The organism is Aneurinibacillus uraniidurans, assembly GCF_028471905.1.
Lineage (GTDB): Bacteria > Bacillota > Bacilli > Aneurinibacillales > Aneurinibacillaceae > Aneurinibacillus > Aneurinibacillus uraniidurans.
In genome coordinates, this window is the sequence record NZ_CP116902.1 from 3,690,001 (window position 1) to 3,737,500 (window position 47,500).

Sequence of the window (47,500 nt, forward strand, 5' to 3'; positions counted from 1 at the left end):
AATAAAGTTGAAAAGATGATTCGCTGAGCTCGAAAGCTAGCTTATAATTAAATCGAAATTGATTGAACTCGCACACTCGAGTTTCACTGTTCAGTTTTCAAGGAACTTCATTGTCGCCTGTTTCATCTCAACAGCGACTTTATTATCTTATCAAATCAAAACTTAAATGTCAACATCTTTTTTAAGATTTGATTTTTTATGAATCGCCGCCTTACAGCGACAAGTAACAGATTATCATACATTCTCTATATTGGTCAACCCTCTAAATAAAAAAGCGCCCACTCTTTTGGACGCTTTTCTGATTATCAAATTCCTTCATTGCACAGGAGCTGTTTCTCCTTCAATAGAAGCAGCTTCTTTCTCCATCTCATCAAGGTTCTTATTATTTTTCTCAATTGGTGACTTTTTATGATAGCGACCCAATACGGTACTCATTATAAAAATAGCCAGAATCGAGTAAGCGACTTCTACAACTGTAAAAACAGCAAGTGCAGAAAGCACAATGCATATATCCGATATCAGTATCGTTTTCCCAGGATGAATTCCATAGCGACGATCTAAGAATAATGCCAGAATATTAATTCCCCCAAGCGAAGAATTACTACGAAACAATACTGTTAGCCCGAATCCAAGTAATGCCCCACCAACAACTGCACCAATAATCGTATATGGCACTTCGATTTTAAGAAAACTATCCATTAGGTCTGTCATGATAGACAGCAGTGTTACACTCAAAAAAGTCTTTAGTGTAAAATGAACACCTAACTGACGGATAGATAAAAAGTAAAACGGAATGTTAATTACAAAGAACAGCACTCCGATAGAAAGTCCTGTTACACGGTGGAGAATTAATCCCATCCCCGCAGTGCCCCCAAGTACGATATGCGAAGCGGCGAAAACCCGTATACCTAACGCTACTAGCATACAGCCTGTAATAATCATGATCATTTGTTTCTTCCAACTCATGTTCATCTGTTTCACCCCTCCTCCATACAATCCCATTAAAAGTGTTTTCATTCATGTTTTTATGCATAATTATATAGATAATATTTAACTGTACAAATACTTATATCTAACTATACCATGCTTAAACACTTTATATCCATGAAAAACAAAGCACATCATTTAATTCGAAATAATAAAAAAACTTTATAATCCTTAACTTCTATATTCATTTATATAAATATTTATTCAAAAAAAGCGTTAAAGCGATAAAGCGTATACTGCGGTATCCCTATCTACTGTAATCCGGTATACTAAACTTAGGCAGTGACTATTACACTAGTCTGAAAGGAGAGTTCTATGTCCATCATTGTTTATTCTGCACCAGGTTGTAGCACATGTGAGCTTGTCAAAAACTTTCTCCGAGAAAAAGAATATGATTTTGAAGTGCGCGATCTTCTAGCTAACCGCGAGTACCAGAAAGAAGTCGAAGCTTTTGGGCTACTGGGTATTCCCGTAACTGTTATAAACGGGAAGGCAATCAAAGGGTTTGATCCTGGTGCATTAGAACGTATGCTTACGGAATAACAAATAAAAAAGGCGGCCTAAAGCCGCCTTTACGTGTTTAAATCCGCTATGTTTCCTGTAGACATATACAACGTCCACTCTCCAATATTGGTGGCATGGTCGCCAATTCTCTCTAGCGCTTGAATCACTTTAAAAAGCTGTACGCCTTCCTGTACATAGTCAGATTCACTTTCCATACTTCGCTCTAAATAAATAAAACATCGACTGTAATACGCATCAATTACATCATCCATATCATCAAGAGACCGAAGCTGCCGAGTATCTCCCATTTTAAGTGCACGCACGCTCAAGGAAAGTATCTCCTGAACACTTGCTGCCATATCAGGTATCTCAAACAATGGTACTTTCTGCGGCTTTCCTTCAAGGCGAACTACCACATTCGCAATATCACCCGAAAGATCTCCAATCCTCTCTAGATCCGTAACAACTTTTAGATAGGCACCAATCGTTCGAAGATCTTTTGCTACCGGTGCCTGGCGTGCAATCAAACTGAGTCCCATCTTAAAAATACGTGCCGCAAGCACATTAAGCTTTTCATCTCGTACAACAACTTCTTTTGCCTGTTTCACACTTCCAGCTTGAAAAGCTTTCCATGCCTGTAGGAATCCATTCTGTGCAATTTGCGCCATGTCTGCCACTTCATTTTTTAGCGTCAGCATATTTCGCTCCTGCATGGCCATCATTCACCAACCTTATTATGAGGTTCACGTTCAGTATGAACACTAATCATACCGAAAAAATATTAATCTTCTGTAAAGATAACTTAAATATTACGTGATATCCTTTTGGGCTAAAAAGGACAAAACCCGGGTAGTCTCCCCTACTGTAGTATAGTAAACTATAAATATGAATACTTTTTGGAGGAAACTATGAAAACGAGAGGACGACCGGATTTCGTAATCCTGATCTTTACCCTGCTTTTCGTCGGATTCGGTATCGTCATGGTATACAGCGCCAGTTCTGTCTATGCACTGAATCGGTTCCATACAGATACCTATTTTGTAAAGAAACAGCTGGTTGCTGCTTTCATTGGCTTAGTTGCCATGGCGTTTACCATGAATATTCCGTACACTTTTTATAAAAAGAACTTTGTCCGGATTGCATGTGGGGTTATCCTATTACTTGTTCTCGTGCTCATTCCCGGCATTGGTTTATGGCGAAACGGGGCACGTAGCTGGCTCAACCTGGGTGTTTTTCAACTCCAGCCAGCTGAGTTTGCCAAGCTGGCGGTCATTATTTATCTGTCTGCGTTTATTTCTAAAAAGGGACAGCAAATCGAGACCTGGAAGAAAGGGCTCCAACCAGCCATTATTGTTATCGGAGTCTTTGGCGTTTTGATTGCTTTACAGCCAGATATGGGGTCTGCTGCCATTCTTGGCCTAACAGCTGTCTCTGTTCTTGTAGCAGGTGGAGCTAAGTTCAAATACCTGATTCGTATTGCGATTCCGATCGCCGCAGCAGCTGTCGCTCTTATTGCTACCTCACCGTATCGCCTGAGCCGTGTAACGAATATTGGCGATCCATGGTCTGATGGCATGAATGGGCTTGGCAGTGGCTTTCAACTTGCGCATTCCTATTTTGCCATTGCACACGGCGGAATGTTCGGAACTGGTTTCGGAAAAAGTATTGAGAAGTATCTATATCTTCCTGAAGTGCAAACTGACTTTATTTTTTCCATTATCGGGGAAGAACTCGGATTCGCTGGTGCCACTTTATTTTTGATACTGTTCACTCTATATTTATGGCGCATTATTCTTGTTACAAGGCGTGTAAACGATTTGTTCGCCAATCTGATTGGCATTGGTGTCGCGAGTATGATTGCTATTCAGGCTCTTATCAATATTGGTGGTGTAACCGGGATGATTGCCATTACTGGCGTTCCTCTCCCCTTTATCAGCTATGGCGGCTCTTCCCTGCTGCTTAATATGCTCAGCATTGGCATTGTCCTTAGTATTTCACGCGAAGCCTATAGACAGGCTATACAAAAAGCAGAAGGAGCGAGCAAGTCTCCTGCCAATTCTTCAGTCATTCCATTCAATACCTCACGTCGCAAAGCATAGCATTTTTTTCACCAAAATCGATTCTAAAAAGAAAAAGGTTGATGGCATAATGCCATCAACCTTTTTCTATAGAAAACAGTAATTACTTCTGGATAGTAGCTACTGCACCAGCGCCTACAGTACGGCCACCTTCGCGAATCGCGAAGCGAGTACCTTCTTCCATAGCGATTGGGCTGATGAGTTCAACAGTGATCTCAACGTTATCGCCAGGCATAACCATTTCAGTGCCTTCTGGAAGTTTGATGATACCAGTTACGTCAGTTGTACGGAAGTAGAACTGCGGACGGTAGTTTCCGAAGAATGGAGTGTGACGTCCACCCTCTTCTTTAGACAGAACGTAGATTTGAGCTGTGAAAGTTGTATGCGGCTTTACAGAACCCGGCTTAGCGAGTACTTGGCCACGCTCGATATCTGTACGGTCAACACCACGAAGCAGGGCGCCGATGTTGTCACCAGCTTGTGCTTGGTCGAGGAGTTTACGGAACATCTCAACGCCTGTTACAGTTGTAGTTTTTGGCTCTTCAGTCAGACCGATGATTTCGATTTGATCGCCAACTTTAACGATACCGCGCTCTACACGACCAGTAGCAACTGTACCACGGCCTGTGATAGAGAACACGTCCTCTACCGGCATAAGGAACGGAAGGTCTACTGCACGTTCTGGAGTTGGGATGTAAGCATCAACTTCAGCCATAAGCTCAAGAATACGCTGAGCCCACTCACCAGTTGGGTTTTCAAGAGCTTCTTTTGCAGAACCCTTAACAACTGGGATGTCATCGCCTGGGAATTCGTACTCAGAAAGAAGGTCACGAATTTCCATTTCAACAAGCTCAAGAAGTTCTTCATCGTCAACCATGTCACATTTGTTCATGAATACAACGATGTAAGGAACGCCTACTTGGCGAGAAAGAAGGATGTGCTCACGAGTTTGTGGCATTGGGCCGTCAGCAGCGGATACAACGAGGATCGCGCCGTCCATTTGAGCCGCACCAGTGATCATGTTTTTAACATAGTCAGCGTGTCCTGGGCAGTCAACGTGTGCATAGTGACGGTTTTCTGTTTCATACTCTACGTGTGCAGTAGAGATTGTGATACCGCGCTCGCGCTCTTCTGGAGCAGCATCGATTGAACCGTAGTCCATAGCTGTTGCGCCACCAGTTTGTGCAAGTACAGTTGTGATTGCAGCAGTCAGAGTTGTTTTACCGTGGTCAACGTGACCGATAGTACCAATGTTTACGTGCGGTTTATTCCGCTCAAATTTTGCTTTAGCCATTTGAGTAAATCCTCCTTGATTAAAAAGGTTAGGTTAGAAAATAAGTATTTCAAAAAAAGGTTCAATTGGTAGAGGGCATGTACCCCCTACACATTTTAAACCTTTCTCTGGTTACAATAAAGAGGGTTTGCGTAAAAAATTATACGCCTTTTGCTTTTTTGATGATTTCGTCAGCAACATTTCTCGGCACTTCTTCATAGTGATCGAAGTGCATAGAGTATGTGCCACGACCTTGTGTACGGGAACGCAAAGAAGTTGCGTATCCGAACATTTCAGAAAGTGGAACAAAGCCACGTACTACTTGAGCAGTTCCGCGTGCTTCCATACCTTCAACACGGCCACGACGTGAGCTGATATCGCCCATGATGTCACCCATGTATTCATCCGGTACTGTTACTTCTACTTTCATCATTGGTTCAAGGATAGCAGGGTTACACTTCTTACCAGCTTCTTTCAAAGCCATAGAGCCAGCGATTTTGAACGCCATCTCAGAAGAGTCAACCTCATGGTAGCTACCATGAACAAGTGTTGCTTTCAGGTCAAGAAGCGGATATCCAGCAAGAACACCGTTCTTCATAGACTCTTCGATACCATTTTGAACAGCTGGAATGTATTCACGCGGAATCGCTCCACCGACAACTTTGTTTTCGAAGATGTAACCTGAACCTGGTTCGCCTGGTTCAAATTCAACCACAACGTGGCCGTATTGACCTTTACCACCAGATTGTTTTGCGTACTTCGCTTCAACTTTCGCACCTTGGCGGAAGGATTCTTTGTACGCAACTTGTGGAGCACCTACATTTGCTTCTACTTTGAACTCGCGACGCATACGGTCAACGATGATGTCAAGGTGAAGCTCACCCATACCAGAGATGATCGTTTGACCTGTCTCTTGGTCTGTAAATGTTTTAAATGTAGGATCCTCTTCTGCGAGCTTCGCAAGAGCCATACCCATTTTATCCTGGTCAGCTTTTGTTTTCGGCTCGATCGCAATAGAGATAACCGGCTCAGGGAATTGCATGGATTCCAGAATTACCGGATTTTTCTCATCGCAAAGAGTATCTCCTGTTGTTGTATCTTTTAAACCTACAGCTGCTGCAATGTCACCGGAGTAAACCATTTTGATTTCTTCACGAGTGTTTGCATGCATTTGAAGGATACGACCGATACGCTCACGCTTACCTTTTGTAGAGTTCAGAACATACGAACCGGACTCGATTGTACCTGAGTATACACGGAAGAATGTCAGTTTCCCTACATATGGATCAGTCATGATTTTGAATGCTAGAGCGGAGAAAGGAACTTCATCGCTAGATTCGCGAACTGTTTCTTCTTCGCTGTCTGGAACGACCCCTTTAATCGCCGGAACATCAATCGGAGATGGCAGGTAATCGATAACAGCATCCAGCATTGGCTGAACACCTTTGTTTTTGAAGGCAGAACCACAAGTAACTGGGAAGAATTGAACGCTGATTGTCGCTTTGCGGATCGCGTTTTTCAGTTCGGCTACTGTTACTTCTTCACCTTCAAGATATTTCATCATGAGCTCTTCATCGAAATCAGAAACTGCTTCGATCAGCTTGCCACGGTATTCTTCTGCTTGATCAGCAAATTCAGCCGGGAAACCCTCTGTGATTTCGATATCTGTACCCAGATCATTTGTATAGATGTATGTTTTCTTCTCAACGAGGTCCATGATTCCACGGAATTCATCCTCTGAACCGATCGGAAGTTGGATCGGATGAGCATTCGCTTGCAGACGCTCATGCAGAGTACCTACAGAGTAGAGGAAATCTGCGCCGAGTTTGTCCATCTTGTTGATGAAAACAATACGCGGTACGCCGTATGTTGTCGCCTGACGCCATACAGTTTCTGTTTGCGGCTCAACGCCTGATTGTGCATCAAGAACCCCAACCGCACCGTCAAGTACACGGAGGGAACGCTCTACTTCAACTGTGAAGTCTACGTGTCCAGGTGTGTCAATGATGTTAACACGGTGCTCTTTCCACTGAGCAGTTGTCGCAGCGGATGTGATTGTGATCCCGCGCTCTTGCTCTTGCTCCATCCAGTCCATTTGTGAAGCGCCTTCGTGAGTTTCCCCGATTTTGTGAACGCGGCCTGTATAGAACAGGATACGCTCAGTAGTCGTGGTTTTACCGGCGTCGATGTGGGCCATGATACCAATATTACGAGTCTTGGCTAAGGGGAATTCGCGTCCCATTAAACTAGCCCCTTTCTCAATATAGAGATTTGACAATACTAGATGCAAGTCAAAGCGGACATAATGTCCGCCTTGATCCTACCAGCGGTAGTGAGCAAATGCTTTGTTCGCTTCCGCCATTTTGTGAGTGTCTTCGCGCTTTTTAACAGCTGCGCCTGTGCTGTTAGCTGCATCAAGGATTTCGCCTGCGAGGCGTTCTTCCATTGTTTTCTCCCCACGTTTACGGGAGTATTCAACTAACCAGCGAAGTCCAAGTGTAGTGCGGCGCTCCGGACGAACTTCAACCGGAACTTGGTAGTTAGCACCACCAACGCGACGAGCGCGTACTTCAAGAACAGGCATGATGTTTTTCATAGCTTCTTCAAATACTTCCATCGCTTCGCGACCAGTGCGCTGTTGAACGAGATTGAAAGCATCGTACAGAATGCGCTGAGAAACACCGCGCTTACCGTCAAGCATCATACGGTTAATTAGACGAGTTACTAATTTGCTGTTATAAATCGGGTCAGGTAATACATCACGACGAGGTACTGGGCCTTTACGTGGCATTCAATTCCCCTCCTTTACTTCAGTATTTAATGAGAATTCGATTCCTTACAACGCTATAAGCTTACGCTTTTGGCGCTTTAGGACGTTTTGCACCGTATTTAGAACGGGATTGCAGACGGTTTTGAACGCCTGCTGTGTCAAGTGCACCGCGTACAATTTTGTAGCGTACACCTGGTAAGTCTTTAACACGACCGCCACGGATCAGAACAACGCTGTGTTCTTGAAGGTTGTGGCCAATCCCTGGGATGTATGCAGTAACCTCGATGCCGTTTGTTAAACGAACACGAGCATATTTACGCAACGCAGAGTTTGGTTTTTTCGGTGTCATTGTACCAACACGAGTGCACACACCACGTTTTTGCGGGGAGTTCGTGTCAGTAAGCTCTTTCTTCATGCTGTTATAGCCTTTGCCCAGAGCTGGTGATTTAGATTTGTAAACCTTCTTTTCGCGACCTTTGCGCACGAGCTGATTGATAGTTGGCATGCGTCGCACCTCCTTCCAAGTTTCACAAGTTTAAGACCACAGGTCCTGGTGGTTCATCAAAAAGCAAATGAAAAGTTTTTGCCAGCCGGGCGTCTGAAGTCCAACACCCGGCCTCGGCAAAAACATTGCTTATCTTACTTATTATGTTTCAGACCCACCACCGCAGTTCCTACATCGATCCCACATGCTCGCCCAAGTCGGCGCATGGAGTCAACATAATGAATCGGCAGACCTTTATCCTTGCAGATGGAAATTATTTTTCCGGTCAATTTGGTATCCGCATCCCTGGCAACGACCACTTCTACAAGAGAGCCGGCCTCAGCTGCCCGGGCAGTTTGCTTTGTACCAATGATAAGCCCACTTGCCTGTTCTACTTTTTCATAAGACATTTTCATATCCTCCAAAGTATAGAGTACCGGGCACACTCAAAGATAATATCATCTGAGCTAGTATCATGTCAAGCAATTACAAGAAGTTTTTATTTTGATACTTCCTCAAGTCCTACTTCTTCTGCTAGAGACTGCTCAACATTTTCTTCTGTTGGCATGAGATCATGCTGCAGCTTAATGTTGCGGTAGCGGTTCATACCTGTACCGGCTGGAACAAGTTTACCGATGATAACATTCTCTTTCAGACCAAGAAGTCGGTCTACTTTACCCTTAATCGCAGCATCTGTCAGGACACGCGTCGTCTCCTGGAAGGAAGCTGCTGACAGGAAGGAGTCTGTTTCAAGGGAAGCCTTCGTAATACCAAGCAGAACGGAACGAGCAACTGCCGGTTGTCTGCCTTCCCACAGCACTTTCTTGTTCGCTTCTTCAAACTCATGGATTTCCACGTACGAGCCTGGTAAGAGATCTGTTTCCCCACTATCGATGACACGAACTTTACGCAGCATCTGCCGGATCATAACCTCTACGTGCTTGTCGTTAATTTCTACCCCTTGCATACGGTATACTTTTTGTACTTCCTGCAGGATGTAGTATTGAACGCCACGCATACCACGGACTTTGAGCATTTCTTTCGGGTCAATCGAACCTTCTGTCAGTTCTTCCCCGATATCAACCTTACGGCCAATTGCCACCTTCAGGCGAGAGCCATACGGAATTTGATACACTTTGCTTTCGGTTTCGCCACGGATTTCCACTTCACGACGGTCTTTGCCTTCACGCATGTCGACAACTTCGCCATCGATCTCTGTGATTACAGCCTGACCTTTCGGATTACGCGCTTCGAAAAGCTCCTGAATACGCGGAAGACCTTGCGTGATGTCGTCTCCAGCAACCCCACCGGTGTGGAATGTACGCATCGTAAGCTGTGTGCCTGGTTCCCCAATAGACTGGGCTGCAATAATACCGACAGCTTCGCCCACATCCACATTTTTACCTGTAGCCAGATTGCGGCCGTAGCATTTTTTACATACGCCATGCTGTGTACGGCAGCCAATAACCGAACGAATGGTTACTTTTTCGATACCGGCAGCAATGATTTCATCAGCCAGGTTCTCATCGATCAGCTCATTACGGCCCACCATGACTTCACCTGTCTCTGGATGGCGCAATGTCTGGAACGAATAGCGGCCTACGAGACGATCATACAGATCTTCGATGATCTCTTTACCGTCACGAATTGCCATCGCCTCTACACCTTTATCCGTACCACAGTCGTCTTCACGAACGATTACGTCCTGTGCAACGTCTACCAGACGGCGTGTCAGATAACCCGAGTCAGCTGTACGCAGGGCGGTATCGGCGAGACCTTTACGCGCACCGTGCGTCGAGATGAAGTACTCGAGTACGGACAGACCTTCACGGAAGTTCGATTTGATTGGAAGCTCGATGATACGGCCAGACGGATTCGCCATCAGACCACGCATACCTGCAAGCTGTGTAATCTGCGATACGTTACCACGGGCACCGGATGTTGCCATCATGTTGATCGCATTGAACTTGTCGAGAGACGCCATCAACACTTTTGTAACGCGGTCTTTCGCTTTGCTCCAGATGCTAATAACACGGTCATAGCGTTCATTATCTGTAATGAGACCACGGCGGAACTGCTGCTGCACAACTTCTACTTCTGCATCGGCATCAGCCAGAATCTGCTGCTTCTCTTCCGGTGTTTTGATGTCAGCAACAGCTACTGTAATCCCCGCTTGTGTCGAGAACTTAAAGCCATTTGCCTTGATTTTATCGAGAATAACGGATGTTTGTGTCGTGCCAAAACGACGGAAACATTCCGAGATAATTGTACCGAGATATCCTTTTTTCACTGCTTCATGTTCCGGCAGACTTTCGAGGAACTCCGTCACGTTTGTTCCTTTATCGAAAATAAAGAACTTATCCGGAACCTGTTTTTGCAGATTGTATTTCGTCGGATCATTGATGAACGGTAGCTCTGGCGGGAAGATTTCATTAAAGATCAGCTTCCCTACAGTTGTAACCATAAGCGGCGCATTAATCTGCTCCGGTGTAAAGGATGTTTTGCCCAGGCTTGTCGGCGGTACAGCAATGCGGGCATGCAATGTTACATGACCATTTGCATATGCAGCGATCGCCTGATTCGGGTTAGAGAATACTTTCCCCTCACCTGTTGATTCTTTATTTTCCATCGTCAAATAGTACGTACCAAGTACCATATCCTGAGATGGAGTAACAACTGGCTTACCGTCTTTCGGGTTCAGGATATTTTGTGCTGCCAGCATAAGAAGGCGAGCTTCTGCCTGCGCTTCTGCTGAAAGCGGCACGTGTACCGCCATCTGGTCACCGTCAAAGTCAGCATTGTACGCTGTACATACGAGCGGGTGAAGACGGATCGCACGACCTTCAACGAGTGTCGGTTCGAACGCCTGAATACCAAGACGGTGCAGCGTAGGGGCACGGTTCAGAAGAACCGGATGCTCGCGGATAACATCCTCAAGAACATCCCATACTTCCGGATGCACGCGCTCTACTTTGCGCTTCGCCGATTTAATATTGTGTGCGAGTCCTTTGCTGACAAGCTCTTTCATTACGAACGGCTTGAACAGCTCAAGTGCCATTTCTTTTGGCAGACCGCACTGGTACATTTTGAGGTGCGGACCTACTACGATAACCGAACGGCCAGAGTAGTCAACACGTTTACCGAGCAAGTTTTGACGGAAGCGACCCTGTTTACCTTTCAGCATATGGCTGAGAGATTTCAGCGGACGGTTACCCGGTCCTGTTACTGGACGGCCACGGCGACCGTTATCGATCAGTGCATCTACTGCTTCCTGCAGCATGCGCTTCTCATTTTGCACGATAATGTCTGGAGCGCCAAGATCAAGCAGACGCTTAAGACGGTTGTTTCGGTTGATTACACGACGGTACAGGTCATTCAAGTCAGACGTTGCAAAACGTCCACCATCAAGCTGAACCATCGGGCGCAATTCCGGCGGGATAACTGGCAGTACATCGAGTACCATCCAATCCGGGAAGTTCCCGGAATTACGGAAGGACTCTAATACTTCGAGACGTTTAATTACACGATTGCGTCGTTGTCCTTGTGCTGATTTCAATTCTTCTTTCAAAGAATCTACTTCTTTATCAAGGTCAATCTCAGCGAGAAGCTTCTTGATCGCTTCTGCACCCATCTGTGCAGTAAATGCCTGACCGTATTTCTCGCGATAGTTACGGTATTCTTTCTCGGAAAGAAGCTGCTTCTTCTCAAGCGGTGTCTCCCCTGCATCGGTTACAACGTAAGATGCAAAGTAGATTACTTCCTCCAGGGAACGTGGAGACATATCGAGCACAAGGCCCATACGGCTCGGGATTCCTTTGAAATACCAAATGTGGGAGACAGGGGCAGCAAGCTCGATGTGCCCCATACGCTCCCGGCGCACTTTGGCGCGGGTAACTTCAACGCCGCAACGATCACAAACGACGCCTTTATAACGTACACGCTTGTACTTTCCGCAGTGACATTCCCAGTCCTTTGTTGGTCCGAAAATTTTCTCGCAGAACAAGCCTTCTTTTTCCGGCTTTAATGTCCGGTAGTTAATGGTTTCCGGTTTTTTGACCTCACCGTATGACCAGGAACGAATTTTATCCGGTGATGCGAGGCCAATCTTCATATATTCAAAATTATTGACATCTAACAAGGCGCATACCTCCCATTACTTCCCGGTTTCATCCTTTACTCTTCAACACCGCTGATGTTCAGGTTGAGCTTCTCGCTCGGCGCATCGTCATCTTCATCCGTATCGCGCATCTCGATTTCCTGCTCGTCTTCGGACAGAATCTTAACGTCCATACCAAGGCTCTGCAGCTCTTTAATGAGTACTTTAAAGGATTCCGGTACACCAGGTTCCGGTACATTTTCTCCCTTAACAATGGCTTCGTATGTTTTCACACGACCAACCACGTCATCCGACTTGACAGTAAGAATTTCCTGGAGTGTATAAGCGGCACCGTATGCTTCGAGTGCCCATACCTCCATCTCCCCAAAACGCTGACCACCGAATTGGGCTTTACCACCGAGCGGCTGTTGCGTAACGAGAGAGTACGGTCCAGTCGAACGGGCGTGAATTTTATCATCAACCATGTGGGCCAGTTTGATCATGTACATAACCCCAACGGTTACAGTACGGTCAAACGGCTCCCCGGTACGACCATCATACAGTACAGTTTTACCTGTACGGCTCATGCCTGCTTCTTCAAGCGTATCAAACACATCGTCTTCTGTCGCACCATCGAATACCGGTGTTGCGATATGAATGCCCATGAGTTTGGCCGCCATACCTAAGTGAACTTCGAGCGCCTGCCCGATGTTCATCCGAGACGGTACCCCAAGTGGGTTAAGAACAACCTGTACTGGTGTGCCATCTGGCAGGAACGGCATATCTTCTTCCGGCAGAACCCGCGCGATAACCCCTTTGTTACCGTGGCGACCTGCCATTTTATCCCCAACGGAGATTTTACGTTTCTGTGCGATGTATACCCGTACAAGCTGGTTAACGCCTGGCGGCAGTTCATCACCATTGTCACGAGTAAATACTTTTACATCGACAATAATGCCGGAACCACCATGCGGTACGCGGAGAGATGTATCGCGAACTTCGCGTGCTTTCTCCCCAAAGATCGCATGCAGGAGACGTTCTTCTGCTGTCAGTTCCGTTACACCCTTCGGCGTTACTTTACCAACGAGAATGTCGCCATCTTTGATCTCAGCACCAACGCGAATGATACCACGGTCATCAAGATTACGCAGCGCATCTTCCCCAACGTTCGGGATGTCGCGTGTAATCTCCTCCGGTCCAAGCTTCGTATCACGAGCTTCAGACTCGTATTCTTCGATATGGATTGACGTATATACGTCTTCTTTTACAAGCTTCTCACTTAAGAGAATCGCATCCTCGTAGTTGTAACCTTCCCATGTCATGAAGGCAACCACTACATTACGTCCGAGAGCAAGCTCTCCACTTTCGGTAGACGGACCGTCTGCGATAATATCGCCAGCCTGTACGAACTCACCAGTTTTGATAATTGGACGCTGGTTGATGCACGTTCCCTGATTAGAACGCTCGAATTTGTGTAATTTATATTTATCAATATCACCCATGATCGTGCGGCCTTCGAGGGTTTCCTGACGGCGAACCCAAATTTCACGGGCTGTTACACGCTCAACAACACCTGGATGGCGAACAACGATCGCAACTCCAGAGTCTTTAGCAGCCTTATGTTCCATACCGGTTCCAATAAACGGAGCCTGTGGTACAAGAAGCGGTACAGCCTGACGCTGCATGTTCGCTCCCATGAGCGCACGGTTAGCGTCATCGTTCTCTAGGAACGGAATCATCGCAGTCGCAACGGATACAACCTGCTTCGGTGATACGTCCATGTAATCCACTTTATCGCGTGGAATCGTGATGATTTCACCTCGGCGACGGCAAATAACCATCTCGTTCGCAAATTTCATCTCTTCTGTAAGCGGCGCATTTGCCTGAGCTACGTTGAACACATCTTCTTCATCAGCTGTGAGATATTCAATCTCCATCGTAATACGCCCTGTTTCGGCATCGATTTTGCGGCGTGGTGTCTCAATAAATCCGTATTCATTAATACGAGCATACGAAGACAACGAGTTGATCAAACCGATGTTCGGACCTTCCGGTGTCTCGATTGGACACATACGACCATAGTGAGAATGGTGAACGTCACGAACTTCAAAGCCTGCGCGCTCCCGTGTTAAACCACCTGGTCCAAGTGCAGACAGACGACGCTTGTGCGTCAGCTCAGCCAGCGGATTCGTCTGATCCATGAACTGAGAAAGCTGAGAGCTTCCGAAGAACTCCTTGATCGCTGCAATAACTGGACGAATGTTAATCAATGCTTGTGGAGTAATCGCGTTCGCGTCTTGAATCGACATCCGCTCACGAACGACACGCTCCATACGAGATAGACCGATACGGAATTGGTTCTGCAACAGTTCCCCTACGGAACGCAGACGACGGTTACCCAGATGGTCAATATCATCGGTTGTACCAATACCGTGCAGCAAGTTCATAAAGTAGTTAATGGATGAGATAATATCAGCTGGTGTAATATGCTTGATTTTCTTATCAATTACACCATTCGATGTTACTTTAATAACTTTTCCATCTTCAATCGGCGAAAAGATGTTGATAGATTGAAGACGAACCTCTTCCTCTAGTACACCACCGCGAGGTCTTACGTTCATAAATCCTACGCTCTCCTCAAGGAGTGGCAAGATGCGATCGAGCAAACGGCGGTCAATCACCTGACCAGCTTCGGCAATAATTTCACCTGTAGCTGTGTCCACAAGTGTCTCAGCAAGACGCTGGTTATATAATCTATTTTTAATGTGAAGCTTCTTATTGATTTTATAACGACCTACATTAGCCAAGTCATACCGTTTTGGATCGAAGAAACGAGACACTAACAGGCTCTTCGCATTCTCAACTGTTGGCGGCTCACCTGGACGCAGACGTTCATAAATCTCAATCAGTGCTTTTTCTGTCGAATCAGTGTTGTCTTTCTCAAGCGTATTACGGATGTATTCATCCTCACCTAGTAGGTTCAGGATTTCAGCATCTGTACCGAAACCTAATGCACGCAAAAGAACCGTAACAGGGATTTTTCTCGTACGGTCGATGCGAACATAAATAATATCTTTCGCGTCGGTTTCAAGTTCAAGCCATGCTCCACGATTCGGGATAACAGTAGCCCCATACGCTTGCTTACCGTTTTTATCTACTTTTGTACTGAAATACACGCTAGGAGAACGAACAAGCTGACTAACGATTACCCTTTCAGCCCCATTAATGACAAAAGTACCTGTCTCTGTCATAAGCGGGAAATCACCCATAAATACTTCTTGTTCTTTGACTTCTCCCGTTTCCTTGTTAATGAGACGGACTTTCACTCGCAGCGGAGCTGCATACGTTACGTCGCGTTCTTTGGATTCATCAACCGAGTATTTCGGCTCGCCTAAGCTATAATCAATGAATTCAAGAACAAGATTACCCGTGAAATCTTGAATTGGAGAGATGTCGTGGAACATCTCACGCAGTCCTTCATCCAAAAACCACTCATATGATTTTTGTTGGATTTCGATCAGGTTTGGTAATTCCATTACCTCTTTAATTCTTGCGTAGCTGCGACGCTGGCGATGACGTCCACACTGAATTAGATGACCTGCCAACTTATTCACCTCTCAAACCGAGTTTTTGCACAAAAAAGAACAAAGCCTCCCTATGTATGTAAGAAGACTTTATTTTTAATTTAAAGAACCGAACACTGCTAGTATCTTAGTATAACCTTAGACTTACAAGAGCATACACAGTTCGGAGCAACCTGCCTTAGAATTCCGAAAAAGGGGTTGACTTTTTATGCAATTCCTATCTAACGCTCACAAGATTCGTGGCATTAAATAACGATAACACAATGGAAAAGCAATGTCAACTTATAACTTCTGTGCCCGGAAGATGGAATACCCTTTTTTCCGTTCTACTTCTTCTACGTCTCCATACAATTCCTGCAACCTGGCAAATGCCGATGGCGCTCCTTGCTTCTTCTGAATCACTACCCAAAGAGAGCCACCTTGTTTTAGATGAGCACAAGCTTCTTCAAAAATCCCATGTACCACCTGCTTACCCGCACGAATCGGCGGATTTGTCAAAATGACATCAAACATCTGGTTCTCTGGTATAGAAGCAAGGCGATCACTCACTACAGCCCGGGCATTCGTAACACCATTTAACTTTAGATTGCGATTGGCCAGCGCGACAGCACGCTCATTAATATCAACCATAAGCACTTGACCATTTGGAGTAAGAGTGGCAGCGGACATTCCCATCGGACCATACCCGCAGCCTACATCAAGAACGTCCATGCCATCTGCGATTCCCATCGTTTTGATCAACAGTACACTCCCAAAATCAATCCGATTTTTGGAGAAAACACCCCGATCTGTTATAAACCGAAAATCCCGACCGCGTAGCGTAAACGTAAATGTCTGTTCTCGACTGTCGGCTCCGGGTTGATTCGTATAGTAATGCTCCACCTGTGCTTCACCCTTTCTGGATAGTAACAAAACGCCCGGCGGTAATCGCCGGGCGTTTTATACAGAAGGTATAAAACCTACTTAACTTCAACAGTTGCGCCAGCTTCTTCAAGCTTAGCTTTAATTTGCTCAGCTTCGTCTTTAGCAACGCCTTCTTTAACGTTAGCTGGAGCGCCGTCAACCATAGCTTTCGCTTCTTTCAGGCCAAGACCTGTGATTTCGCGAACAACTTTGATAACGTTGATTTTAGAAGCACCTGCATTAGCAAGTACAACTGTGAATTCTGTTTGTTCAGCTTCAGCAGCAGCGCCGCCGCCTACAACTGCAACTGGAGCTGCAGCTGTTACGCCGAATTCTTCTTCAATTGCTTTAACGAGATCGTTCAGATCGAGAACGGACATTTCTTTAATCGCTTCAATGATTTGTTCTTTAGTCATCGTTTGTTCCTCCTAACAGATAATTGAGTTAAGCCTGTTGGCCTTCTTTTTGTTCAGATACTGCTTTAACAGCAAGAGCGAAGTTACGCATTGGAGCCTGGAGAACACTAAGAAGCATAGAGAGCAGGCCTTCGCGGTTCGGCAGGCTTGCCATTGCTTTAACTTCAGCGTCAGTCAGGACTTTGCCTTCCATAACGCCACCTTTGATTTCCAGTGCTTCGTTTGTTTTCGCGAAATCTGCGATAATTTTCATAGCAGCCATTTCGTCTTCCATGCTGAATGCGATCGCTGTAGGACCTGTCAGAATTGAATCAAGATCAGACAGACCAGTTTCAGCAGTCGCGCGGCGAGTCATAGTATTTTTGTATACTTTGAACTCAACACCAGCTTCGCGGCAAAGTTTACGCAGTTGCGTAACTTGTGCAACGTTCAGACCACGGTAGTCAGTAACAACCGTGCTTTTGCTGTTTTGAAATTTCTCAACGATTTCACTAACAACTTGTACTTTCTCTTCACGTACGGACATGTTTGCACCTCCTGTAGCATGAGACTTTTATAATGAAAAAAGCCCACGCAGACATGCGAAGGCTTCAGAATACATTCAAAACGTATATCGTATCAGCACCTCGGAAGGATATTAAGTCTTCCGAAGAAGACACCTTCTGTCTACGGTAATGGCATATTCATTTATCAACAAATGCTATTTTATCAACTTCTCAACTTAATGTCAAGCAATTAGTTTGCTGGAGCAGTCAGTTTAAGTGTGTTGACTTTTACGCCAGGACCCATTGTAGAGCTGACAGTAATATTTTTCATGTATGTGCCTTTAGCAGCGGCTGGTTTTGCTTTTACCAGTGCATCAACAAGAGCACGCAGGTTTTCTTCGAGTTTTACAGAATCGAAAGAAACTTTACCGATTGGAGCGTGGATGTTACCCGCTTTATCTGTACGGTATTCGATTTTACCTGCTTTGATTTCTTTTACGGCTTTTTCAACTTCGAAAGTAACCGTACCTGTTTTCGGGTTCGGCATGAGGCCTTTTGGTCCGAGTACGCGACCCAGTTTACCAACAGTACCCATCATGTCTGGTGTTGCAACGACTACATCGAACTCAAACCAACCTTGTTGGATTTTTGTTACCAGTTCATCGTCACCAACGAAATCTGCACCAGCAGCTTCCGCTTCTTTCGCTTTCTCACCTTTTGCGAAAACGAGAACGCGTTGTGTTTTACCAGTACCGTGTGGCAGAACAACTGCTCCACGAATTTGTTGGTCATTTTTGCGTGGGTCTACGCCCAGACGGAATGCAACTTCTACAGTTTCATCGAATTTTGCTTTCGAAGCTTTTTTCACGATCTCAAGCGCTTCGTTCATATCGTAAGCAGCTGTACGATCAAACAGCTTTGCAGCTTCTAAGTAATTTTTACCTTTTTTAGCCACTTTTCTTTCCTCCTAATACTGTGGTTTTAACGGTTGTGCCTCCCACGAAACAGGGTTGCGCGCACCGGAGTAATCTCCGTCTGTACACAACCCCTCGGTAGAAACAAGTTCAATTCATCGAAGATTAGTCTTCGACTACGATACCCATGCTGCGTGCAGTACCTTCAACCATACGCATAGCTGCTTCTACGCTTGCAGCGTTCAGGTCTTCCATTTTTTGCTCAGCGATTTCGCGAACTTTGTCACGTTTAACTGTAGCAACTTTTGTTTTGTTCGGTACAGCAGAACCAGATTCGATGCCTGCTACTTTTTTAAGCAGAACAGCTGCTGGTGGAGTTTTTGTAATGAATGTGAATGAACGGTCTTCGAACACTGTGATTTCAACCGGGATAATCAGACCCGCTTGTTCCTGTGTACGAGCGTTGAATTCTTTACAGAAACCCATGATGTTAACACCCGCTTGACCGAGTGCTGGACCTACCGGCGGTGCCGGATTTGCTTTACCTGCAGGAATTTGCAGTTTTACCATTTTAATGACTTTCTTCGCCATGGAACACACCTCCTAAAAACGATAGCTCTATAACTTAGCCACCTGAGTAAAATCTAACTCAACTGGCGTTTCGCGTCCAAACATATCAACCAACACTTTCACTTTGCGCTTGTCCATTTGAATCTCTTCAATGGAACCAACCATATTGGCAAACGGTCCTTCTTTCACTCGAACCGTTTCTTTTAGCTCAAAGTCCACACGATGCACGGATTCTTCCATGCCCATCTGCTTCATAATCGATGTAACCTCTTCAGGCAGTAAAGGAGTCGGCTTTGAACCTGCGCCTGCGGAACCTACAAACCCGGTCACACCCGGTGTATTCCGCACCACGTACCAGGAATCATCCGTCATGGCCATTTCCACGAGAACGTAACCCGGGAACACCTTCTTCGTTACGACCTTCTTCTTGCCATCGCGAAGCTCGGTTTCCTCTTCTGTCGGAATCATGACACGGAAGATCTTGTCTTCCATCCCCATTGATTCGACTCGCTTCTCAAGGTTTGTCTTAACTTTATTCTCATAACCTGAATAAGTATGAACAACGTACCAGCGTTTTTCCATGATTCGAGGACAAACAGGTGTCCGTAACCCCCCTAATGATTATTTCCCAACCTTTAGAATTAATCCTAATAATTGAGAAATACCTAAATCAATCACTGCGAAGAAGATCGCGATGAGCACTACTGTCACAAGGACAACTGACGTATACGTAAACAACTCTTTACGGGTCGGCCAAGTGACTCTTTTTAATTCGGTCCAGACTTCTTTGAGGAAGACCGGTCCGCGTTTGAGTTTATCTACAAAACCCATAACGCACCTCCAATAAATGGACTCCCGAAAAAAATCTAGCGAGTTTCCCGATGAAGAACATGGTCATTGCAGAATTTGCAGTGTTTCTTCATCTCGATGCGATCCGTTTGCTTACGTTTGTTTTTCGTTGTGGTATAGTTGCGTTGTTTGCACTCGGTGCACGCTAACGTTACAGTTACCCGCATGATGTTACACCTCCCACATAATTCGTCCTGTTAACAGACGTTCAGTTATTCTGCCGTGTTGACGCACGACTACCTAGACTACTTTATCACAAGCAAAATTTAGTGTCAAACAAAATGTTCCTTCTACTGCTTCCCGGTCTTGAAACGAGAAATCAGGTGTTCTAACTGGTCTGAGAGCTCTGTCATTAACGCTGCATCGCTTGCCAATCTTTGAGCAGAAGCTGCCTGCTGCTCGCTGACAGCAGCCACCTCTTGCGAACCTGCGGAAGCTTCTTCCGTAATCCCGGAGATATGCTCCATGTCGCTAACAACCTTATTAGCATTGTCCTCCGCTATTTTAATAGAGGAAGTAATGGATGCACCTTTCTCAGCAAGCATACGCATGCGAGCATGAATCTCGGCAAATGAATCGCCAGTATGCTGCACCATATCGCTTCCTTCCGCAATGACCCGATGTCCCTGTGTAATCGAATCAATAGCTTCATGGGTCTCTCGCTTGTTCTCTTCTACAATGCGTGAAATACTCCCTGCCGCTTTATCCGTTTCCTCTGCCAACTTACGTACCTCATCCGCTACGACAGCAAATCCTTTGCCGGCCTCTCCAGCTCGCGCCGCTTCAATGCTCGCATTGAGGGCGAGCAAATTCGTTTGAGATGCAATGCTCGTAATGAGGCTGACGATCTCCCCAATATCCTCGGAACGTTGCCCAAGTTTCTGAACAACCTTAGAAGCATGATCAATCATCCCTTGAATTTCTTTCATTTTTTCCACAGCTGCCTGTACCGCCTGCTCCCCGGATTCCGTTAAATGGGCGGTTTCATTGAACGTATGGTTCATCTCACCTGCATACTTCGATACGCAATGTAAGTTCTCATTCATAATGGCAACTTCGTGATGAGCTGATTGAACAGAAGCTGCAATATCACCAGCTCCTTCTGCCAGGTCGTTAATGGTGACTGCCACCTGCTCAGCTGAATGTGTCGTTTCCTGACTAGCAATCGTTAGCATGTCGGAAGAATGACGCATTTTGTGTGATGCTTCTCCAATTTCAGACAAAAGCATCCGTATACTATCTACCATTTGATTAAAATTCTCACTTAATATACCAACTTCGTCTTGGCTGCGATTACGAGTCTGAACCGTTAAGTCCCCTTCCGCAATCTGCCCAGTCAATTCCGTGAGATGACGGATTGGACGCACAAATCTCGTAGCAAACGCAATAAGCACTACAATAACGAACAGCAGAACCACACTTGCCGTTACGAAAGAAAGTTTAGCTAAGTAAGTAAGCTGACTCGATGCTTCTGCAACAGGCGCAGTGATCGCTACTACCCATCCGGTAAGCGGGATGCGCGAGAAAAATGCATATTTATCAACGCCTTTGTACACATATTGCTTGTAGACATTGTTACCAGCCTTCGCTTCATTAATACCTTCTGTTAATGCCGGAATGTTTAATTTATAAAGGTTCAGCTTTAAAATTTCTTCTTTTGTAGGATAGGCGATGATCGTACTATCTTCGCGAATCATATAGGCATAGCCGGTTTTTCCAATCTTCTCAGATGAAACGATATCACTTAATACTGTGATCGGAACTGTGGCTGCTAGCATGCCGACCAGTTGATTATTCGCATCGTGAATCGGACTCGCAACTACAATGACAAGTTTACCACTTGCCTTTGAGATCAACGGGTCAGAAATTGCACCGGACTCCCCACTTATAATCTTTTTAAAGTATGGGCGGTCACTTACGTTCACTTTCTGTCCACTGGTTGTGAAAGCGTTTCCTTTTTTGTCTGCAACAAACATCATTTCGTACTCAGCATACTCAGCTAGCTTATTCTTTAGGAACGGCATCTGTTTCTGAATATCTCCACTGCGGATATCGTAACTTGTCGATATGTTAGAAATCCGATCCTGCTCTTGGTTGAGCCATTCTTTAATCTTAATGTTTAACCGATCTAACTGGATAAAAGCACGATCCTGAAAGTTGCTTTCCAAAAACTCTTTTGCTTTGTTATGGTTGATCCAGGCCACACCAGCAAGAGCAAGAATAACAAGCGGTATAATGACAAGAAGCAACTTAGTTTTAAGACTTTTTGCACCCATAAGCAGACTCACTCCTGTTCTTCTTGCAAATAAAGTATTGCTATTATACCATGTTTTTTTCAGAATTGTTAAGCAAACAAAAAAACAGGGAGCATCCCTGCTTCCTGTTTATCCGTGAATCTATACTTGCGAAACTTCTCGCACTTCTAAATATTTCTCCAATTTGCGTTTTACACGCTGAAGCGCATTGTCAATCGACTTAACATGACGTCGCAAATCAACGGCAATCTCCTGATACGACCTGCCATCTAGATACAATAAAAGTACCTGCTGTTCAAGATCACTCAGAATCTCGCTCATTTTATCTTCAATATCATCGTATTCTTCTTGATTAATAATTAACTCCTCTGGATCTGTTACTCTTGTCCCACAGATAATATCGAGCAAGGTACGATCGGAGTCTTCATCGTAAATCGGCTTATCTAAAGAAACGTATGAGTTCAGTGGAATATGCTTCTGCCGGGTTGCTGTCTTAATCGCCGTAATAATCTGGCGTGTAATGCAGAGCTCGGCAAACGCTTTAAAAGAGGCCAGCTTGTCCCCTTTAAAATCACGTATCGATTTGTACAGGCCAATCATCCCCTCCTGTACGATGTCTTCCCGATCCGCCCCGATCAAGAAGTACGATCTGGCTTTGGCTCGGACAAAGTTCTTATATTTGTTGATCAAATACTCGAGTGCATCACTGTCGCCCACACGAACAAGTTCAACGACTTCTTCGTCGTACAGTGTGTCATAACGGGTATGGTCTGCAACGCTCAACATCATCCCTCCGACCTGCCAATATGCATCAGATAAAGCAATTATATATTATGTCACCTTACACCGTCAATCAATTCACACGTCACCACGCCGCCATTTTTCGAATTGTTCTTTAATTTTGTCATCAAGCGTAAGCCCTCTTCCCTTTGGCTGTTGGCGGGTTTCTTCTACTTTTACGCTAATTTCCTGCTTTAGCCGCTTCACGTCATTCCACAGTTCACGCGCTGATTTGCGCAGCGCACCATAGCCGAATGTAACCCTCTGCTCGGTATAATCAGATGTAGCGACATAAATTTGGCGCTGACGGTGCGAGAGCTCAAATACGAGCCTTTCAATGCACTCGTCAGCCGTTTCTTTCTCTTTCGTGTAGCGGATGTCGAGACGGTATTCGGTAAGCTTTTTTCCCATTCCTTTCACATTATGGGCATCAAATACAACAATTACCTTTGTCCCGGTAAATCCCTGATAATCAGCCAACCAACCCAGAAGGTCATCCCGTGCTTCTTCGAGACTGATTTTCTTTTTTTCTTTCAGCCGCTTCCAGTCACCAATGACGTTATACCCATCAACAATTAGGATTTCCTCCATGGCTCTTCATCCCTACTTGGACAGCGGATGGCGCTGGCGGTACACTTCATACATGAGAAGCGCCCCCGCAACCGATGCATTCAGCGATGTGACATTCCCTACCATCGGCAAATTCACCGTAAAATCACACTTTTCCCGAATCAGGCGGCTCATCCCTTTACCTTCACTACCGATGACGAGTGCAATTCCCATATCAAGACGCGCTTCTCGGAACTCCTCTTTGCCAGAAGCATCTGTACCCATTACCCAGATGTTACGTTCTTTTAGATCATCAATTGTACGCGCTAGATTTGTGACACGTGCTACTGGCACATACTCAATTGCACCAGCAGATGATTTGGCTACGGTTGATGTCAATCCAGCCGAGCGCCGTTTTGGAATAATGACTCCATGTACACCGGTCGCATCTGCCGTACGGAGTATCGAGCCCAAATTATGCGGGTCTTCAATCTCATCGAGGATAACGAGGAATGGTGGCTCACCTTTTTGTTCGGCACGTGCCAGAATCTCATCAAGTTCCACATAATCATACGCAGCAATATAAGCAAGCACCCCTTGATGACTCTCTCCTTCCGCAGCTTGATCCAGCTTTTTGCGCGGAACGACCTGAACCGTAACACCCGCCTCTTTGGCTAGTGCCATAACTTGTCCACTAACCCCTTTTTGCGAACCTTCCGCAATCCAGATCTTATTAATAGAGCGTCCAGAACGGAGCGCCTCGATTACCGGGTTTTTTCCCACAATATATTCGCTCATAACAAACTCCCTTCGCTCAATTCGATTCAATACAAATCATAGCTTCATCCAAAATCTCATCCAAACGCTCATGCTGCTCCAACAGATACAAATAGCCAATTAACGCTTCAAATCCTGTACTTAGCCGATATTCCGTAAGATCGGCATTCTTGGGAACCGTAGCGGACTTGGCATTGCGTCCCCGCTTCAGCACCGCCTGTTCTGATTCCGTAAGCTTGTCCCAGATTCCGTGAACGATCTTCGCCTGTGCCCGAGCTGATACATAGCGAACAGCGGAGCGCTGCAGCAGGTTCGGCTTCACCTCTCCTGCTGCAATCAGACGCTGTCGTACACGCACTTCCAGCACAGCATCTCCCATATACGCTAAGGCAAGTGCATTTAGCTGTTTTGGATCTCGTGTTAAATCATCGTGTTTCATATCAGCCGCCACTACTTTCTGTGCCAGCGCACACCCTGCGGCGTGTCTTCTAGCACAATTCCTAATTCCTGTAACTGGTTACGAATTTCATCGGCGCGCGCAAAGTTGCGATCTTTGCGCGCCTGTCCACGCTCTGCAATAAGTGCGTCAATCTCCTCATCGGATGGACCTTCCACTGCTGCTTCCGACTCTCCGAAGACAAGACCAAGCACATCACCAAATTCAGCAAATAATGCAAGATACGCTTCAAGCGCAGCTTTTGCGACCTCTTCAGAGGCAATCAAGCGATTCCCCTCTCGTACCATATCAAATAGCACGGTAATGGCATCTGCTGTGTTGAAGTCGTTATCCATCTCTTCTACAAAACGACGACGAAATACTTCTATCTTCTCCTGCTCCGCCGCATCAAGATCACCTATCACCGCTGAATCCATGCGGTGTTTCAAGTTTCGAACAGCTGTATCAATACGCTCAAGGCTGTTAGTCGCCTGCTGAATCAAGTCTTTGCTGAAGTTAACCGGATTGCGGTAATGTGCACTAAGCAAGAAGAAGCGTACAACACGTGCTGGGTACTGCTCGCGAATGTCTTTGACCAGAATAAAGTTGCCAAGCGATTTCGACATTTTTTCATTCTCAATATTAATAAAGCCGTTATGCATCCAGTAACGTGCCATCACGTGGCCAGTCAGGCATTCTGATTGCGCGATTTCATTCTCATGGTGCGGGAATGTAAGATCATGTCCACCGCCGTGAATGTCAAACGTGTCACCAAGGTACTTCTTCGACATAGCCGAGCATTCGATATGCCAACCTGGGCGCCCATTTCCCCATGGGCTTTCCCAATAGATTTCACCCGGTTTTGCCCCTTTCCAGAGCACAAAATCAAGTGGGCTTTCTTTCTTCTCATTCACTTCAATGCGGGCACCTGCCTGTAAATCTTCAATGTTCTGTTGCGACAGTTTGCCGTATTCAGCAAACGAAGCCGTGCGGAAATACACGTCACCACCAGCTACATACGCATGCCCCTTATCAAGTAGCCCCTGTACAAATTCGATAATCTCTGGGATATGCTCCGTTACCTTCGGATGAATGGTCGCTTCCTGAATCGAAAGTGCACGAACATCTTCCTTAAATGCCGCGATAAATGTCTCAGCTACTTCCTCTACAGTCATGCCAGTCTCTTCTGCTTTTTTAATGATTTTGTCATCTACATCTGTAAAGTTTTGCACGTATGTTACATCATAGCCCCGATATGCAAAATAGCGACGTACCACATCGAATACAATCGGTGGACGGGCATTGCCGATATGAATAAAGTTATAGACAGTCGGCCCACATACATACATTTTTACTTTGCCCGGCTCAAGCGGAATGAACTCTTCTTTCTTACGCGTAAGCGTATTGTAGATTTTAATGCTCATGAATCGTTGTACGCTCCTTTAACTGGTTTACTTCCTTACGTAGTTGCTCAATTTCATTCTGCATAGACTGTAGAAGCTCTTCAACAGGGTCCGGCATATTCGTATGATCGAAGGCCTGTTGCTGTACTTTTATGCCATCCTGGATAATAACGTGCCCTGGCACACCAACAACGGTCGAATTGGGTGGGACTTCTTTTAGCACAACAGAGCCGGCTCCAATCTTGGAGTTATCCCCAATCTTCATCGAACCAAGCACTTTTGCACCGCTAGCAATCAATACATTATTTCCGATCGTCGGGTGACGCTTTCCTTTTTCTTTACCTGTTCCGCCAAGTGTCACACCTTGATACAAGGTAACATTATCTCCAATCTCACACGTTTCACCGATTACCACGCCCATACCGTGGTCAATAAACAGCCCCTTACCAATCCGCGCACCCGGATGGATCTCGATTCCAGTAAGCCAGCGACCTAGCTGCGACACCATCCGTGCCAGCGTCGGAAAATCACGTTTCCACAAGCGGTGGCTGATCCGATGAAACCAGATCGCATGCAGACCAGAGTAAGTCAATACGACTTCCATCTTGCTTCGCGCAGCCGGATCACGCTCCATTACGACAGCTATATCTTCACGCAGTCTTTTAAACATGTTGTCACTCCTTTACGTGAATACAAAAACGCCTCCATAGCCATTACAGCTACAGAGGCGTTCGTATCGCGGTTCCACTCTGCTTCGTTCGATCTTACGATCAAACACTCTACACCCGTAACGTAGGTTAACGAGTCTCCCTACTTATCTCTTGCTATACAGAGTCGTTCAGGAGACTGGCTCACGGAGGCATTTCTGGAGCGGACAGCAGGCTGCTTCCAGCACAGCATCATACAGATGTCGGCAGCCCTCTCTGGTGTTATCCGCGTGTCCCATACTTCTTCCGTTCAACGCCTATATGTTTAGTTTGTGATGGAATCATAGTTTTCAGTCAGATTACGTACGCGTGCCGCTACTTTATCGCGACCGAGCAGGTATAACGATTCATTCAAATCAGAACCGTGCATCAAGCCTGTCGTTGCAACTCGAACTGGCATAAACAGGTTTTTGCCTTTCTGCCCTGTTGTTTTCTGAACAGCCTTCAATGCCGCTTTCACAGCATCTGCAGAATAGTCTTCTGCTGCCATGATTTCATTCAGGAAAGCGTTCATAACATCAAGTACTTGCTCACCTGATAATACTTCTTTCGCTTCCTCATTATAAGAAACTTCCTCTGTGAAGAAAAGAGCTGCATATTCTACAATCTCAGCCGCATAGTTGAGTTTCTCTTGATGAAGAGCAACCAGACGTTCTACCCATTCACGCTGTTCTGCGGTAATCTCTTCTGGAAGTTGGCCCGCTTGCTGCATATGCGGAATACAGAGCTCCACCATGCGGGAAGTCGGTGTCTGTTTAATGTAATGATTGTTCATCCAATTTAATTTATGAATATCAAATACAGACGGTGACTTGGAAACACGCTCCAGTGAAAATTGCTCAATCATCTGCTCTTTCGTGAAAATCTCTTCTTCCCCTTCCGGCGACCAACCAAGAAGAACAAGGAAGTTCATTAACGCTTCTGGCAAATAGCCCAAGTGACGATATTGCTCCATGAATTGGATGATGGATTCGTCACGCTTGCTCATCTTCTTATGATTCGGGTTAAGAATAAGCGCTACATGCGCAAATTCCGGCGTTTCAAATCCAAATGCTTCATATACAGCCAACTGACGCGGCGTATTAGACAGGTGTTCCTCACCACGAATTACATGCGTAATCCCCATCAGATGATCGTCTACTGCAACCGCAAAGTTGTATGTTGGGATTCCATCCGGGCGAGCGATGACAAAGTCACCCATACCGTTCGAATCAAATGTTACAACACCGCGAATCCGGTCACGTACCACATACTCATGATCAGCCGGCACATGAAAACGAATCGAAGATGGGCGACCTTCCGCTTTATACGCTTCGATCTGTTCCGGTGTAAGATGGCGACATTTGCCGCTGTAATGCGGAGTTTCCCCTTTTTCGACCATCGCTTCACGCTCTGCCGTAAGCTCGTCCTCATTACAGTAGCAAGGATACGCTTTGCCTTCTTCCACAAGCTGGTTCAAATATTTCGTATAAATGTCCAGGCGATCCATACAACGGTACGGTCCTACACCGCCATCTTTATCGATGCCTTCATCCCACTCCGTACCGAACCAACGCAAGCTTTCGATCAGCTTCTCTTCTGCACTCTCTACATTACGCTTCCGGTCTGTATCCTCGATACGCACAATAAAATCCCCGCCATGATGACGAGCGAATAAATAATTAAACAGCGCTGAACGAGCGCCGCCGATATGTAAATGTCCTGTCGGGCTTGGCGCAAAACGCACCCGGACTTTTTTCGACATGACTTGACACCATCCTTCCGAATTTTAACCCCTCTATTATACGCCTTCTCTTTGGAGCAAGACAACCGCCATTGAGGCAATACCTTCGCCTCGTCCTGTAAAACCAAGCTTTTCTGTTGTGGTCGCCTTTACGTTAACTTGTGCGACGTCGGCTTCCAGACAATTTGCAATGACAAGGCACATCTCTTCAATGTACGGTGCCATTTTTGGCTTCTGTGCCATGATCGTTGCATCGACATTTCCGAGCGTATAACCACGCTCCCGGGCAAGTTTCCATACATGGCGCAGCAGTACCTGACTGTCCGCACCCTTAAATGCTTCATCTGTATCTGGGAAATGTTTGCCGATATCCCCAAGCCCCAGCGCTCCTAGCACTGCATCTGCAATCGTATGCAGTAACACATCCGCGTCGGAATGGCCAAGCAGTCCTTTTTCATACGGAATCTCTACTCCGCCAATAATCAGCTTCCGCCCTTCCACCAACTGGTGTACATCAAACCCCTGACCGATTCGAATCATGACTCTTTCTCCTTCCTCTGCCGCAAAATCGCTTCTCCCATAATCAGATCTTCCGGTGTCGTTAATTTAATATTTGTATACTCTCCTTCTACTACATACACAGCCTGTCCTACTCGTTCGACTAACGAAGCATCGTCTGTTCCGATAAATCCTTCCCCACGTGCTCTTTCATGGGCAGTAAGAATCGTGGAAAGAAGAAAAGCTTGCGGGGTTTGAACGGCCCACAAGCTTTTTCTCGGTGGTGTATCTACCACCTGCCCCGCTTCGTCTGCACGCTTAATCGTATCTTTCACAGGCACCGCAAGGATAGCTGGGCCGCGTTTACGCACAGCCTGTATGACCGCATCAAGTGCTGCCTGTGATACAAACGGGCGAGCACCATCATGAATAAGCACATATTCACATGCCCGCAGCGCACACAATCCTTCATACACACTGTGCTGACGCTCTGCTCCACCAGCTACAACACGCACACCCGGATACGCGACAAGCATCTCACGAGTTTGAGCTACATCTTCGGCTGATGTGACAACTACAATATCCGCGATATCCGCACGGGATGTAAACAAGTCAAGCGTATGAAGCAAAACCGGTTTCCCGGCTAGCTCAATAAACTGCTTCTTAATGGTCCCACCCATACGCTTGCCCTGTCCGGCTGCTGCAATCACTACACCTACCATATGTCTCACTCTTTTCTTACAACGCTTTTTCCAACAATTTAGGCTTTGCAAAAATCATGCGTCCTGCCGATGTTTGGAGTACGCTCGTTACAATAACATCAATCATAGAACCGATATATTCCCGGCCGCCTTCCACAACAATCATCGTACCATCATCGAGGTAGGCAACACCCTGCCCGTTCTCTTTTCCATCTTTAATGACCTGCACATGAAGTTCTTCACCCGGAAGAACAACCGGCTTCACCGCATTGGCAAGGTCATTAATATTCAGGACAGAAACACCCTGGAGTTCACATACTTTATTGAGATTAAAGTCGTTGGTCACAACTTTACCTTTCATTACTTTAGCCAGCTTAACAAGCTTGCTATCTACCTCACTAATCTCTTCAAAATCCCGGTCCGTAATAATAACCTTCACTTTAAGCTCTTTCTGGATTTTGTTCAAAATGTCTAATCCGCGACGCCCACGGTTGCGTTTAAGTGCATCAGATGAATCTGCGATATGCTGCAGTTCTTCCAGAACAAACTCTGGAATAACAAGCGCACCTTCAATGAATCCAGTTTTGCAAATGTCTGCAATACGCCCATCAATGATTACGCTTGTATCCAAAATTTTATATTCCGTTCCATCGGATTCTTGCTTCTCATCTTTTTTCTTCTCACCTTTTGAACGGTTGCTTGAGAATACAGACATAATCTCATCTCGTTTGCGCAGACCGACCTGAAACCCGATATAGCCGCATAAAACAGACACCAGTAGCGGAAGTAATTTAGCGACAATCGGAATCGGTATGCTATTAATAGGGAGAAAAAGTAAAAAAGCAACAATAAGTCCAATAATTAGCCCCATAGCTCCAAATAAAACGTCCGTAATCGGCAACTTGATCAATGTTTCTTCGCTGCGTTTAATCGTACGGACAATATACTCCGTTGGCCATGACATAAGTACAGCAAACAAAACGGCTCCTAGTACCGCACCAATATATTCTGTTCCAGGAATACTGCCCATGTGCGCGTATGATTCTAGAAAAGAAAGAAACCGTGGACCAAATTGATACCCAAGGCCGGCACCCACCAGCAAGAAGAACAGCTGAATTATTCGTTTGACCACACTTTCACCTCCTTAATTGACTCATATCTCATTATAGTCATAACTCTCACAGAAAAAACGGCCTAAATCAAAAACGACAAAAGAAGTCTTTGTTTGACAAATCATTCTGTTTATACGAAACCACTTTCATAAAAGTTCCGAAAAAAAACAAAAAGCTTCTCTTAGAGAAGCTTTTCCCCTCTAACTATTCATAACCTGCTCAAGTAAGGTTGTCGCCTGTTCTTCATCAATATCCTTGACAAGCACGAGTTCACTGAGCAAAATCTGCCGGGCATTATCCAGCATTTTGCGCTCGCCGGTCGAAAGCCCCTTCTCCCTGTCACGGCGCATCAAATCACGAACTACATCCGCTACTTCATAGATGTCACCTGTACGCATCTTTTCCATGTTCTTGCGGAATCTGCGGTTCCAGTTCGTGGATACATCTATCTCATCAGTTCGCAGAATCTGAAGAACATGTTCCAAAGCTGGCATGTCGATGACTTCACGAATACCAAGATTCGATACCTTCCCCATCGGGATCATGACCTGCATATTCCCTACAGGCATCTTCATGATATAATACTGCTGCTTTTCTCCTAGGATTTCTTTCTCTTCAATGGCTTCAATAACACCTGCACCGTGCATCGGATAAACAATTTTGTCGCCAATTTGAAACAACAAATCCACCCCCAACAGAGTATCCATTTCCAAGGTATCACATAAAGAATTTTTTGTCAATTAAATTTTATTATCATAACACATAAAAAAGAACACTGTCAACTACAACTATCCCGATAATATAAAAAAAGATCGGAAACATCCCGATCTTTTTACGAGCTAATTCAAGAATGAAACATTTCTTCCTCTGATTCTTGATGACGGCGTTTACGCACCATGCGATCTATGCTCTTCTTCACGCCATACAAAGCATAAAGCACAAGTGGGACGAAAATTACCATAGGAAACTGCTGCGGGAACCTCCAGGCTGTCACCGCTACAGCACCAACAATAATGGGTGTCACCCAAAAAGCAGAACGTGGAATACCCACTTTCTTGAAGTTTGGATATTTAATATTACTAATCATCAGATATGCTAAACCAAACATGCTAAGCGCCAAATAAATCGGTGGAAATGCATTATGGTACAGCGCCATAGTCGCTAGCACACCACCTGCTGCCGTGATGGGCAGCCCCACAAAATAACCGGTATTTCCACCTGTTGCCGAGTTGAAACGTGCAAGACGCAGTGCTCCGCACGCCGGAAAAAGTCCGGTCAGCACAATACCAATCCATCCCATATCCTGCAAAATCACTACATACATAATAAGCGCGGGTGCAACGCCAAAAGTCACAATATCAGACAATGAGTCAAGTTCTTTGCCAAATTCACTCTGCGCATTCAACATGCGTGCCAGGCGACCATCTAGTCCATCGAGCACCATCCCGACAATAACCATAATCGCCGCATAGTTCATGTACTGAGGGTCCCCTTGAAAAGCAAACAACATCGCCACAACGCCCAAAAACAAATTACCGATTGTAAACATGTTCGGAATTGCCTTGGCTATCATTTTGCTCTTTATACCTCCCCGGTCCGCATGCACTACGGACTCCCTCTCTCTACTTAGGGATTTTTTGTAACCCCTGAGCAATTATCTTATTGTATGACGCACTAAATATGCCTGTCAATAAATACTTGCTCCTGAATCCGTTTGAGTCCTTCCTTAATGGCACGTGCCCGTACCTCTCCAATTCCTTCTACCTCATCAAGTTCTTCAATCGTTGCCATCATCACCTGCGGCAAACCAGCGAATTCTTCAATCAAGTTGGCCACAATAGATGCTGGCAGCCGTGGAATCTTGCTCAAAATACGATACCCGCGCGGGAATACAGGTTCATCATGAAGATTAGGCACCGGTGAGTACCCAAGTACTTTGAGGACATTAATCGGCTCAAGCAGATCATCAGCCGATAACTTGTGCAGCTGATTAAGCACATCATCCGGGTCTACCTCTTCTCCTAAACGACAATAGTCCTTTATGAGTAAATAAGCATCGTCTTCAATTTTGGATACAAGTTCTTCCATCTGCATACTGATCAGACGGCCTTCCGTTCCTAATTCATTAATATATTTGAGAATTTCGGTTTTTATTCGCATCACCATCTCAATGCGTTGTACAACAAGTGCGACTTCATGCAAAGTAACGAGTTCTTCAAACTCGAGCGCACCAAGATTCGTCAGTGCCTGATCCAATACAGACTTATATTTTTCGAGTGTTTGAATAGCCTGATTTGCCTTGGTCAAGATAACTCCAATATCTTTAAGCGCATACCGATACGGTCCACGGTACAACGTAATAACATTCCGACGCTGCGAAATCGAGATAACTAGCTGTCCAGTTTGTCTCGCGACCCGCTCCGCTGTACGATGGCGGGTTCCGGTCTCCGTAGACGGGATAGATGAATCGGGAATGAGCTGCGTATTTGCATATAGAATTTTTTTCACATCATCACTTACAATAATAGCTCCATCCATTTTAGCGAGCTCATATAAGTGTGCCGATGTTAAATCACAGTTAATGGAGAATCCTCCATCTACAATATCCCGGATAGCTGGTGTATGGCCAATTACAATAAGGGCTCCCGTTTTCGCTCGCAAAACATTCTCTAACCCGTCTCGCAATGGTGCTCCAGGAGAAACGAAGCGTAGAACTTCACTTATAAACTGTTCACGTTTGTTGTCTGCTGCCATGCTTATCCTCCCAGTGTTTCCCGCAGTGCTTCTGATACAGTATGCACCCCGACAATTTCAATGCCTGTCGGATACTCCCAACCTGTGCTATTTTTCGCGGGAATGATTACACGTTTAAATCCTAGTTTTTGCGCTTCCTTCACCCGCTGTTCAATACGGGAGACACCACGCACTTCCCCAGTCAAGCCTATTTCTCCAATTACGACATCATACGGATTCGTCTGCTTGTCACGAAAGCTTGATGCTAGACTGACGGCTACAGCGAGGTCAATCGCCGGTTCATCCAGGCGCACGCCACCCGCAACATTTACATAGGCATCCTGGTTTTGAAGCAGCAGCCCGACACGCTTCTCAAGAACCGCCATGATCATCGCAATGCGATTGTGGTCAACTCCGGTGGCCATGCGACGTGGAGTAGCAAAACCGGTCGGTGTAACGAGCGCCTGCATCTCGACAAGAACAGGGCGCGTGCCTTCCATACTAGCAACAACCGTTGAACCTGCTACACCTAGTGAGCGCTCCGATAAAAACATTTCAGATGGATTGGTTACTTCCGCCAATCCTTTTTCCGCCATCTCAAAAATACCGATCTCATTCGTCGATCCGAAGCGGTTTTTCACCGCACGCAGAATACGGTATGTATTGTGACGCTCCCCTTCAAAATACAGAACAGAGTCTACCATGTGCTCTAATAGGCGCGGTCCTGCAATCGCTCCCTGCTTCGTAACGTGGCCGACGATCATAATGGCGATATCCTTTGTTTTTGCCAGGCGCATTAGGTGAGCCGTACACTCGCGCACCTGTGCTACACTTCCCGGTGCAGATGTAACATCTGGATGAAAAATAGTTTGAATCGAATCCATAATCACAACAGCCGGGTTCAACTGGGTGATCTGCTGCTCTAACAAAAACAAATCGGTCTCCGCTAATACATACAGCTGGGCACTATTCGCACCAAGTCGTTCTGCTCGCAGTTTGATTTGCTTAGCTGACTCCTCACCAGAGATATACAACACCGTGTGACCATTACTCGCTAGCTCTTGTGACGTCTGTAGAAGAAGCGTTGATTTGCCGATTCCAGGGTCCCCTCCTACAAGCACAAGTGATCCCGGTACAACACCGCCCCCCAATACCCGGTTTAATTCACTCATATTTGTATCCAGGCGTGGTTCGTCCTCCCCAACAATCGTCGTAATGGAGGCCATTTTAGATGAACCAGCGGCAAGTCCGCCATGGCGAGCACCCGCTGTTCCTGCTTTCGGTTTTTCTATAATTTCTTCTACCAGTGTGTTCCAACTAGCACAGCCCGGACATTTTCCCATCCATTTAGGCGATTCATATCCGCACTCTTGACATACATATTTCGATTTATATTTAGCCATTCCCGTTTCTCTTCTTTCTACTTCATAAATTCTCCTTCTCCATTGTGCAAAAAAAGCCCTCCCGAGTAAAGCATCGCTTTCCCAGGAGAGCCTGATTGTTTCTCTAATCTCTAGTTCGACACCGATTCCCCAGCTTCCTGTGTGGTGAAGGTCAAGTCATTATCCTTCACATCAATCTTCACAACACTACCTTTCTGAATGTTGCCCGTAAGCAATTCTTCCGAGAGTCGGTCTTCAATATGGCGCTGAATCGCCCGACGAAGCGGACGTGCACCAAAGGCCGGATCAAACCCTGCTTTTGCAAGAAAACTCTTCGCCTCATCTGTCAGAACAAAGTCAATATCCTGCTCTTTCAATCGCTTGCGAAGCGCTTCTGTCATCAGCAGCGCAATCTCTGTGATGTGTGTTTCTTCTAGTGAGTGGAACACGATCAGCTCATCAATCCGGTTAATAAACTCTGGACGGAAACTACGCTTCAACTCACTAAGAACACGATCTTTCATATCATCATAGTTTTTCGAACTGTTCGGCGTCGTAAAGCCAAGTGAAGAGTTCTTCTTAATCATATCGGCTCCGACGTTCGATGTCATAATAATGACTGTATTGCGGAAGTCAACCGTGCGTCCTTTCGAATCAGTTAAACGGCCATCTTCCAGTACTTGAAGCAAAATATTGAACACTTCTGGATGCGCTTTTTCGATCTCGTCAAGCAACACAACCGAATATGGCTTGCGACGAACTTTTTCTGTCAGCTGTCCGCCCTCGTCAAAACCGACATATCCTGGAGGTGCACCTACGAGGCGAGAGGTAGAATGCTTCTCCATGTACTCGGACATATCAATACGGATAATCGCATCTTCTGCTCCAAACAGCGCTTCTGCTAGCGCACGAGCAAGTTCGGTCTTCCCAACACCTGTCGGTCCGAGGAAAATAAAGGAACCAATCGGACGCTTCGGATCTTTCAGGCCCGCACGAGCACGGCGGATCGCACGAGAGATTGATTTCACCGCATCTTCCTGACCAATTACACGCTCATGCAGGATCTCTTCCATTTTGAGAAGGCGTTCGGTTTCTTCTTCTTTCAGCTTCACAACCGGGATACCCGTCCAGCTCGCTACGACAGATGCGATATCTTCCGGCGTTACTTCCGAATCAGTCTGGCCCTGTTTCTCCTGCCATTCGTTCTTCGTACGATCTAATTCTTCACGAAGTTTCTGCTCTTTATCACGCATGGAAGCCGCTTTTTCGAATTCCTGACTTTGAACAGCCGCGTCTTTTTCCTTGCGAACTTCTTCAAGCTTTTGCTCAAGCTCTTTGAGATTCGGCGGAATGGTGTACGACTGCAAGCGAACTTTAGATGCCGCTTCATCAATTAAGTCAATCGCTTTATCCGGCAAGAATCGATCCGAGATGTAGCGATCTGACAAATGTACTGCCTGGCTGATCGCTTCATCTGTAATTTTTACACGGTGATGCGCTTCATAACGATCACGCAGCCCGAACAAAATCTGGACTGCTTCTTCCGGCGATGGCTCATTTACTTGAATCGGCTGGAAACGGCGCTCAAGTGCTGCGTCTTTCTCGATATATTTTCGGTATTCATCAAGTGTAGTGGCACCGATGCACTGCAGCTCTCCACGAGCAAGTGATGGTTTCAAAATGTTAGAGGCATCAATCGCCCCTTCAGCTCCACCTGCTCCAATCAGTGTGTGCAGCTCATCGATAAACAGGATGATATTACCCGCCTGACGGATTTCATCCATGATTTTTTTGAGACGGTCTTCAAACTCCCCGCGATATTTTGTACCGGCAACAACCGTTCCCATATCAAGCGTCATGACACGCTTGTTACGGAGCGTTTCGGGAATTTCATTGTTAATAATACGCTGTGCCAAACCTTCGGCAACGGCTGTTTTCCCAACACCCGGCTCCCCGATCAGAACCGGATTGTTCTTCGTACGACGGCTTAGCACTTGAATCACGCGCTCGATTTCTTTGGCTCGACCGATTACCGGATCAAGTCCGCCATCGCGAGCAACTGCTGTCAGGTCACGCGCCAGGCCATCAAGCGTCGGTGTATTTACAGCCGCATTGCTTGATGCCTGCTGATGCGAAGACATCGCTTCACTGCTTCCTAGCAGTTGAAGAACCTGCTGGCGCGCCTTGTTCAGGCTCACTCCAAGGTTGTTCAGCACACGGGCTGCCACACCTTCTCCTTCACGAATCAGGCCAAGCAAAATATGCTCAGTTCCTACATACGTGTGGCCTAGCTTGCGTGCTTCATCCATCGAAAGCTCGATCACTTTCTTCGCACGCGGTGTGTAATTAATATTGCTCGGCTGCTCGCCGCCACGTCCAATCAAAGATTCTACCTCGCCCTGAATTTTATCCAGTCCAAGGCCAAGTGCTTGCAGTGCTTTTGCAGCAATGCCGTCTCCTTCACGAATCAAACCTAACAGAATGTGTTCAGTCCCGATGTTTTTGTGACCCAGGCGAACCGCTTCTTCTTGCGCAAGGGCAAGGACTTTTTGTGCTCTTTCTGTAAAACGACCAAACATCATACACAAACACCTCCGTATATTTCATATTATTCCATTGCAGCTTGCAAACGTTCACGTATTAAACGGGCCCGACGTTCATCCCGCGAGTCTGAGTCAAGCTGTTGGCCCGCATATTGCTGGAGAAAACCCGGCTGGACCATAATTGTCAGCTCATTCATGACCGAAAGCGGAATATTGCGGATAATCCCTAGATCAATGCCTAATCTCACATCCGAAAGCTTCTCAGATGCTTCGTCAGATTCAATAATCCGGGCATTTGTCAGGACCCCATATGAGCGGCAGAGTCGATCCTCTAAGGGAAGACGTCGATTCTGCATCAAATGCTTGCGAGCCGCACGCTCCTGTTCAATAATCTGACGGGCTACGCTGGTCAAATTCTCAATGATTTCTTCTTCAGACTGACCGAGCGTAATCTGGTTAGAAATCTGAAACAGGTTGCCGGACGCCTCACTGCCTTCTCCATACACCCCTCGTACAACTAGACCTACCTGCGCAATAGCAGATAAAATCCGGTTAATCTGGTTGGTCAGTACGAGTCCAGGCAGGTGCATCATAACCGATGCCCGAATACCGGTCCCAACGTTTGTTGGACAGCTCGTCAGGTAGCCCCGACGCTCATCAAACGCAAAGTTCACGTGCTTCTCAAATATATCGTCCACTTGGTTCGCTGCTTCCCATGCTTTCTGAAGCTGCAGACCAGAAAACAGGCATTGAATTCTAAGATGATCTTCCTCATTCACCATGATGCTGAATGCCTCATTCTCACTGAGAAGCACAGCGCCCCCGCGTGAATCAGCCATCAAACTCGGGCTAATCAGATGCTTCTCCATCAACACACGTTTCTGAAGACTAGTCAACTCATCCATTCGAATAAACTCAAACGGCCCCTGACGCTTCAAATCTTCATCTTCCATTACCTGTCTGACAGCAGCGGTAATTTGCTCGAGCTGGCTGTCAGTTGCGAGAATCGGGAACGGATATTCCTGTATATTGCGAGCCAGTCGAACACGGCTGCTAATAGCAATATCGGCATCTTCACCATTCCCATTCATCCACTCACTTACCGCATTTGTTATAAAGTTCTGGAAAGACATGCGATTTCCCTCCTACAAATGTGCGATTTGCTGCTCAAGCTCGCGTATTCGATCACGCAGCTGTGCCGCTCTTTCGAATTCTTCCTGTTCAATGCACATTCGAAGCTCGTATTTCAACTGATCCATTTCTTTTTTGAGTTTAATCGTACCCCCGGAACGTTCAGGAACCTTGCCGCTGTGACGAGTATTTCCATGCACCCGGCGAAAAAGTGGATCAAGCCGTTCAGCAAATGCTTCATAACAATCACTGCAACCAAACCTTCCACTTTTGCTGAACTGTGGATAGGTCATCCCGCATGTATCACAGCGGAGCGGCTTCTCCTGATCAGCCTGTTGGAAGGAAACCGTATTGCTTCCCGATTGGTTTAACAGACCAGAAAGTAAGTGATGAATCGAAAAATCACTCATTCCACCTGGGAACATATGACCCTTCTCCTGTGCACACACTTCACAAATATGAAGCTGCGTTTTCTCACCATTAATAATTTTGGTGAAGTGAAGGGTTGCCGGTCGTTGATGACATTCCTGACAAATCATAGACGGCGTCCTCCTGACTGTATATATATTATAGAAAAATCGCAGTAAGCATGTTTTTCAAAAGATCTGCACGTATGCAGTCTCGAAGCGATACAGGAATCGATGTTAACACACGTCCCGTAGCTGCTTTCATTAGACTCATCTCTTTAGGCGTAATAATCCGTTCTTCCATAAGTCTCACGATAATGTTGTCGCAGGCAGCTGCTGTGATGCTATCTCCAATGGTTTCGAACAAAAGCTGATAAAAGAGCTGGTTATCCAGAATCTCAACTTTACGAATCCGAATATATCCCCCACCGCCCCGCTTGCTTTCTACCATATACCCTTTCTCGACGGTGAATCGAGTACTGATCACGTAATTAATCTGGGATGGTACACACTGGAACCTGTCAGCCAGCTCACCTCGCTGGATCTCTACCGCACCATTGCTCTGCTGTAAAATCCGCTTTAAATGTTGTTCAATGATGTCGGATATGTTCCGCATGCCTGCACCTCCTTACCATTTTGTTGACTTTGACTTTCTTTGACTTTAATTATAATCATGTCGATACTAAAATGCAACAAGTCCATACCTCTGTATTCTCGACGGAAAAAACTCTTTCTATTCTTGTATTTATGCAAAAAGAAAACGCCTCACCAGCCTGAACTGGGGGCGTTCGATTTCTCTTCCTTATCCAAAGCGGCCAGAGATGTAATCTTCTGTGCGCTTATCCTGCGGATTTGTAAAAATTGTTTCGGTTTCATCGTACTCGATCATCTCACCTAAGAGAAAGAACGCCGTGCGATCAGACACACGCGCTGCCTGCTGCATGTTGTGCGTCACGATAACAATCGTGTATTTCTTTTTCAGCTCATACAGCAATTCTTCCACTTTCTGTGTTGAGATCGGATCAAGTGCGGATGTCGGTTCATCCATTAGAACGACTTCCGGCTCTACTGCTAGCGTACGTGCAATACACAGACGCTGCTGTTGACCACCAGAGAGACCCATCGCATTTTTATTCAGACGATCTTTTACTTCATCCCAGAGACCTGCTTGCGTAAGGCAACGCTCAACAATCTCATCCATCTTCTTTTTGTTGCGGAAGCCATTGATACGTAATCCTGCGGCCACATTCTCATAAATCGACATGGTCGGAAATGGGTTCGGTTTCTGGAATACCATACCGACCTGCTGACGTACGGTCACAGGATCGAGGTCAGATGCATAAATATCCTGGCCTTCTAGCAAGAGTTCTCCATCTACACGTGCGCCTTCAATTACCTCATGCATCCGATTAATCGCACGTAAGAACGTTGATTTCCCACAGCCGGACGGTCCAATAAAAGCTGTTACTTTATTTTTTTCCAGCGTCATATTGATATTTTTAATGGCGTGAAAATTCCCATACCACAAGTTCAAGTTTTTCGCTTCGATCATTGCGCTCTCCACCTCGGTTTTTTATCGCTTCCGCGTAATCACACGCGCTGTTACGTTCAACAGGATTACCATCAAGATCAGCGTCAGTGCACCTGCCCATGCTTGTGCTTGCCACTCCGCATACGGCGAGATCGCATAGTTGAAGATTAGAACAGGCATGGACGCGATCGGCTGATTCAATGAATGATTCCAGTACATATTGCCGAACGCTGTAAACAGAAGCGGTGCTGTCTCACCAGCCACACGCGCAATCGCGAGCATGACGCCGGTAATAATCCCACGCAGGGCTGTTGGCAAAATGATTTTCATAATAACACGCCACTGTGGAATCCCAAGTGCAAGACCGGCTTCTCGCATATGGTTTGGTACTAGTTTCAACATCTCTTCGGTTGTCCGGGTAACGGCTGGAATCATAATGAATGCCAGGGCCACACCACCTGCGTAAGCCGAGAACCCACCCATCATCAGGACAACAAGCCCATAAACGACAATCCCGACGACAATGGATGGAACGCCGAGCATAATATCCGTTAAGAAAGATACAAATTTCCCAAAACGATTGCGTCCATATTCAGACAGAAAGATTCCGGACATTAAACCGACTGGAATACCAATGACAGACGCAAGACCAAGCAAAATGAATGTACCGACAATACCATTGGCCATCCCACCACCAACCTCGCCTGGAGGAGCTGGTAGTTCAGTGAAGAAGTCAAAATTCAGGGCAGATATCCCTTTGACCAGCACATACCCTAAAATGCTAAACAGCGGTGTAAGCGCCAGTATCATACTAAGGATCGTCAGCCCAACCATCACTTTGCTTTTGGTCTGACGGCGGCCGAGACGAATGTTGGATTTCTCGAATCCTACGTTATTGCTGCTTTTTAATACACTCTCCATCGATTACTTTGCCTCCTGTACGCCTCGCGAAGTCGTCCACACGAGGAATTTCGCAAAAATGTTGACGAGCAGCGTAACCGCGAACAGAAGGAAGCCAATCTCAATGAGAGTAGATAAGTATAAGTTCGACGATGCTTCATTAAACTCGTTAGCGATGACGCTTGCCATTGTATAGGCAGGGTCAAATATAGAATCCGGAATTTCCGGTCGATTTCCGATAACCATAGTGACAGACATTGTTTCGCCAATCGCACGTCCTAATCCGATAATCATCGCACCGAGAATACCGGAACGAGAATAGGTGAGAACAGCTTTGCGAATCATTTCCCATTTGGTAGCCCCAAGTGCCAGCGCTGCTTCGCGCTGCGACTCTGGTACAACCATCAGTACCTCCCGTGAGATCGAAGCGATCGTCGGGATGATCATAATCGCTAGAATAACACCCGCTGTAAAAATCCCTACCCCGAAGGATGGACCGCGGAAAAATGGAATGAATGTACCCAGTGTGTTAATAAACAGCGGAGCTATATATTCACGAATAATTGGGGATAAAACGAAAATCCCCCACAAACCATATACAATCGACGGAATAGCCGCCAGAAGTTCAATCAAAAAGCCAATCACATCACGGAACCACTTTGGCGCGATTTCTACCAGGAAAATCGCAATCCCTACACTAATCGGTGTCGCAATTGCAAGGGCAAGGAGGGACGATACGATTGTGCCATAAATGAAGGGCCATGCCCCGAATTCTTCTGCTACCGGATCCCATGCTTTGCTGAAAAGAAAGCTCGGTCCGTACTTGTCAATCGCAAAACTAGAACCGCGAAACATCTCCCACAGCATAATACCTAGCATTGCAATGATGGAACATCCAAAAACATATGCAACAGCCTTAAACACCTGGTCTCCATATCGTCTCTTCAAGAGATACACTCCTCTTCCTTGAAAAAAGCGGCAAAAAACTCATTCCGAGTTTTTTGCACGCTCTCCTCTACTTTCTTTTTTATTTCAGTACAGCTTCGCCGTTTACTTTTACTTTTTTCAGTGCTTCTACGCCTTTATCTTGCAGTTCTTTCGGCATCGGAGCGTAGTTCAGTTCACTTGCATATTTCTGACCGTCTGTTACAGCCCATTTAAGCATAGTCAGCATTTTTTCTGCTTTTGTTTTGTCCATTGTCAGGTTTTCTGGAACAAGTACCCATGTCGTACCTACGATTGGATAGCTGTCTTTACCTGGCTGATTGCTCAGTTTCACTTTCAGATCTGCTGGAATCGTTGTCAGTGCGCCTTTCGCTGCCGATGTTACTGTTTCAAGAGTTGGAGCTACGAACTGACCATCTTTGTTTTTGATACTCGCCGCTGTCATGTTGTTTTGAATTACGTACGCCAGCTCGACATAGCCGATCGAACCTGGTGTATTTTGTACTTGACCTGCTACACCTTCATTACCTTTTGCTCCTGTGCCTACGTTTGCCCATTTAACAGATTTACCTGTCTGCTCTTTCGTCCATTTTGCTGGCACAGCTGTGTTTAAATATGTTGTTACGATATGTGTAGTACCGGAACCGTCAGAACGGTGTACCGGGAAGATATCAGTTGCTGGAAGTGCTACGCCTTTATTGTCCGCAGCGATTTTTGGATCGTTCCATTTTTTGATCTTGCCATTATAGATGTCTGCAATGTTTTCAGGAGTCAACTTCAGGTCTTTCACACCTTCAAGGTTGTAAGCGATCGCTACACCACCAAGTGTTACCGGGATATGAAGTACGTTACCGCCTGCTGCTTTCAACTCATCTTCCTTCATTGGAGCATCAGAAGCTGCGAAGTCAACTGTTTTAGCAGTAAGTTGTTTGATACCACCGCCAGAACCGATAGACTGATAGTTTACTTTTACATCCGAATGTTCTTTGGAATATTCGCTGAACATTTTAGAGAACAACGGATTTACAAATGTAGAACCTGCTCCATTTAAAAGTCCAGCGTCTCCGCTAGCTGCTTTCTCACTACCTGGTTTCGCCGTGTCTTTATTTGTTGTAAGATCGTTACTACTAGAACCACAGCCAGTAAGAGCTGTCATGATCATACCTGTAGCTGCTAATACCCCTAATTTTTTTAACACTGCAAGAATCCCCCTTAGTAGTTTTAGTAGATGAGCTCTACTAGTTTTTTTGGTGTCTCGCTCGACATTCATAGTAAAGCACTTTATGGGGGTGGAACAAGGCATTTAACTCTATCTTTAATCTATCTTTACAAAGCATTTACATAGTAAATAAACAAACAAAATAGCTGTTTTCCACAAGAAAAAAACCCTTATTTCTAAGGGCTTACGTTTTTTGTAAATTTTTAATTAAGACTTGATTATACAATCCTATACTTTAAAAATATGTATGGCATCGCGAAGTTCTTCAGCTGTCTTAGCAAGAACAGTAGAAGCCGATACGATTTCTTCAATGGAAGCATTTTGTTCTTCAACAGAAGCTGCGATGTTTTGTGTACTTTCTGCTGATACCTCGGATATTTGAGCAATATCGCCCATCATTTGAACCATCGTTTGCGAACTAGTGTTTACTTGCTTGATTACAGAAGTAACCTGTTGGGAATGGACAGATACTTTCTCGATAGAATTTGAGATACCTCGGAAAGCTTCTCCTGTTTGATCAACAAGCGTAAGGCCTTCTTGCACCGCAGTAAGACCTTCCTGCATAGCCTGAATAGCTCGATGTGATTCGTTCTGAATATCCCCAATGAGGGCTTGAATGCTTTCTGCTGAATGGTTAGACTCCTCGGCTAATTTACGCACTTCATCTGCTACGATAGAAAATCCTTTTCCATGTTCCCCCGCCCGTGCTGCTTCAATCGCTGCATTCAATGCTAGCAGGTTTGTCTGGCTTGCGATCTGTGTAATCAATTCGATAATTTTTCCAATTTCATGTGACTTTTGGCCAAGTGATTCAATAACAATAGCCGTAGTCTGAACTTTTTCTTGAACGACATTCATTTGTTTGGTTGTATAACTCACTACTTCATTTCCTTGAAGAGCTTGCTCTGTTGCCACACTTGAACAATCTGCAACGGTTTGAATGCTACATACAGCTTGCCCCATTCCTTTAGAGTTTTCTTCCACTACCTTTGTGGATTGCACAACAGTTGCCACCTGCTTATCAGAGCCAGAAGAAACTTCCTGCATGGCAAGCGAAATCTGCTCCGTAGCTTTGCTTGCATGTTCTACATTTGCAGACATTTCTTCCGTCATAGCTGATACTTGTTCCGCATTTTGAGACACTTTATATACAATCACACGCAGTCTGTCACTCATTTTATTAAAGTCATCCGCTAAATCCTTAATTTCATCTTTGGTTTTGACGACAATCTTTTCTCCGGTTAGATCCCCCTCAGCAATCCGGCGTAGCTGTATCGCTATTTGCTTAATAGGATTAGAAATCATACGTGAGATCAGAATGCTTATGATAACACCCACTATTATCGCACATATGCTCAATGTAATAACCAGCGTCTTGCCTGAGTGATATAAATTAGCCGCTATATCCGTAGCAAGGTCAGCTCCCTTGCTATTTACATCTGCTAATTCCTCTAGCTTTTGATTTGCCTCATCAAAATAGGGCCGCGAAGACTTTATAATGGAATTCACTTCATCAAACTTATTCTCCTGAGCAGCCTGAGTAAGTGTGGAAAGAGTATTGAAGTAAACCACCTCTTTTTCTTTTAAACCATCATATAACTTTTTTTCTTCCGGATCTGTCAAGAAATCCTTTTCATACTGTTCCTGTTCCTTTTTTAATTTTTCAAGGCTATCCTGTATTCTGGTTACCAACTTTCCCCTTTCCTCCGGGTTACTCTCTAACATGAGCCGCAAAGAAAGTCGGTCTATATTAATAAAATCGATTTTCATATCATGTACAAGCACGGAAGCAGGGAACCATGTAGAATTGATTTCATCAACTTTACTCCCCATCCCTGTCATTTTTGTCACGGAAATTGTACTAATACTAACTAAAAGGATTAAAACTAATGAAAAACCGCCTATCAGTTTTTTCGTAATCGTCCAGTTCATTTTACACACTCTCCACTGTTTTTATAAACCAAATAGAATTTTAACATAAGATCCAAAAAATAACTGCACAAAAAAAAGAAAAACACACACGGACGAATAAAAATATATAAACAAAAAAAGGGGATCAATTCTCTTAATAGAGAATCGATCCCCTTTTTATACACCTTCAAAACTGAATCGAAACGTAACGTAAGTTGTATTGGTTAAGCCCTCGACCGATTAGTATTCGTCAGCTCCGTACATTGCTGCACTTCCACCTCGAACCTATCTACCTCATCATCTATAAGGGGTCTTACCAGCTTATGCTGTGGGAAATCTCATCTTGAGGGGGGCTTCACGCTTAGATGCTTTCAGCGCTTATCCCGTCCGCACATAGCTACCCAGCTGTGCTCCTGGCGGAACAACTGGTGCACCAGCGGTGCGTCCATCCCGGTCCTCTCGTACTAAGGACAGCTCCTCTCAAATTTCCTGCGCCCACGACAGATAGGGACCGAACTGTCTCACGACGTTCTGAACCCAGCTCGCGTACCGCTTTAATGGGCGAACAGCCCAACCCTTGGAACCTACTTCAGCTCCAGGATGCGATGAGCCGACATCGAGGTGCCAAACCTCCCCGTCGATGTGGACTCTTGGGGGAGATAAGCCTGTTATCCCCAGGGTAGCTTTTATCCGTTGAGCGATGGCCCTTCCATGCGGAACCACCGGATCACTAAGCCCGACTTTCGTCCCTGCTCGACTTGTAGGTCTCGCAGTCAAGCTCCCTTGTGCCTTTACACTCTGCGAATGATTTCCAACCATTCTGAGGGAACCTTTGGGCGCCTCCGTTACCTTTTAGGAGGCGACCGCCCCAGTCAAACTGCCCGCCTGACACGGTCCTTCATCCCGGTAAGGGATGCAAGTGAGAAGGCCAGCATTGTCAGGGTGGTATCCCAAGGACGCCTCCCCCGAACCTGACGGTCCGGATTCAACGGCTCCCACCTATCCTGTACAAACAATACCAGCATTCAATATCAGGCTGCAGTAAAGCTCCATGGGGTCTTTCCGTCTTGTCGCGGGTAACCTGCATCTTCACAGGTAGTATGATTTCACCGAGTCTCTTGCCGAGACAGTGCCCAAGTCGTTACGCCTTTCGTGCGGGTCGGAACTTACCCGACAAGGAATTTCGCTACCTTAGGACCGTTATAGTTACGGCCGCCGTTTACTGGGGCTTCGGTTCAAAGCTTCGCCTTGCGGCTAACCTTTCCCCTTAACCTTCCAGCACCGGGCAGGCGTCAGCCCCTATACTTCGCCTTGCGGCTTCGCAGAGACCTGTGTTTTTGCTAAACAGTCGCTTGGGCCTTTTCACTGCGGCCCCCTCGCGCTTTGACACGCTACCGGGGCACCCCTTCTCCCGAAGTTACGGGGTCATTTTGCCGAGTTCCTTAGCAAGAGTTTTCTCGCGCGCCTTAGGATTCTCTCCTCGCCTACCTGTGTCGGTTTGCGGTACGGGTACCTCACTCCTCGCTAGAGGCTTTTCTTGGCAGTGTGAGATCAGGGACTTCGCTACTTTAATTCGCTCGCCATCACAGCCTGGCGTTACAGTGTACGGATTTGCCTATACACACGCCTCACTGCTTGGACAGACATAACCAGCAGTCTGCTCACCCTACCCTCCTGCGTCCCCCCGTTGCTCAAACGGAGTGGAGGTAGTACAGGAATTTCAACCTGTTGTCCATCGCCTACGCTTTTCAGCCTCGGCTTAGGTCCCGACTAACCCTGAGAGGACGAGCCTTCCTCAGGAACCCTTAGGCTTTCGGCGGAAAGGATTCTCACCTTTCTTTTCGCTACTTACACCGGCATTCTCACTTCCTACCGCTCCACCAGTCCTTCCGGTCTGACTTCACCGCTGTAGGAACGCTCCCCTACCACTGCACCATACGGTGC

General features: G+C 45.9%; 43 protein-coding genes, 2 rRNA genes and 1 other annotated feature (2 of these 46 running past the window's edge). Of the genes, 2 read left to right on the forward strand and 43 right to left on the reverse strand.

Features of this window, described 5'->3' with window-relative positions; translation table 11 throughout:
- Together PO771_RS18610 and PO771_RS18615 are read right to left on the reverse strand one after the other, a co-directional pair.
- Positions 1-5 (reverse strand): 16S ribosomal RNA (locus PO771_RS18610); it reaches 1,533 nt to the left of the window's first position.
- Positions 6-315: 310 nt separating this feature from the next.
- Positions 316-972: a YitT family protein gene (locus PO771_RS18615; RefSeq protein WP_272561098.1), complete on the reverse strand. Its 657-nt coding sequence runs from the start codon at positions 970-972 to the stop codon at positions 316-318.
- Between the two features lie 330 nt (positions 973-1,302).
- Between PO771_RS18615 and PO771_RS18620 the strand changes: the two genes are divergently transcribed.
- Complete coding sequence (locus tag PO771_RS18620; RefSeq protein ID WP_272561099.1) at positions 1,303-1,530, forward strand: glutaredoxin family protein; 228 nt, start codon at positions 1,303-1,305, stop codon at positions 1,528-1,530.
- A 29-nt stretch (positions 1,531-1,559) separates the two neighbouring features.
- Here the strand turns inward: PO771_RS18620 and phoU are convergent, their stop codons facing one another.
- A complete protein-coding gene (gene phoU / locus PO771_RS18625; protein ID WP_272561100.1) occupies positions 1,560-2,189 on the reverse strand; it encodes a phosphate signaling complex protein PhoU in 630 nt (209 codons plus the stop codon).
- Positions 2,190-2,399: 210 nt separating this feature from the next.
- Between phoU and ftsW the strand changes: the two genes are divergently transcribed.
- Positions 2,400-3,590 carry a putative lipid II flippase FtsW gene (gene ftsW / locus PO771_RS18630; RefSeq protein WP_272561101.1) on the forward strand — a complete coding sequence of 397 codons (1,191 nt, stop codon included), beginning with the start codon at positions 2,400-2,402 and terminating at the stop codon, positions 3,588-3,590.
- A gap of 82 nt (positions 3,591-3,672) precedes the next feature.
- On the opposite strand, the gene tuf is transcribed toward ftsW, so the two are convergent.
- From tuf to PO771_RS18830, 40 genes are all read right to left on the reverse strand, one after another.
- Positions 3,673-4,863, reverse strand: coding sequence for an elongation factor Tu (gene tuf / locus PO771_RS18635; protein WP_272561102.1), 1,191 nt, complete (start codon positions 4,861-4,863; stop codon positions 3,673-3,675).
- A 139-nt stretch (positions 4,864-5,002) separates the two neighbouring features.
- Entirely contained in the window at positions 5,003-7,084 is a 2,082-nt protein-coding gene (fusA, locus tag PO771_RS18640; protein WP_272561103.1) for an elongation factor G, read from the reverse strand.
- 78 nt (positions 7,085-7,162) lie between these two features.
- Positions 7,163-7,633: a 30S ribosomal protein S7 gene (gene rpsG, locus PO771_RS18645; RefSeq protein ID WP_272561105.1), complete on the reverse strand. Its 471-nt coding sequence runs from the start codon at positions 7,631-7,633 to the stop codon at positions 7,163-7,165.
- 61 nt (positions 7,634-7,694) lie between these two features.
- Entirely contained in the window at positions 7,695-8,117 is a 423-nt protein-coding gene (gene rpsL, locus PO771_RS18650; RefSeq protein ID WP_272561107.1) for a 30S ribosomal protein S12, read from the reverse strand.
- A gap of 134 nt (positions 8,118-8,251) precedes the next feature.
- Positions 8,252-8,506 (reverse strand): 50S ribosomal protein L7ae-like protein, encoded by a 255-nt coding sequence (locus PO771_RS18655; protein WP_272561108.1) that lies wholly within the window; start codon positions 8,504-8,506, stop codon positions 8,252-8,254.
- Between the two features lie 89 nt (positions 8,507-8,595).
- Positions 8,596-12,234 carry a DNA-directed RNA polymerase subunit beta' gene (rpoC, locus tag PO771_RS18660; protein WP_272561109.1) on the reverse strand — a complete coding sequence of 1,213 codons (3,639 nt, stop codon included), beginning with the start codon at positions 12,232-12,234 and terminating at the stop codon, positions 8,596-8,598.
- A gap of 35 nt (positions 12,235-12,269) precedes the next feature.
- Positions 12,270-15,797: a DNA-directed RNA polymerase subunit beta gene (gene rpoB / locus PO771_RS18665; RefSeq protein WP_272561110.1), complete on the reverse strand. Its 3,528-nt coding sequence runs from the start codon at positions 15,795-15,797 to the stop codon at positions 12,270-12,272.
- 261 nt (positions 15,798-16,058) lie between these two features.
- On the reverse strand, positions 16,059-16,658 hold the full coding sequence (locus PO771_RS18670) for a class I SAM-dependent methyltransferase (protein ID WP_272561111.1): 600 nt from the start codon (positions 16,656-16,658) through the stop codon (positions 16,059-16,061).
- A gap of 77 nt (positions 16,659-16,735) precedes the next feature.
- Positions 16,736-17,095 (reverse strand): 50S ribosomal protein L7/L12, encoded by a 360-nt coding sequence (rplL, locus tag PO771_RS18675; protein WP_272561113.1) that lies wholly within the window; start codon positions 17,093-17,095, stop codon positions 16,736-16,738.
- Positions 17,096-17,123: 28 nt separating this feature from the next.
- A complete protein-coding gene (rplJ, locus tag PO771_RS18680; protein ID WP_272561114.1) occupies positions 17,124-17,621 on the reverse strand; it encodes a 50S ribosomal protein L10 in 498 nt (165 codons plus the stop codon).
- 26 nt (positions 17,622-17,647) lie between these two features.
- Positions 17,648-17,785 (reverse strand) — a sequence feature (ribosomal protein L10 leader region).
- Positions 17,786-17,830: 45 nt separating this feature from the next.
- Positions 17,831-18,535, reverse strand: a complete 705-nt coding sequence (rplA, locus tag PO771_RS18685) for a 50S ribosomal protein L1 (RefSeq protein WP_272561116.1) — start codon at positions 18,533-18,535, stop codon at positions 17,831-17,833.
- Positions 18,536-18,659: 124 nt separating this feature from the next.
- Positions 18,660-19,085 carry a 50S ribosomal protein L11 gene (gene rplK, locus PO771_RS18690; RefSeq protein ID WP_272561118.1) on the reverse strand — a complete coding sequence of 142 codons (426 nt, stop codon included), beginning with the start codon at positions 19,083-19,085 and terminating at the stop codon, positions 18,660-18,662.
- Positions 19,086-19,112: 27 nt separating this feature from the next.
- Entirely contained in the window at positions 19,113-19,646 is a 534-nt protein-coding gene (nusG, locus tag PO771_RS18695; protein WP_096463208.1) for a transcription termination/antitermination protein NusG, read from the reverse strand.
- A gap of 39 nt (positions 19,647-19,685) precedes the next feature.
- Positions 19,686-19,895 (reverse strand): preprotein translocase subunit SecE, encoded by a 210-nt coding sequence (gene secE, locus PO771_RS18700; protein ID WP_272561120.1) that lies wholly within the window; start codon positions 19,893-19,895, stop codon positions 19,686-19,688.
- A 35-nt stretch (positions 19,896-19,930) separates the two neighbouring features.
- Complete coding sequence (gene rpmG, locus PO771_RS18705; protein ID WP_272561121.1) at positions 19,931-20,080, reverse strand: 50S ribosomal protein L33; 150 nt, start codon at positions 20,078-20,080, stop codon at positions 19,931-19,933.
- A 123-nt stretch (positions 20,081-20,203) separates the two neighbouring features.
- Positions 20,204-22,189 carry a methyl-accepting chemotaxis protein gene (locus tag PO771_RS18710; protein WP_272561122.1) on the reverse strand — a complete coding sequence of 662 codons (1,986 nt, stop codon included), beginning with the start codon at positions 22,187-22,189 and terminating at the stop codon, positions 20,204-20,206.
- A gap of 120 nt (positions 22,190-22,309) precedes the next feature.
- The gene (gene sigH, locus PO771_RS18715) at positions 22,310-22,957 is read right to left on the reverse strand and encodes an RNA polymerase sporulation sigma factor SigH (protein WP_096463211.1); all 648 of its coding nucleotides are present in this window, start codon (positions 22,955-22,957) and stop codon (positions 22,310-22,312) included.
- A gap of 69 nt (positions 22,958-23,026) precedes the next feature.
- Positions 23,027-23,539, reverse strand: a complete 513-nt coding sequence (locus PO771_RS18720) for an NYN domain-containing protein (RefSeq protein WP_272561125.1) — start codon at positions 23,537-23,539, stop codon at positions 23,027-23,029.
- 12 nt (positions 23,540-23,551) lie between these two features.
- Positions 23,552-24,295, reverse strand: a complete 744-nt coding sequence (gene rlmB / locus PO771_RS18725) for a 23S rRNA (guanosine(2251)-2'-O)-methyltransferase RlmB (RefSeq protein ID WP_272561126.1) — start codon at positions 24,293-24,295, stop codon at positions 23,552-23,554.
- A 16-nt stretch (positions 24,296-24,311) separates the two neighbouring features.
- Positions 24,312-24,713 carry a Mini-ribonuclease 3 gene (locus PO771_RS18730; protein WP_272561127.1) on the reverse strand — a complete coding sequence of 134 codons (402 nt, stop codon included), beginning with the start codon at positions 24,711-24,713 and terminating at the stop codon, positions 24,312-24,314.
- A gap of 11 nt (positions 24,714-24,724) precedes the next feature.
- Positions 24,725-26,134, reverse strand: coding sequence for a cysteine--tRNA ligase (gene cysS, locus PO771_RS18735; RefSeq protein ID WP_272561128.1), 1,410 nt, complete (start codon positions 26,132-26,134; stop codon positions 24,725-24,727).
- On the reverse strand, positions 26,124-26,783 hold the full coding sequence (cysE, locus tag PO771_RS18740; protein WP_272561129.1) for a serine O-acetyltransferase: 660 nt from the start codon (positions 26,781-26,783) through the stop codon (positions 26,124-26,126). The genes cysS and cysE overlap by 11 nt, the downstream gene beginning before the upstream one ends.
- 302 nt (positions 26,784-27,085) lie before the next feature.
- Complete coding sequence (gene gltX / locus PO771_RS18745) at positions 27,086-28,564, reverse strand: glutamate--tRNA ligase (RefSeq protein WP_272561130.1); 1,479 nt, start codon at positions 28,562-28,564, stop codon at positions 27,086-27,088.
- A gap of 36 nt (positions 28,565-28,600) precedes the next feature.
- On the reverse strand, positions 28,601-29,083 hold the full coding sequence (gene ispF / locus PO771_RS18750) for a 2-C-methyl-D-erythritol 2,4-cyclodiphosphate synthase (protein ID WP_272561131.1): 483 nt from the start codon (positions 29,081-29,083) through the stop codon (positions 28,601-28,603).
- The gene (gene ispD, locus PO771_RS18755; protein ID WP_272561132.1) at positions 29,080-29,763 is read right to left on the reverse strand and encodes a 2-C-methyl-D-erythritol 4-phosphate cytidylyltransferase; all 684 of its coding nucleotides are present in this window, start codon (positions 29,761-29,763) and stop codon (positions 29,080-29,082) included. The genes ispF and ispD overlap by 4 nt, the downstream gene beginning before the upstream one ends.
- A 16-nt stretch (positions 29,764-29,779) precedes the next feature.
- On the reverse strand, positions 29,780-30,874 hold the full coding sequence (locus tag PO771_RS18760; RefSeq protein ID WP_272561133.1) for a PIN/TRAM domain-containing protein: 1,095 nt from the start codon (positions 30,872-30,874) through the stop codon (positions 29,780-29,782).
- Positions 30,875-31,054: 180 nt separating this feature from the next.
- The gene (locus tag PO771_RS18765; protein ID WP_272563218.1) at positions 31,055-31,534 is read right to left on the reverse strand and encodes a CarD family transcriptional regulator; all 480 of its coding nucleotides are present in this window, start codon (positions 31,532-31,534) and stop codon (positions 31,055-31,057) included.
- Positions 31,535-31,698: 164 nt separating this feature from the next.
- Positions 31,699-32,427 (reverse strand): CDP-diacylglycerol--serine O-phosphatidyltransferase, encoded by a 729-nt coding sequence (gene pssA / locus PO771_RS18770; protein WP_272561134.1) that lies wholly within the window; start codon positions 32,425-32,427, stop codon positions 31,699-31,701.
- Positions 32,428-32,528: 101 nt separating this feature from the next.
- On the reverse strand, positions 32,529-33,608 hold the full coding sequence (gene disA / locus PO771_RS18775; protein ID WP_272561135.1) for a DNA integrity scanning diadenylate cyclase DisA: 1,080 nt from the start codon (positions 33,606-33,608) through the stop codon (positions 32,529-32,531).
- Between the two features lie 2 nt (positions 33,609-33,610).
- Complete coding sequence (radA, locus tag PO771_RS18780) at positions 33,611-34,990, reverse strand: DNA repair protein RadA (protein WP_272561136.1); 1,380 nt, start codon at positions 34,988-34,990, stop codon at positions 33,611-33,613.
- Between the two features lie 110 nt (positions 34,991-35,100).
- On the reverse strand, positions 35,101-37,551 hold the full coding sequence (locus tag PO771_RS18785) for an ATP-dependent Clp protease ATP-binding subunit (RefSeq protein WP_272561137.1): 2,451 nt from the start codon (positions 37,549-37,551) through the stop codon (positions 35,101-35,103).
- 26 nt (positions 37,552-37,577) lie between these two features.
- Positions 37,578-38,645 (reverse strand): protein-arginine kinase McsB, encoded by a 1,068-nt coding sequence (locus PO771_RS18790; RefSeq protein ID WP_272561138.1) that lies wholly within the window; start codon positions 38,643-38,645, stop codon positions 37,578-37,580.
- Between the two features lie 12 nt (positions 38,646-38,657).
- A complete protein-coding gene (locus tag PO771_RS18795) occupies positions 38,658-39,182 on the reverse strand; it encodes a protein-arginine kinase activator protein McsA (RefSeq protein WP_272561140.1) in 525 nt (174 codons plus the stop codon).
- Positions 39,183-39,210: 28 nt separating this feature from the next.
- A complete protein-coding gene (locus tag PO771_RS18800) occupies positions 39,211-39,666 on the reverse strand; it encodes a CtsR family transcriptional regulator (RefSeq protein ID WP_272561141.1) in 456 nt (151 codons plus the stop codon).
- Between the two features lie 186 nt (positions 39,667-39,852).
- On the reverse strand, positions 39,853-40,602 hold the full coding sequence (gene pstB / locus PO771_RS18805; RefSeq protein ID WP_272561142.1) for a phosphate ABC transporter ATP-binding protein PstB: 750 nt from the start codon (positions 40,600-40,602) through the stop codon (positions 39,853-39,855).
- Positions 40,603-40,623: 21 nt separating this feature from the next.
- Positions 40,624-41,502: a phosphate ABC transporter permease PstA gene (gene pstA / locus PO771_RS18810; RefSeq protein WP_272561144.1), complete on the reverse strand. Its 879-nt coding sequence runs from the start codon at positions 41,500-41,502 to the stop codon at positions 40,624-40,626.
- 3 nt (positions 41,503-41,505) lie between these two features.
- Positions 41,506-42,429 (reverse strand): phosphate ABC transporter permease subunit PstC, encoded by a 924-nt coding sequence (pstC, locus tag PO771_RS18815; protein WP_272561145.1) that lies wholly within the window; start codon positions 42,427-42,429, stop codon positions 41,506-41,508.
- 79 nt (positions 42,430-42,508) lie between these two features.
- Positions 42,509-43,624, reverse strand: a complete 1,116-nt coding sequence (gene pstS / locus PO771_RS18820; protein WP_272561146.1) for a phosphate ABC transporter substrate-binding protein PstS — start codon at positions 43,622-43,624, stop codon at positions 42,509-42,511.
- Positions 43,625-43,873: 249 nt separating this feature from the next.
- Positions 43,874-45,577 (reverse strand): methyl-accepting chemotaxis protein, encoded by a 1,704-nt coding sequence (locus PO771_RS18825; protein ID WP_272561147.1) that lies wholly within the window; start codon positions 45,575-45,577, stop codon positions 43,874-43,876.
- A gap of 199 nt (positions 45,578-45,776) precedes the next feature.
- A 23S ribosomal RNA gene (locus PO771_RS18830) occupies positions 45,777-47,500 on the reverse strand; it runs 1,213 nt beyond the window's last position.

Excerpts from the sequence above, each read along its gene's own strand:
- radA (WP_272561136.1), bottom strand. The coding sequence starts at position 34,990 with ATGGCTAAATATAAATCGAAATATGTATGTCAAGAGTGCGGATATGAA.
- PO771_RS18720 (WP_272561125.1), bottom strand. The coding sequence starts at position 23,539 with ATGGAGGAAATCCTAATTGTTGATGGGTATAACGTCATTGGTGACTGG.
- PO771_RS18800 (WP_272561141.1), bottom strand. The coding sequence starts at position 39,666 with ATGCGGAACATATCCGACATCATTGAACAACATTTAAAGCGGATTTTA.
- PO771_RS18790 (WP_272561138.1), bottom strand. The coding sequence starts at position 38,645 with ATGTCTTTCCAGAACTTTATAACAAATGCGGTAAGTGAGTGGATGAAT.
- PO771_RS18785 (WP_272561137.1), bottom strand. The coding sequence starts at position 37,551 with ATGATGTTTGGTCGTTTTACAGAAAGAGCACAAAAAGTCCTTGCCCTT.
- pssA (WP_272561134.1), bottom strand. The coding sequence starts at position 32,427 with ATGATAGCCAAGGCAATTCCGAACATGTTTACAATCGGTAATTTGTTT.
- rplK (WP_272561118.1), bottom strand. The coding sequence starts at position 19,085 with ATGGCGAAGAAAGTCATTAAAATGGTAAAACTGCAAATTCCTGCAGGT.
- ftsW (WP_272561101.1), top strand. The coding sequence starts at position 2,400 with ATGAAAACGAGAGGACGACCGGATTTCGTAATCCTGATCTTTACCCTG.
- gltX (WP_272561130.1), bottom strand. The coding sequence starts at position 28,564 with ATGTCGAAAAAAGTCCGGGTGCGTTTTGCGCCAAGCCCGACAGGACAT.
- pstA (WP_272561144.1), bottom strand. The coding sequence starts at position 41,502 with ATGGAGAGTGTATTAAAAAGCAGCAATAACGTAGGATTCGAGAAATCC.
- phoU (WP_272561100.1), bottom strand. The coding sequence starts at position 2,189 with ATGCTGACGCTAAAAAATGAAGTGGCAGACATGGCGCAAATTGCACAG.
- sigH (WP_096463211.1), bottom strand. The coding sequence starts at position 22,957 with ATGATGTTGAGCGTTGCAGACCATACCCGTTATGACACACTGTACGAC.
- cysS (WP_272561128.1), bottom strand. The coding sequence starts at position 26,134 with ATGAGCATTAAAATCTACAATACGCTTACGCGTAAGAAAGAAGAGTTC.
- tuf (WP_272561102.1), bottom strand. The coding sequence starts at position 4,863 with ATGGCTAAAGCAAAATTTGAGCGGAATAAACCGCACGTAAACATTGGT.
- PO771_RS18795 (WP_272561140.1), bottom strand. The coding sequence starts at position 39,182 with ATGATTTGTCAGGAATGTCATCAACGACCGGCAACCCTTCACTTCACC.
- fusA (WP_272561103.1), bottom strand. The coding sequence starts at position 7,084 with ATGGGACGCGAATTCCCCTTAGCCAAGACTCGTAATATTGGTATCATG.
- rlmB (WP_272561126.1), bottom strand. The coding sequence starts at position 24,295 with ATGAGCGAATATATTGTGGGAAAAAACCCGGTAATCGAGGCGCTCCGT.
- disA (WP_272561135.1), bottom strand. The coding sequence starts at position 33,608 with ATGGCAGCAGACAACAAACGTGAACAGTTTATAAGTGAAGTTCTACGC.
- ispD (WP_272561132.1), bottom strand. The coding sequence starts at position 29,763 with ATGGTAGGTGTAGTGATTGCAGCAGCCGGACAGGGCAAGCGTATGGGT.
- nusG (WP_096463208.1), bottom strand. The coding sequence starts at position 19,646 with ATGGAAAAACGCTGGTACGTTGTTCATACTTATTCAGGTTATGAGAAT.
- pstB (WP_272561142.1), bottom strand. The coding sequence starts at position 40,602 with ATGATCGAAGCGAAAAACTTGAACTTGTGGTATGGGAATTTTCACGCC.
- PO771_RS18655 (WP_272561108.1), bottom strand. The coding sequence starts at position 8,506 with ATGTCTTATGAAAAAGTAGAACAGGCAAGTGGGCTTATCATTGGTACA.
- PO771_RS18620 (WP_272561099.1), top strand. The coding sequence starts at position 1,303 with ATGTCCATCATTGTTTATTCTGCACCAGGTTGTAGCACATGTGAGCTT.
- rplL (WP_272561113.1), bottom strand. The coding sequence starts at position 17,095 with ATGACTAAAGAACAAATCATTGAAGCGATTAAAGAAATGTCCGTTCTC.
- cysE (WP_272561129.1), bottom strand. The coding sequence starts at position 26,783 with ATGTTTAAAAGACTGCGTGAAGATATAGCTGTCGTAATGGAGCGTGAT.
- PO771_RS18710 (WP_272561122.1), bottom strand. The coding sequence starts at position 22,189 with ATGGGTGCAAAAAGTCTTAAAACTAAGTTGCTTCTTGTCATTATACCG.
- PO771_RS18615 (WP_272561098.1), bottom strand. The coding sequence starts at position 972 with ATGAACATGAGTTGGAAGAAACAAATGATCATGATTATTACAGGCTGT.
- PO771_RS18825 (WP_272561147.1), bottom strand. The coding sequence starts at position 45,577 with ATGAACTGGACGATTACGAAAAAACTGATAGGCGGTTTTTCATTAGTT.
- PO771_RS18730 (WP_272561127.1), bottom strand. The coding sequence starts at position 24,713 with ATGAAACACGATGATTTAACACGAGATCCAAAACAGCTAAATGCACTT.
- rpsG (WP_272561105.1), bottom strand. The coding sequence starts at position 7,633 with ATGCCACGTAAAGGCCCAGTACCTCGTCGTGATGTATTACCTGACCCG.
- ispF (WP_272561131.1), bottom strand. The coding sequence starts at position 29,083 with ATGATTCGAATCGGTCAGGGGTTTGATGTACACCAGTTGGTGGAAGGG.
- secE (WP_272561120.1), bottom strand. The coding sequence starts at position 19,895 with ATGGGTTTTGTAGATAAACTCAAACGCGGACCGGTCTTCCTCAAAGAA.
- rpmG (WP_272561121.1), bottom strand. The coding sequence starts at position 20,080 with ATGCGGGTAACTGTAACGTTAGCGTGCACCGAGTGCAAACAACGCAAC.
- rplJ (WP_272561114.1), bottom strand. The coding sequence starts at position 17,621 with ATGTCCGTACGTGAAGAGAAAGTACAAGTTGTTAGTGAAATCGTTGAG.
- rpsL (WP_272561107.1), bottom strand. The coding sequence starts at position 8,117 with ATGCCAACTATCAATCAGCTCGTGCGCAAAGGTCGCGAAAAGAAGGTT.